Origin of the sequence: Streptomyces sp. NPDC047525 (genome assembly GCF_040643025.1) — a bacterium.
Lineage (GTDB): Bacteria > Actinomycetota > Actinomycetes > Streptomycetales > Streptomycetaceae > Streptomyces > Streptomyces durmitorensis.
This window is the reverse complement of sequence record NZ_JBEYTL010000016.1, coordinates 1-55,393: the sequence shown is the minus strand read 5'-3', so window position 1 is coordinate 55,393 and position 55,393 is coordinate 1. Positions and strand designations below refer to the sequence as shown.

At 70.8% G+C, this 55,393-nt stretch carries 54 protein-coding genes (1 of these 54 cut by a window edge); 26 read left to right on the top strand and 28 right to left on the bottom strand.

Annotated elements, in window-relative coordinates:
* Positions 1–1,738, bottom strand: partial view of an Ig-like domain repeat protein gene (locus ABZ833_RS34735; protein WP_361055365.1) — the 5' portion only. The gene continues 62 nt to the left of window position 1, outside the view; 1,738 of the gene's 1,800 nt are visible here — the first part of the coding sequence; its start codon is at positions 1,736–1,738; its stop codon lies off the left edge, out of view.
* Positions 1,739–1,865: 127 nt separating this feature from the next.
* Positions 1,866–3,749, bottom strand: a complete 1,884-nt coding sequence (locus ABZ833_RS34730) for a phosphoenolpyruvate carboxykinase (GTP) (RefSeq protein WP_361055362.1) — start codon at positions 3,747–3,749, stop codon at positions 1,866–1,868.
* A gap of 310 nt (positions 3,750–4,059) precedes the next feature.
* Between ABZ833_RS34730 and ABZ833_RS34725 the strand changes: the two genes are divergently transcribed.
* The 3 genes from ABZ833_RS34725 to ABZ833_RS34715 all read left to right on the top strand — a co-directional run bounded on the left by ABZ833_RS34725 (position 4,060) and on the right by ABZ833_RS34715 (position 7,147).
* Positions 4,060–4,788, top strand: a complete 729-nt coding sequence (locus ABZ833_RS34725) for a hemolysin III family protein (RefSeq protein WP_361055359.1) — start codon at positions 4,060–4,062, stop codon at positions 4,786–4,788.
* 149 nt (positions 4,789–4,937) lie between these two features.
* Positions 4,938–6,497 carry an MFS transporter gene (locus ABZ833_RS34720; protein ID WP_361055356.1) on the top strand — a complete coding sequence of 520 codons (1,560 nt, stop codon included), beginning with the start codon at positions 4,938–4,940 and terminating at the stop codon, positions 6,495–6,497.
* Positions 6,494–7,147 carry a TetR family transcriptional regulator gene (locus tag ABZ833_RS34715; protein ID WP_361055353.1) on the top strand — a complete coding sequence of 218 codons (654 nt, stop codon included), beginning with the start codon at positions 6,494–6,496 and terminating at the stop codon, positions 7,145–7,147. Before ABZ833_RS34720 ends, ABZ833_RS34715 begins: the two co-directional genes overlap by 4 nt.
* 189 nt (positions 7,148–7,336) lie before the next feature.
* Here ABZ833_RS34715 and ABZ833_RS34710 read toward each other — a convergent pair whose 3' ends face one another.
* A complete protein-coding gene (locus ABZ833_RS34710) occupies positions 7,337–9,358 on the bottom strand; it encodes a thioredoxin domain-containing protein (protein WP_361055350.1) in 2,022 nt (673 codons plus the stop codon).
* Between the two features lie 168 nt (positions 9,359–9,526).
* Between ABZ833_RS34710 and ABZ833_RS34705 the strand changes: the two genes are divergently transcribed.
* Complete coding sequence (locus ABZ833_RS34705; RefSeq protein WP_361055347.1) at positions 9,527–12,730, top strand: tetratricopeptide repeat protein; 3,204 nt, start codon at positions 9,527–9,529, stop codon at positions 12,728–12,730.
* Here ABZ833_RS34705 and ABZ833_RS34700 read toward each other — a convergent pair.
* On the bottom strand, positions 12,727–13,002 hold the full coding sequence (locus ABZ833_RS34700) for a hypothetical protein (protein ID WP_361055344.1): 276 nt from the start codon (positions 13,000–13,002) through the stop codon (positions 12,727–12,729). The genes ABZ833_RS34705 and ABZ833_RS34700 overlap by 4 nt on opposite strands.
* On the bottom strand, positions 12,995–13,876 hold the full coding sequence (mca, locus tag ABZ833_RS34695) for a mycothiol conjugate amidase Mca (RefSeq protein WP_361055341.1): 882 nt from the start codon (positions 13,874–13,876) through the stop codon (positions 12,995–12,997). Before mca ends, ABZ833_RS34700 begins: the two co-directional genes overlap by 8 nt.
* 113 nt (positions 13,877–13,989) lie before the next feature.
* Here mca and ABZ833_RS34690 point away from each other — a divergent pair, with 113 nt between their 5' ends.
* Positions 13,990–14,397 carry a DUF4307 domain-containing protein gene (locus tag ABZ833_RS34690; RefSeq protein WP_361055338.1) on the top strand — a complete coding sequence of 136 codons (408 nt, stop codon included), beginning with the start codon at positions 13,990–13,992 and terminating at the stop codon, positions 14,395–14,397.
* A gap of 211 nt (positions 14,398–14,608) precedes the next feature.
* The gene (gene greA, locus ABZ833_RS34685; RefSeq protein ID WP_249588092.1) at positions 14,609–15,106 is read left to right on the top strand and encodes a transcription elongation factor GreA; all 498 of its coding nucleotides are present in this window, start codon (positions 14,609–14,611) and stop codon (positions 15,104–15,106) included.
* A 70-nt stretch (positions 15,107–15,176) separates the two neighbouring features.
* Here the strand turns inward: greA and ABZ833_RS34680 are convergent, their stop codons facing one another.
* The 3 genes from ABZ833_RS34680 to ilvA form a co-directional block, all read right to left on the bottom strand.
* The gene (locus ABZ833_RS34680; RefSeq protein ID WP_361055333.1) at positions 15,177–16,043 is read right to left on the bottom strand and encodes an ABC transporter permease; all 867 of its coding nucleotides are present in this window, start codon (positions 16,041–16,043) and stop codon (positions 15,177–15,179) included.
* Positions 16,040–17,047, bottom strand: coding sequence for an ATP-binding cassette domain-containing protein (locus ABZ833_RS34675; RefSeq protein ID WP_361055330.1), 1,008 nt, complete (start codon positions 17,045–17,047; stop codon positions 16,040–16,042). The genes ABZ833_RS34680 and ABZ833_RS34675 overlap by 4 nt, the downstream gene beginning before the upstream one ends.
* Positions 17,048–17,283: 236 nt before the next feature.
* Positions 17,284–18,513, bottom strand: a complete 1,230-nt coding sequence (gene ilvA / locus ABZ833_RS34670; protein WP_361055327.1) for a threonine ammonia-lyase — start codon at positions 18,511–18,513, stop codon at positions 17,284–17,286.
* A gap of 145 nt (positions 18,514–18,658) precedes the next feature.
* Between ilvA and ABZ833_RS34665 the strand changes: the two genes are divergently transcribed.
* From ABZ833_RS34665 to ABZ833_RS34655, 3 genes are all read left to right on the top strand, one after another.
* Positions 18,659–19,162, top strand: a complete 504-nt coding sequence (locus ABZ833_RS34665; RefSeq protein ID WP_249588096.1) for a MarR family transcriptional regulator — start codon at positions 18,659–18,661, stop codon at positions 19,160–19,162.
* A 104-nt stretch (positions 19,163–19,266) separates the two neighbouring features.
* The gene (locus tag ABZ833_RS34660) at positions 19,267–19,749 is read left to right on the top strand and encodes a sigma factor-like helix-turn-helix DNA-binding protein (protein WP_361055323.1); all 483 of its coding nucleotides are present in this window, start codon (positions 19,267–19,269) and stop codon (positions 19,747–19,749) included.
* Positions 19,746–20,000 (top strand): hypothetical protein, encoded by a 255-nt coding sequence (locus tag ABZ833_RS34655; RefSeq protein WP_361055320.1) that lies wholly within the window; start codon positions 19,746–19,748, stop codon positions 19,998–20,000. The genes ABZ833_RS34660 and ABZ833_RS34655 overlap by 4 nt, the downstream gene beginning before the upstream one ends.
* Before the next feature lie 16 nt (positions 20,001–20,016).
* On the opposite strand, the gene ABZ833_RS34650 is transcribed toward ABZ833_RS34655, so the two are convergent.
* Positions 20,017–21,171, bottom strand: a complete 1,155-nt coding sequence (locus ABZ833_RS34650; protein WP_249588099.1) for a cystathionine gamma-synthase — start codon at positions 21,169–21,171, stop codon at positions 20,017–20,019.
* A gap of 89 nt (positions 21,172–21,260) precedes the next feature.
* Here ABZ833_RS34650 and ABZ833_RS34645 point away from each other — a divergent pair, with 89 nt between their 5' ends.
* Together ABZ833_RS34645 and msrA are read left to right on the top strand one after the other, a co-directional pair.
* Complete coding sequence (locus tag ABZ833_RS34645) at positions 21,261–22,379, top strand: hypothetical protein (protein WP_361055316.1); 1,119 nt, start codon at positions 21,261–21,263, stop codon at positions 22,377–22,379.
* 145 nt (positions 22,380–22,524) lie between these two features.
* Entirely contained in the window at positions 22,525–23,229 is a 705-nt protein-coding gene (gene msrA / locus ABZ833_RS34640) for a peptide-methionine (S)-S-oxide reductase MsrA (RefSeq protein WP_361055313.1), read from the top strand.
* A 13-nt stretch (positions 23,230–23,242) separates the two neighbouring features.
* Here the strand turns inward: msrA and ABZ833_RS34635 are convergent, their stop codons facing one another.
* Positions 23,243–23,764 carry a hypothetical protein gene (locus ABZ833_RS34635; RefSeq protein WP_361055310.1) on the bottom strand — a complete coding sequence of 174 codons (522 nt, stop codon included), beginning with the start codon at positions 23,762–23,764 and terminating at the stop codon, positions 23,243–23,245.
* Positions 23,765–23,949: 185 nt separating this feature from the next.
* Here ABZ833_RS34635 and ABZ833_RS34630 point away from each other — a divergent pair, with 185 nt between their 5' ends.
* The 4 genes from ABZ833_RS34630 to ABZ833_RS34615 all read left to right on the top strand — a co-directional run bounded on the left by ABZ833_RS34630 (position 23,950) and on the right by ABZ833_RS34615 (position 26,638).
* Complete coding sequence (locus ABZ833_RS34630; protein ID WP_361055308.1) at positions 23,950–24,543, top strand: hypothetical protein; 594 nt, start codon at positions 23,950–23,952, stop codon at positions 24,541–24,543.
* 34 nt (positions 24,544–24,577) lie between these two features.
* A complete protein-coding gene (locus ABZ833_RS34625; protein ID WP_361055305.1) occupies positions 24,578–25,210 on the top strand; it encodes an AAA family ATPase in 633 nt (210 codons plus the stop codon).
* A 152-nt stretch (positions 25,211–25,362) separates the two neighbouring features.
* On the top strand, positions 25,363–26,022 hold the full coding sequence (locus ABZ833_RS34620; protein ID WP_249588107.1) for an ATP-dependent Clp protease proteolytic subunit: 660 nt from the start codon (positions 25,363–25,365) through the stop codon (positions 26,020–26,022).
* Between the two features lie 4 nt (positions 26,023–26,026).
* On the top strand, positions 26,027–26,638 hold the full coding sequence (locus tag ABZ833_RS34615) for an ATP-dependent Clp protease proteolytic subunit (protein WP_361055301.1): 612 nt from the start codon (positions 26,027–26,029) through the stop codon (positions 26,636–26,638).
* A 74-nt stretch (positions 26,639–26,712) separates the two neighbouring features.
* Here the strand turns inward: ABZ833_RS34615 and ABZ833_RS34610 are convergent, their stop codons facing one another.
* Positions 26,713–27,069: a helix-turn-helix transcriptional regulator gene (locus ABZ833_RS34610; RefSeq protein ID WP_361055776.1), complete on the bottom strand. Its 357-nt coding sequence runs from the start codon at positions 27,067–27,069 to the stop codon at positions 26,713–26,715.
* A gap of 152 nt (positions 27,070–27,221) precedes the next feature.
* Positions 27,222–28,136 (bottom strand): aminoglycoside phosphotransferase family protein, encoded by a 915-nt coding sequence (locus ABZ833_RS34605; protein ID WP_361055298.1) that lies wholly within the window; start codon positions 28,134–28,136, stop codon positions 27,222–27,224.
* Positions 28,137–28,179: 43 nt separating this feature from the next.
* Here ABZ833_RS34605 and ABZ833_RS34600 point away from each other — a divergent pair, with 43 nt between their 5' ends.
* Positions 28,180–29,007, top strand: a complete 828-nt coding sequence (locus ABZ833_RS34600; protein WP_361055295.1) for an alpha/beta fold hydrolase — start codon at positions 28,180–28,182, stop codon at positions 29,005–29,007.
* Here the strand turns inward: ABZ833_RS34600 and ABZ833_RS34595 are convergent.
* Together ABZ833_RS34595 and ABZ833_RS34590 are read right to left on the bottom strand one after the other, a co-directional pair.
* Positions 29,004–29,390: a VOC family protein gene (locus tag ABZ833_RS34595; RefSeq protein WP_361055292.1), complete on the bottom strand. Its 387-nt coding sequence runs from the start codon at positions 29,388–29,390 to the stop codon at positions 29,004–29,006. The two genes, ABZ833_RS34600 and ABZ833_RS34595, sit on opposite strands and share 4 nt — an antisense overlap.
* A 319-nt stretch (positions 29,391–29,709) precedes the next feature.
* Entirely contained in the window at positions 29,710–30,765 is a 1,056-nt protein-coding gene (locus ABZ833_RS34590) for an NAD(P)-dependent alcohol dehydrogenase (RefSeq protein ID WP_361055289.1), read from the bottom strand.
* Between the two features lie 118 nt (positions 30,766–30,883).
* On the opposite strand from ABZ833_RS34590, the gene ABZ833_RS34585 reads away from it, so the two are divergent.
* Positions 30,884–31,801 (top strand): helix-turn-helix transcriptional regulator, encoded by a 918-nt coding sequence (locus ABZ833_RS34585; RefSeq protein ID WP_361055286.1) that lies wholly within the window; start codon positions 30,884–30,886, stop codon positions 31,799–31,801.
* Between the two features lie 42 nt (positions 31,802–31,843).
* Here ABZ833_RS34585 and ABZ833_RS34580 read toward each other — a convergent pair whose 3' ends face one another.
* Positions 31,844–32,614: an antibiotic biosynthesis monooxygenase gene (locus ABZ833_RS34580; RefSeq protein ID WP_361055283.1), complete on the bottom strand. Its 771-nt coding sequence runs from the start codon at positions 32,612–32,614 to the stop codon at positions 31,844–31,846.
* On the bottom strand, positions 32,611–33,018 hold the full coding sequence (locus tag ABZ833_RS34575) for a helix-turn-helix domain-containing protein (RefSeq protein WP_361055280.1): 408 nt from the start codon (positions 33,016–33,018) through the stop codon (positions 32,611–32,613). Before ABZ833_RS34575 ends, ABZ833_RS34580 begins: the two co-directional genes overlap by 4 nt.
* Positions 33,019–33,067: 49 nt before the next feature.
* Between ABZ833_RS34575 and ABZ833_RS34570 the strand changes: the two genes are divergently transcribed.
* A complete protein-coding gene (locus tag ABZ833_RS34570; RefSeq protein ID WP_361055277.1) occupies positions 33,068–33,439 on the top strand; it encodes a nuclear transport factor 2 family protein in 372 nt (123 codons plus the stop codon).
* 40 nt (positions 33,440–33,479) lie between these two features.
* Here the strand turns inward: ABZ833_RS34570 and ABZ833_RS34565 are convergent, their stop codons facing one another.
* From ABZ833_RS34565 to ABZ833_RS34545, 5 genes are all read right to left on the bottom strand, one after another.
* On the bottom strand, positions 33,480–36,821 hold the full coding sequence (locus ABZ833_RS34565; protein WP_361055274.1) for a S8 family peptidase: 3,342 nt from the start codon (positions 36,819–36,821) through the stop codon (positions 33,480–33,482).
* A 129-nt stretch (positions 36,822–36,950) separates the two neighbouring features.
* Positions 36,951–37,634, bottom strand: coding sequence for an ABC transporter ATP-binding protein (locus ABZ833_RS34560; protein WP_361055270.1), 684 nt, complete (start codon positions 37,632–37,634; stop codon positions 36,951–36,953).
* A gap of 60 nt (positions 37,635–37,694) precedes the next feature.
* Complete coding sequence (locus tag ABZ833_RS34555; protein ID WP_361055267.1) at positions 37,695–39,194, bottom strand: ABC transporter permease; 1,500 nt, start codon at positions 39,192–39,194, stop codon at positions 37,695–37,697.
* A 140-nt stretch (positions 39,195–39,334) separates the two neighbouring features.
* Complete coding sequence (locus ABZ833_RS34550; protein ID WP_361055264.1) at positions 39,335–40,594, bottom strand: Ig-like domain-containing protein; 1,260 nt, start codon at positions 40,592–40,594, stop codon at positions 39,335–39,337.
* A gap of 254 nt (positions 40,595–40,848) precedes the next feature.
* Positions 40,849–41,205, bottom strand: a complete 357-nt coding sequence (locus ABZ833_RS34545; protein ID WP_361055261.1) for a hypothetical protein — start codon at positions 41,203–41,205, stop codon at positions 40,849–40,851.
* Positions 41,206–41,315: 110 nt separating this feature from the next.
* Between ABZ833_RS34545 and ABZ833_RS34540 the strand changes: the two genes are divergently transcribed.
* On the top strand, positions 41,316–41,663 hold the full coding sequence (locus ABZ833_RS34540; RefSeq protein WP_361055258.1) for a hypothetical protein: 348 nt from the start codon (positions 41,316–41,318) through the stop codon (positions 41,661–41,663).
* 16 nt (positions 41,664–41,679) lie between these two features.
* On the opposite strand, the gene ABZ833_RS34535 is transcribed toward ABZ833_RS34540, so the two are convergent.
* Positions 41,680–42,987 carry an MFS transporter gene (locus ABZ833_RS34535; protein WP_361055255.1) on the bottom strand — a complete coding sequence of 436 codons (1,308 nt, stop codon included), beginning with the start codon at positions 42,985–42,987 and terminating at the stop codon, positions 41,680–41,682.
* Positions 42,988–43,135: 148 nt separating this feature from the next.
* Here ABZ833_RS34535 and ABZ833_RS34530 point away from each other — a divergent pair, with 148 nt between their 5' ends.
* Entirely contained in the window at positions 43,136–43,891 is a 756-nt protein-coding gene (locus ABZ833_RS34530; protein WP_361055252.1) for a TetR/AcrR family transcriptional regulator, read from the top strand.
* A 54-nt stretch (positions 43,892–43,945) separates the two neighbouring features.
* A complete protein-coding gene (locus ABZ833_RS34525; RefSeq protein ID WP_361055248.1) occupies positions 43,946–44,710 on the top strand; it encodes a PepSY domain-containing protein in 765 nt (254 codons plus the stop codon).
* A 76-nt stretch (positions 44,711–44,786) separates the two neighbouring features.
* On the opposite strand, the gene hutH is transcribed toward ABZ833_RS34525, so the two are convergent.
* From hutH to ABZ833_RS34500, 5 genes are all read right to left on the bottom strand, one after another.
* Positions 44,787–46,325 (bottom strand): histidine ammonia-lyase, encoded by a 1,539-nt coding sequence (gene hutH, locus ABZ833_RS34520; protein WP_361055773.1) that lies wholly within the window; start codon positions 46,323–46,325, stop codon positions 44,787–44,789.
* A 165-nt stretch (positions 46,326–46,490) separates the two neighbouring features.
* The gene (locus ABZ833_RS34515; RefSeq protein ID WP_361055245.1) at positions 46,491–47,708 is read right to left on the bottom strand and encodes a sensor domain-containing diguanylate cyclase; all 1,218 of its coding nucleotides are present in this window, start codon (positions 47,706–47,708) and stop codon (positions 46,491–46,493) included.
* 73 nt (positions 47,709–47,781) lie between these two features.
* On the bottom strand, positions 47,782–48,579 hold the full coding sequence (locus ABZ833_RS34510) for an enoyl-CoA hydratase-related protein (protein ID WP_361055242.1): 798 nt from the start codon (positions 48,577–48,579) through the stop codon (positions 47,782–47,784).
* A 121-nt stretch (positions 48,580–48,700) separates the two neighbouring features.
* Positions 48,701–49,780: an adenylate/guanylate cyclase domain-containing protein gene (locus ABZ833_RS34505; RefSeq protein WP_249592873.1), complete on the bottom strand. Its 1,080-nt coding sequence runs from the start codon at positions 49,778–49,780 to the stop codon at positions 48,701–48,703.
* A gap of 705 nt (positions 49,781–50,485) precedes the next feature.
* Positions 50,486–51,421: a biotin--[acetyl-CoA-carboxylase] ligase gene (locus ABZ833_RS34500; protein WP_361055239.1), complete on the bottom strand. Its 936-nt coding sequence runs from the start codon at positions 51,419–51,421 to the stop codon at positions 50,486–50,488.
* Positions 51,422–51,571: 150 nt separating this feature from the next.
* Between ABZ833_RS34500 and ABZ833_RS34495 the strand changes: the two genes are divergently transcribed.
* The 4 genes from ABZ833_RS34495 to ABZ833_RS34480 all read left to right on the top strand — a co-directional run bounded on the left by ABZ833_RS34495 (position 51,572) and on the right by ABZ833_RS34480 (position 54,406).
* The gene (locus ABZ833_RS34495) at positions 51,572–53,236 is read left to right on the top strand and encodes an acyl-CoA carboxylase subunit beta (RefSeq protein WP_361055236.1); all 1,665 of its coding nucleotides are present in this window, start codon (positions 51,572–51,574) and stop codon (positions 53,234–53,236) included.
* A gap of 26 nt (positions 53,237–53,262) precedes the next feature.
* Entirely contained in the window at positions 53,263–53,469 is a 207-nt protein-coding gene (locus tag ABZ833_RS34490; RefSeq protein ID WP_361055233.1) for an acyl-CoA carboxylase subunit epsilon, read from the top strand.
* 95 nt (positions 53,470–53,564) lie between these two features.
* On the top strand, positions 53,565–53,693 hold the full coding sequence (locus tag ABZ833_RS34485; RefSeq protein WP_361055230.1) for a hypothetical protein: 129 nt from the start codon (positions 53,565–53,567) through the stop codon (positions 53,691–53,693).
* Between the two features lie 95 nt (positions 53,694–53,788).
* Positions 53,789–54,406 (top strand): nucleoside triphosphate pyrophosphatase, encoded by a 618-nt coding sequence (locus tag ABZ833_RS34480; RefSeq protein ID WP_361055227.1) that lies wholly within the window; start codon positions 53,789–53,791, stop codon positions 54,404–54,406.
* Positions 54,407–54,483: 77 nt separating this feature from the next.
* On the opposite strand, the gene ABZ833_RS34475 is transcribed toward ABZ833_RS34480, so the two are convergent.
* Positions 54,484–54,960, bottom strand: coding sequence for a hypothetical protein (locus tag ABZ833_RS34475; protein WP_361055224.1), 477 nt, complete (start codon positions 54,958–54,960; stop codon positions 54,484–54,486).
* Between the two features lie 349 nt (positions 54,961–55,309).
* On the opposite strand from ABZ833_RS34475, the gene ABZ833_RS34470 reads away from it, so the two are divergent.
* On the top strand, positions 55,310–55,393 hold an 84-nt coding region (locus ABZ833_RS34470), incomplete at its 3' end, for a biotin carboxylase N-terminal domain-containing protein (RefSeq protein ID WP_355335748.1).

Below are 55,393 nucleotides of genomic sequence, written 5' to 3'. Positions count from 1 at the left end.
AGCTCACCGCGTAGACCGTCTTGCCCTTCTTGCTCGGCAGGTCCCTGATCCTGAACGTCCCGTCGGCCGCGACCGACGCCGCCGTCAGCTCACCCGTACTGCCCAGCCTGTCGGTCCGCGTCACCTTCAGGTCGATCCCGGACGGCAGCGCACGCCCCTGCCCGGTCAGCTTGCCGGTGATCTCGACGCCGCCCGCGCGGGTCGCCTCGGCGGGTGCCGTCAGCTCGATCGCCGTGGCCGCCTTCGCGACATCCACGGTGACCGTGACGTCCTCTGCGGGGCGGTGCGTGACATCGCCGAGGAAGCGCAGCGTGTACGTCGCCTCGCCCAGCCTGTCCGGCACGTCCAGGACGGTGAAGCTGCCGTCCGCCGCTACCTTGGCGTCGGCCACCTCCTGCGTGCCGTCGGCGTCCTTGCGGACCGCGGCGACCTTCACCGGCTCGGCGGGCGCGGGCCCGTCGAGCTCCAGCTTGCCGCGGATGCCGAGGGGCTCACCGACGACGGGCTTCGAGGGCGTGGTGCTCAGCGTGCCCGTGAAGCGGGAGTCGTACTGCGCGGCCGGCGGCTTGATGACGTGCAGCCAGTGCTGGGAGCCGCTTGCGGTCACGGCGAAGAGCCGCGAGCCGTCCTTGGCCCAGCCGAGCCCCTGCGGCACGACCCGCGCACCGTCGAGCTCGCTCTCGAAGGCGAACTCCAGCGGCGTGGCGCCGTCCGCCGGGTCCGCGGGCTGGATCAGCAGGTCGGGCGTGCTGCCGGAAGCGGCGGCGCCCCGCGCCACGTACTTCCCGTCGCCGCTGAACGCCACCGCCGACGCCTTGGCGCCCTCGGGCAGCGGCCGGTAGGCGGTCGGGGCGTCCGTCAGGTCACCGGCGTCGAGCAGCCGGGTGCCGTACGCGGCGTCCGCCACGGCGATCCGCTTGCCGTCGGCGCTCTGGGCGATGTCCTTCAGGTCGAGCGCGCCCTTGCCCTCGGCGTCCGCGAAGCGCCGCTGGGGGCCCCGCACCAGGGTCTCGCCGCTCGCGTCGAACGTGGTCAGGAAGGGGTTCTGGTCGGTTCCCGCGCCCGCCTGCCCCATCACGAGCCGGTCGGGCGCCTCGGGGCCCGCCTCCAGCTTCATCCGCCCCAGGGTGCTCCAGCCGGTGCCGACGGGGTAGGTGTCGCCGACCTTGTTGAGCGACGTGTTGTTCTCGGCCCTGTCGCAGTACGAATCGGTGTACGGCGTCTCCGTGAACCACGTCTTTCCGCCCGCCACGGCCACCTCGCGGCCGCAATTGACGTCGTACGACGTGAACTTGGCGCCGCTCCTGGTCTGCGTCGCCGTGTCGAAGGTCAGGATCCGGTCCGTCTGCGACACGTGCAGCGTCGCGCCGTCCGCGCTGAGCGCCATGCCGGAGACGGTCTTGTCGGTGGGGAGCGAACCCACCTTCTGGCCCTGGAAGTTGTAGACGTGGACCTGGCTCGACCCGCTGGCCTTGCTGCCGTCGGAGACGTAGACGCGCTCGTGCGCGGAGTCGACGACCATCGCACCGAACGAGGAGATCGGCAGCTTCGCCACCTCGTCCGACGGGGTCGCGGCGTACGCGGCGGGCGCGCCGACGGCGACGAGTCCCGCCGAGCCGAGCGCCGCGGCGAGGGCGATGCCCGTGACACGTCTTAACCGCTGAGAGTTCTTCAACTTGGCCCCCCACAGGCTCTGTTGACGGCCCGCGATGATCGACGGGCCGCCGTGTGGGGTCATTGAAACATGTGGGGGCCATGTGAAGGCAAGGTACCCAATATGCGGATGTAAGTGGATGGGTGGACTCCGCAGACGCGGAAGGGCCCCGCACGCCGTTGTGCGGGGCCCTTCCGGAATGCGCGGGATGTCAGCCGAGACGCTGCACCAGGGCGCGGTACTCGTCCCACAGCTCCTTGGGCGTGTGGTCGCCGAAGGTGTTCAGGTGCTCGGGGATCAGCGAGGCCTCGTCGCGCCAGACCTCCTTGTCGACCGTGAGCAGGAACTCCAGGTCGGCGGCGGGCAGTTCGAGTCCTTCCGTGTCCAGCGAGTCGGCCGTCGGCAGGATGCCGATGGGGGTCTCGACGCCCTCGGCCTTGCCGTCGAGGCGGTCGACGATCCACTTCAGGACGCGGCTGTTCTCACCGAAGCCGGGCCACACGAACTTGCCCTCCGCGTTCTTGCGGAACCAGTTCACGTAGTAGATCTTCGGGAGCTTCGACTGGTCGGGCTTGTCCGCGCCGACCTTGACCCAGTGGGCCATGTAGTCGCCCATGTTGTAGCCGCAGAACGGCAGCATGGCGAACGGGTCGCGGCGCAGCTCGCCGACCTTGCCCTCGGCGGCGGCGGTCTTCTCGGACGCGACGTTCGCACCCAGGAAGACGCCGTGCTGCCAGTTGAAGGACTCCGTCACCAGCGGCACCGCGCTGGCGCGACGGCCGCCGAAGAGGATCGCCGAGATCGGCACGCCCTTGGGGTCCTCCCACTCGGGCGCGATGATCGGGCACTGCGAGGCGGGCGTGGTGAAGCGGGCGTTCGGGTGCGCGGCCGGACGGTATCCATTTGCTTCGCGGGCGGACTCGGGGGTCCAGTCGTTGCCCTTCCAGTCGGTGAGGTGGGCCGGAGTCTCCTCCGTCATGCCCTCCCACCAGACGTCGTTGTCGTCGGTGAGCGCGACGTTCGTGAAGACCGAGTTGCCCCACAGGGTCTTCATGGCGTTGGCGTTGGTGTGCTCGCCGGTGCCGGGCGCGACGCCGAAGAAGCCGGCCTCGGGGTTGATCGCGTAGAGCCGGCCGTCCTCGCCGAAGCGCATCCAGGCGATGTCGTCACCGATGGTCTCGACCGTCCAGCCGCGGACCGTCGGCTCCAGCATGGCGAGGTTCGTCTTGCCGCAGGCGCTCGGGAACGCGGCCGCGACGTACTTGCTCTCGCCCTGCGGGGGCGTGAGCTTGAGGATCAGCATGTGCTCGGCCAGCCAGCCCTCGTCGCGCGCCATGACGGAGGCGATGCGCAGGGCGTAGCACTTCTTGCCGAGCAGGGCGTTGCCGCCGTAGCCCGAGCCGTACGACCAGATCTCGCGGTCCTCGGGGAAGTGCGAGATGTACTTGGTGGAGTTGCAGGGCCACGGCACGTCTGCCTCGCCCGCCTCCAGCGGGGCGCCGAGCGTGTGGACGGCCTTGACGAAGAAGCCGTCGTCGCCGAGCTCGTCAAGGACCGCCTGGCCCATGCGGGTCATGGTGCGCATGGAGACGGCGACGTACGCGGAGTCGGTGATCTCGACGCCGATGGCGGACAGCGGCGAGCCGACCGGCCCCATGCAGAAGGGCACGACGTACATCGTGCGGCCGCGCATCGAGCCGCGGAAGACACCCTTCTCGCCGGTGAAGCTGCTTCCTTCTCCGGTAAAGATGGCCCGCATCTCGGCGGGCGCCTTCCAGTGGTTGGTCGGGCCCGCGTCCTCTTCCTTCTCGGAGCAGATGAAGGTGCGGTCCTCGACGCGCGCGACGTCGGTCGGGTCGGAGGCCGCGTAGTACGAGTTCGGGCGCTTGATCGGGTCGAGCTTCTTGAAGGTGCCCTTGGCTACGAGCTCCTCGCACAGGCGCTCGTACTCGGCCTCGGATCCGTCACACCAGACCACGCTGTCCGGCTGCGTCAGTTCGGCGATCTCGCTCACCCAGGAGACGAGGTCCTGGTGGTTGGTGGGAACGGTGCCCAGGGGCTCAGAGAGAAGGGGAGCCGCGATGTCGCGCGCCACGATTGCTCCTATACGAGGGGTTTATAGGTTTGTTGCCCCGTGGGGGCTGCGACCCGGACGCTTCACGTGTTGATCCCTCTGGCGCTCATCCGGTGCCGACCGCACTCATTTGATCATCCGACGCTTCCGCGCATATGTCCAGAGGGCCTCCCACATGAGCGGCGTGAGCATCGCCACTCGCCCGGGCGGCCTCCCGTACGCGAATCCGTCACTTGTACGCTCGGGTATCACCGTGAGCATCGCCACTTGTGCGCCACGGTTCACCCATGACTGATGCCTAACTTACGGTTGCGTAGGTACGATTCCGCTCATGACCGCTCCCGTCCCCGACGCGATCACGAACCCCTCGGCCACAAGCCCCGATTCGTCCGCGCCCGCCACATCGCCGCTTCCAGATCTCGCGGAAGTGAAGCCGATGATGCGCGGCTGGCTGCACGCGGGCATGTTCCCCGCGGTGCTCGTCTCCGGCATCGTGCTCACGGCGCTCACGGGCTCCACGCGCGGGCGGATCGCCTGCGGGATCTATGTCCTGACGGCCTGCCTGCTCTTCGGCGTGAGCGCGATCTACCACCGGGGCACCTGGAGTCCACGCGCGGACGGCGTGCTGCGCAGACTCGACCACGCCAACATCTTCCTGATCATCGCGGGCACGTACACCCCGCTGACGATGCTGCTCCTGCCCGAATCCCAGGGGCAGTGGCTCCTGTGGGGCGTCTGGGGCGCGGCGGTGGCCGGCATCCTCTTCCGGGTCTTCTGGGTCGGCGCGCCGCGCTGGCTCTACACCCCGTGTTACATCGCGATGGGCTGGGCGGCCGTCTTCTACCTGCCCGATTTCATGCGAACCGGCGGCATCGCGGTCCTGGTCTGCGTGATCGTGGGCGGACTGCTCTACAGCGCGGGCGGCGTGATCTACGGAATCAAGCGACCCAACCCCTCCCCGCGCTTCTTCGGCTTCCATGAGGTCTTCCACTCCCTGACGCTGGCCGCGTTCACGGTGCACTACGTGGGCATCTCGCTGGTGGCGTACCAGCACGGATAACCGGCACGGGCAGCCACCACTCCACCCCTTCCCCCACTTCATGGCCGCGGCTTTCGAGCCGCGGCCATTTGCGTGCGATCCGCGCCCGAGGACACGCGGATGGCCGCATGACTTGACGGTGACTACCTTTTGAGAGCTACTCTCATTTCATGGCCACTGTCATAAGCTCGCCTGCCGTGGACCGGCAGGACCCCCGCCGCTGGTGGGCGCTCGCCGCCCTGGTCGCGAGCATGCTCGTGCTCGGTTTCGACATGACGATCCTCAACGTCGCCCTGCCGACGATGGCCGGGCAGCTGGACGCGAGTACGGGCGAGCAACAGTGGATGGCGGACGCGTACATCGTCGTCTTCGCGGCCCTGATGCTTCCGGCCGGACTGCTCGGCGACCGGTTCGGGCGCCGCAGGATGCTGATCACCGGGCTCGGGATCTTCCTGGTGGGCTCGTTGCTCGGCACCCTCGTCGACTCCGTCGAGCTGGTCGTCGTGGCACGGGCGGTCATGGGCATGGGCGGCGCGCTCGTCATGCCCCTCGCCCTGGCCGTGCTGCCCGCGCTCTTCGCTCCCGGCGAGCGGACCAAGGCCATCGGCATCGTCTCGGCGGCCTCCGCGCTCGGCGCGCCGCTCGGACCGATCGTCGGCGGCTGGCTCCTCGACCACTTCTGGTGGGGCTCGATCTTCCTGATCAACGTCCCGATGGTCGCGATCGGCATCACGGCCTGCGTCTTCCTGCTCCCGGAGACGACCGATCCGTCCTCCCCCAAGGTCGACGTCGCCTCCACCGCCCTCACCGCGGCCGGGCTCGGCGCGCTGATCTACGCCATCATCGAAGCGCCCGTACGCGGCTGGGGCGACCCCCTGATCCTCTCCATGTTCGGCGGCGCGGCGGTCCTGATCGTCGCGCTCGTCCTGCGGGAACGGGCCATGACGCGCCCGATGCTCGACATGTCGCTGCTCCGCAACCGCGGCTTCCTGCTCAACACGCTCGCGGCGACGCTCGTCATGTTCGTCCTGTCGGGCCTGATGTTCGTGCTCCCGCAGTATCTGCAGGCGGTCCTCGGCCACGACGCCTTCGGCACGGGCGTGCGGATGCTGCCGATGATGGGCGGTCTCATCGTCGCGGCGAAGGGCGCGGAGCCCGTCATACGCCGCTTCGGCCCGCGCGCGGCGATCAGCTGCGGGCTCGTCGTGCTCGCCTTCGCGGCGATCCTCGGCAGCCGTACGACGGTCGAGTCCGGCTACGGCTTCACCGCGCTGTGGCTCACCATCGCGGGACTCGGCTTCGGCTTCGCCGTCGTGCCGGCCATGGACTCGGCCCTCGGCGCGCTCCCCGTGGAGCGTGCGGGATCGGGCACGGGGCTCCTGATGACCGTGCGCCAGGTGGGCAGCGCCATCGGAATCGCACTCCTCGGCTCCCTGCTCTCCAGCGTGTACATCGACCGCCTCGACACCGGCAAGATCCCGGACGCGGCGGCGGACGCCGCGGGCGATTCGGTCGTGGCCGCCCACGCCGTCGCCGACCGGCTGGGGGTCTCGAAGCTCGCCGACTCCGCCAACGAGGCGTACATCGACGGCATGGTGACGGTCCTCCTCGTCAGCGGCATCGCGGCGCTGGTGACAGCACTGCTGGTCGCGGCGCTGCTGCCGAAGGCGACTCCCGCGCCGCCGGACGCCGCCGACATGGCACAGCAGGCGACGGATGCCCGACAATGAGCGCCATGACGGCCGCACGTACCTCCGCTTCCTCCCACGGTCCCCGGCTGGGACAGCTCGGGCTGCGCGAACGGAAGAAGCTGAAGACCCGCATCGCGATCCGTGAGGCCACGTACCGGCTGATCAACGAACAGGGCTACGACGCGACGACGGTCGAGCAGATCGCCGAGGCCGCCGAGGTGTCGCCCTCGACCGTCTTCCGGTACTTCCCGACCAAGGAGGACATCGTCCTCACCGACGAGTACGACCCGCTGCTGGAGGACGAGCTGCGGGCGCGCCCCGCGGACGAGCCGATCGTGGAGTCCTTGCGGCACGTGCTGCGCCGGGCGGTGGGCCTCGGGTTCACCGAGGAGCCGGAGGTGTCGCGCCTGCGTACCCGCCTGATGATCGAGGTCCCGGCCGTGCGCTCCCGGATGCTGGAGAGCATGTCGGTCACCGGCCGGATGCTCTGCCGCGTCATCGCGGAACGCACCGGCCGCGACCCGGCGGAACTGGAGGTCCGGGTGTTCTCGATGGGCCTGATCGGCGCGCTGACGGAGACATCGGCGTACTGGGCGGAGCACGGCCACGAGGACGACCTGGGCGAGCTGGTGGACCGCACCCTGAACATGCTGACGGCCGGCTTCGGCAAGGCCGAGCCCGGAGCCTGACGCCCTCGGGGCCGTCCGGTCGTCCTCAAACGCCGGACGGGCTATATCTAGCCATCTAGCCCGTCCGGCGTTTGAGGCCGTCTTTTGGGGGTCCAGGGGGCGGAGCCCCTTGGTTTCGGGAAGGGGTGCCCGCGCGCGGAGCGCGCCAATAGGCGCAGTGGGGAAAGCCCCGCAGGGACCGCCCGAACCTCAGCCCGACAACTTGGCCGCCAGCTCCCCCACGTCAGTGGTAGGCGCGTCACACACGAACCGTCGGCAGACATACGCCGCCGGAAGCCCCTCCACAAGCCCCCTCCCCGCGAGCAGCGGAAGCTCGTCGCCCGCGGCGCCGACAGCGACCACGGCCCCCGGCGCCGTCCCCAGCAGCGCGGTGCGATGCAGCTCCCCGCCGACCGGGCCGATCACCGCAACCTCACGGGGACCGTCAAGCGCGGCCTCGGCCACCGCGAGACCGTGCCCGATGAACCGCGGCGCACGAGGCGCGAGCCCCTTCACCACCCCCAACGCCCGCTCCGCCGCGAGCCGATGAGGCTCGGCCCCGGTCTGCGCCGCGTACGAGAGCAACGCCCCCGCAGCCGCCGTCCACCCGGACGGCACCGCGTTGTCGGTGGGATCCTGCGGCCGCCGGATCAACTGCTCCGCGTCCGCGGCCGTGTCGTACAGCGAACCGGACTCCGCGTCCACGAACTGGGCGAGCACGTGGTCGAGCAGGAACCCGGCGAACTCCAGCCAGACGCCCTCCCCCGTCACGGAGGCCAGCGCGAGAAACCCCTCGGCGACGTCGGCGTAGTCCTCCAACACCCCTGCGTTCGCGCCCACTTGGCCGTCCTTGGACGTACGGGACAGCCGCGCCCTGTCGTCCATGTGCAGCCGCACGAGCAGGTCACCCGCGCCCACCGCGGCCGCCACCAGGTCCGGCCGCTCGAAGTACGCCCCCACCTCCGCGAGCGCGGCGACGGCGAGCCCGTTCCAGGCGGCGACGACCTTGTCGTCACGGCCGGGCGCGGGCCGCTGCGAGCGCGCGGCGAGCAGCCGCTCCCGGATCGAGGCGAGCTTCCCGGCGTCCGCGTCCCCAGCACCGCCCTCCGGGAGCTGAAGGACCGAAGCGCCCTCCTCGAAGGTCCCTTCCTCCGTCACCCCGAAGTACGCGGCGGCGATCGCGGCGTCCGCGTCGCCCAGCACCTCGCGCAGCTGCTCGGGCGTCCACACGTAGTACGCGCCCTCGACGTGCTTGCCGCTCGCGGCGTCCTCGCTGTCCGCGTCCAGCGCCGAGGAGAACCCGCCCTCGTTCGTGCGCAGTTCGCGGACCATGAAGTCGGCCGTCTCCAGGGCGACGCGCCGCGCGAGGTCTGAGCCGGTGGCCCGCCACAGGTGGGCGTACACCCGGCAGAGCAGGGCGTTGTCGTACAGCATCTTCTCGAAGTGGGGCACGGTCCACTCCCGGTCCACGGAGTACCGCGCGAACCCGCCGCCCAGCTGGTCGTAGATCCCGCCGCGCGCCATCTGCTCGCAGGTGTCGGACGCCATCTGCAGCGCGCCCTCCGAGCCGGTGCGGGCGTAGTGCCGCAGCAGGAACTCGACGACCATGGACGGCGGGAACTTGGGCGCGCCCCCGAAGCCGCCGCGCGACGCGTCGTAGTCCCGCGTCAGGCCGAGCAGCGCCTGCGCGAGCTCGTCCTCGCCGGGCAGTTCGTCGGCGCCGAACGCCAGCTGGCGTTCGGCGAGGTCGCGCACGATCTTCCCGGCGACCTCGGCGACCTCCTCGCGCCGGTCCGTCCAGGCGCGCCGCACCCCGTCGGCCACCTGCTGGAAGGAGGGCATGCCGTGCCGGGGCTCGGGCGGGAAGTACGTGCCGAAGTAGAAGGGCTCGGCGTCGGGCGTCAGGAAGACCGTCATGGGCCAGCCGCCCTGGCCCGTCGCGGCCTGCACGGCCTCCATGTAGACGGCGTCGATGTCGGGCCGCTCCTCGCGGTCGACCTTGACGTTGACGAAGTGCGCGTTCAGGAAGGCGGCGGTCTCCGCGTCCTCGAAGGACTCGTGCGCCATGACGTGACACCAGTGGCAACTGCTGTACCCCACGCTGAGCAGCACAGGGACGCCTCGCTCCCGCGCCTGCGCGAAGGCCTCCGCCGACCAGGGCCACCAGTCGACGGGGTTGTCGGCGTGCTGAAGAAGATAGGGGGACGTCTCATGGGCCAGTCGGTTCGGCATGCCCTCCATCCTCGCGCACACGGAAGGGCGCCGCGCAGGTGCCACGGGTTCGCGGCGAGCCGCGCCCCGGGGATGCTTCCACGTGATCCGCGGACTCCCTCGCGCCGGAGCCCCGTACGCAGGACACTTGTGACCGCAGGTGACTATTGCTCTCGGAGGGGGACCCATATGCGGGACAGCCATCGGGCCGAAGCCGAGCGGCTGTTGGTGCGGGCCGTGGAAGAAGAGGTGCGGCGCTCCGGTGGGCGGATCGACGGGGGTGTGCTGCTCTCCCGGGCCCGGAGTGCGCTGGATGCCATGGGGCAGACCGCCGGCGAGGAGTACGCGGCCTATACGCAGGCCGTCGACGAGGCGGAGGCCGGGCAGCTCTCCTTCGGGCAGCGGTATGCCAGGGAAGGGGCGGGAACTCCCCTGCTCGTGGCCGTCGTTGCGGCCGTGGGCGCGTGTCTGGCCGACCTGGTGCTCGGAACCGAGGTCTCCACCGCCCTGAGCGCGGGCGCCGCCGTCGGCGTCGTCGGCGCGGCCACCACCGTGGTGAAGGTCACCGCCCACCACGTGCCCGCGGCCAGCCGCCGCGCCGGTGCGATCAGCCAGCCGGGCGGGCCCGAGCAGCTGCGGCTGCAGTGGCTGACGGCCCTTGAGGTGCGGGGCATCCGGCCCTTCATCGAACAGCAGCGGGTGCTCCAGGCCTCCTCCGGCAAGAAGAAGGCCTCGCCCCAGCTGCGGGGCACGGACAAGAGCGCGGCCGCGCGCAGGCGCACCGTACTTGAGCAGTCCTTCACGCAACTCCCCGCGCCTGAAGGGTCGTTCGCCGGGCGCCGCCCGGAGCTCGCCCGCGTCGCCCAGTGGGTGCACGCCGCGCGGGCCAGCACCGAGACCCGGCCCACCGTCGTCGTGCTGCACGGCGCGCCCGGCTCCGGGCGCTCCTCGCTCGCCGTCCGTGCGGCGCACGACCTGCGGGACCAGTTCCGGGGCGCCTGCGTCGTCGACCTGCGGGGCGAGAGCTCCCAGCCGCTGTCCACGCGGGACGCGCTCCTGCATCTGCTGAATCGATTGGGCGCCCCGCGCGAGCAGTTGCTGATCCGGGAGCGCTCCTCCCAGGAGCAGCAGGTCAAGCGGCTCAGCGAGCTGTATCACCAGCATCTGACCGGCCTCGCGGTGACGGTCGTACTCGACGACGCGAGCGACCCGGAGCAGGTCCGCATCCTCGTGCCCGAGCGCTCCGACAGCCTCGTCCTCGTCACCTCCCGCAAGCCCGTCGAGCTGCCCGCCGACCTCCCCGCCTGGGTGCACCAGCTGCCGGTGGAGCCGCTGGACGCGGCGGGCTCGGAGGAGCTGCTGCGGGAGGCCGCGGAGGACTCCTCCGGGCCCTACGACGCCGAATCCGCCGACGCCGTGCGGGAATTGTGCGGCGGCCTGCCGCTCGCCCTGCGCGTCGCCGGGTCCTCGATCGGCGCGCGCACGACACGCCAGCTCGCCTCGGACCTCTCCGCGTACGGCCCCTCCCAACAGGTCCCGCCCGTCGAACGCGCCCTGTGGCTGCGCTACACCGACCAGACCGAGCCCGCCCGGCGCCTCCTGCGCAGGCTCGCGCTCGCCGGCCGCGCGTCCATGGGGGCGGCGGCCGCCGCCGCCCTGCTCGGCGCCGACGAGACGGAGGCGGCCCGCCAGCTGTCCGCGCTCTCGCGCGCGGGCCTCGTCGACCACGTGCGCGGCAGCCGCTACCGCCTGCACGATCTCGTACGCGCCTTCGCACTCGCCCGGCTCATCGACGAGGAGGAGCCCGCAGAGCGCACGGCCGCCCAGGAGCGGCTCATCGTCAGCTACAGCGAGCTCGCCGGATCGGTGATCCGCCTGGTCGACGGCAAGATGTCGACGCGGGCCGGCCAGTTCGACCGGCACGGCTTCTCCTCGCTCGAGGCCGCCCTGCGCTGGCTCGACGACGAGTCGAGCTTCATCACGGCGACGCTGCGGCACGCGGAGGGCGTGGACCAGGAGGCGGTGCTCAATCTCCTCGGCGCGCTGTGCGACTACTGCCTGCTGCGCGGCGACCTCTACCGCCTGGGCGAGATCAGCGAACTGACGCAGGCCGTCGACCAGGGTCTGCTCGTGCGGAGCGTGCAGTGGCGCACGGGCATCGCGTCCCGTCAGCTCGGCGAGCTCGACCAGGCGCGCACGACCCTGACGTCGGTCGTGGACCTGTACATGGAGGCGCACCAGGACGCGGGCGCCGCCCTGGCCCTGTGCTCGCTGGGGATCACGCTGCACCACCAGGGCAATCTGACGGAGGCGTCGGCCCGGCTGCACGAGGCCCTCGAACTGCAGGTGGCCGACGAGCTCGCCGGTGACCGCGCCTGGACGATGCACGCCCTCGCGGCGGTGGAACGTGACCGCTCCAACCTCAACGAGGCGCTGCGGCTCCTGGAGGACTCGCTCGCCCTGCACCGCGAGAACGACTCCCTGCACGGCGAGGCCTGGGCGCACTTCCAGCTCGGCCAGCTCTGCCTGCGCATGGGCGACGTACCGCGCGCGGAGGAGCAGCTGAGGGGCGCCCTCGACCTGTACGGACGCACGCGCGACGGCCGCGGCGAGGCCTGGGCCCTGACGCAGCTGGCGCGGGCCCGCCTGGTGGACGGCGACGCGTCGGCCGCGGTGGACGGGCTGCGGCAGGCGGTGTCCCGGCACCGCGACAACGAGGACGCGCGCGGCGAGGCGTGGAGCGCGTACTACCTGGGCCAGGCCCTGGAGGAGGCGGGCAGCCTGGACCAGGCGGTGCGTGAGCTGGAGCGCTCGCGGACGATGTTCTCGCGGATGCGGGACGTGTACGGTCTGGCCTGCGCGCGGCACCACTCGGCACGGGTGACCCGCGACCAGCGCGCCGCCCAGACGGGCTCGCTGCGCAACTCCGGCTTCGCCCGCCAGCTCCTGGTGGACGCCCGTGCCGACTTCCAGCGCATCGGCGTCGCGCACGGCGAGGCCTGGACCTGCCTGGAGCTGGCGGTCGTGGACGCGGGCAACACCCGCGGCCCGCAGGCGCTCGCCCTGTGCGACGAGGCCGCCGCGCTGTTCGCCTCGTACGGAGACCGCCGCGGCGAGGACTGGGCCCGCTTCCTGCGCTGCACCCTGCTGCCGTACGCGTCGCCCGGCGGCTGGGAGATCGGCACCGCCGTCGCCCAGGAGGAGCTCAGCCAGCTGGCCCGCGCCGGTCACCCGACGCGCGACGGCAAGCTGGACGACTACATGGAGGCGTACGCCCTGCTCATGGAGCGCGGCGCCGACCTGGAGACCGGCTGGCAGGCCTGGCGCCTGGGCATGGTGCCGAACCGTCACTCCCGAGAGGTGATGGGAGTGACGGTGGCGAAGGCGGGCTAGCCCTTGGTGGCCTCGGCCCCGGCGGGCTTCGCCTCGCCGGATGAGGACTCCGCGGGGTCCGAAGACTCCGCGGGGTCCGAGGACTCCGCGGACTCCTTGAAGTCGACCTTCCGCATGTGCTTGTTCATCGACTTCATCAGACCCCAGACGGCGACAGCCATCACCGCGAAGACGATGAAGCCGAGAACACCCGGAGTCACCTTGTCATCGTCGACCTCTTTGGCGAGAGGGACGAGATGCGTCATTGCCAGATGTGCGTTCACGCTAGGCATTGTCGCGGATGCCCGCAAAGAGGTCGTCCTCGGGGAGGGATGTATCGACGAGCGACTTCGCGAGCTCGTACTCCTCCGTGGGCCAGACCTCCTTCTGGAGCTCCATCGGCACCCGGAACCAGCCGCCCTCGGGGTCGATCTGGGTGGCGTGCGCGATCAGCGCCCGGTCGCGGACCTCGTAGAAGTCGGCGCAGGGAACATGCGTGGTCAGCGTGCGCTCGACCCGCTCGAACTCGTCCCACCGCTTGAGCCAGTCCCCGTAGGGCGACTCCATGCCCTTGTCGAGCATCGCCTGGTGCAGCGCCTCGGTGCGCGGCCGGTTGAAGCCCTGGTTGTAGTAGAGCTTCTGCGGCTGGTAGACGGGCCCGTACTCGCTCTCGGGGTACTTCTCGGCGTCCGCCGCGCCTTCGAAGGCCACCATCGAGATCTTGTGGGTCATGATGTGGTCGGGGTGCGGATAGCCGCCGTTCTCGTCGTACGTCGTGATGACCTGCGGACGGAAGGAGCGGATCTGGCGGACCAGCTCACCGGCCGCCTTGTCGACGTCCTCGAGGGCAAAGCAGCCCTCGGGCAGCGGCGGCAGCGGGTCGCCCTCGGGCAGACCCGAATCGACGAAGCCGAGCCAGTCCTGCTTGACGCCGAGGATCTCGCGCGCCTCGTCCATCTCCTTCCTGCGCACCTCGTGGATGTTCTCCTCGATGTACTTGTTCCCCTGGAGCTTGGGGTTGAGGATGTCGCCGCGCTCCCCGCCCGTGCAGGTCACGACATGCACGTCCACCCCCTCGGACACGTACTTGGCCATGGTGGCCGCGCCCTTCGACGACTCGTCGTCGGGGTGGGCGTGCACGGCCATCAGTCGCAGCTGCTCAGTCAAGACTCGATCCTCAGTGGTCCGGCGCCCTGGTCAATGTTGCGCAATGGGCGGCTTCTATAGTGACGGAACCGGGGGGCGGAAAATTCCGGCATCCCCTTTCCTGGAGGACGATCATGACCGCCGTGAGCGAGAAGGCCCCCGAGGGGCGATACGGCCACTCGCGCTCGGCCGACGAGCGCGCGGACCACAAGCTCAAGATCGCCGGTGGCGTCCTCGGTGTGCTCTTCCTCCTGATGGTCGGCTGGTTCGGATACGACTACGTCTCCGGCACGAAGATCAGCGGCGAAGTGATCAAGTTCAGCGTCGTCTCGGACAGTGCGGTCGAGGTGCACCTGGAGGTGCGCAAGGACGCCGAGGCGAACGGCTACTGCACCCTGCGTTCGCAGGCCGAGGACGGTGAAGAGGTGGGCCGCAGGGACTTCCGCTTCGACCAGGACACCGGCCGGATCGACAAGGTCGTCACGCTGCGCACGAAGGCCCGCGGGACGAGCGCGGAGCTCCTCGGCTGCCACTCGGGCTGACGCGGACCGTCGGCGACGCACCCCTTGCGTCACGCCGGCCATCCGACGCCCCCGGTGTACCGGCTCTCACCTGCGTTGACGTATTTCTGATGGCTTATGTCCTCCCCCTCAGGCGCCTGAATTGTTAGGCTCGTGGTTTCGCCCACCCGTTAGGGAACATCCTTCTGGGTAGGGCGATGCTTTGTATTCCCAGTACCTACGAGGAGCACCTGTGACCCAGACCAGCGAAAACGTCACCTGGCTGACCCAGGAGGCGTACAACCAGCTCAAGGCCGAGCTGGAGTACCTGTCTGGTCCTGCGCGCACCGAGATCGCTACGAAGATCGCGGCGGCACGTGAGGAGGGCGACCTGCGCGAGAACGGCGGGTACCACGCGGCCAAGGAGGAGCAGGGCAAGCAGGAGCTCCGCGTCCGCCAGCTGACCCAGCTCCTGGAGCATGCGAAGGTCGGCGAGGCGCCGGCCGCGGACGGCGCGGTCGCGCCCGGCATGGTCGTGACGATCGCCTTTGACGGCGACGAGGACGACACCCTGGCGTTCCTGCTCGCCTCGCGCGAGTACGCGAGCAGCGACATCGAGACGTATTCGCCGCAGTCCCCGCTCGGCAGCGGCGTGAACGGCAAGAAGATCGGCGAGGACGCGCAGTACGAACTGCCGAACGGCAAGCTCGCCTCGGTCAAGATCCTTGAGGCGAAGCCCTACCAGGCCTGAGGCCCCCCGCGTCGGCTACGCGAAAGGCCCCCCGCGCATCGAGCGCGGGGGGCCTTTCGTATGCCCGGACTCAGGCCGCCCGGCGGTACTTGCGGACCGCGAGCGTGCGGAACACCAGGATGATCAGCACGGACCAGATCAGCGACGCCCAGACGGGGTGCTCCATCGGCCAGGCTCCGGTGACCGACTTCGGGACGCCCTCGATCGTGTTGCCGAACAGCTCTCGGGCCGCCGCGACCGTGGCACTGAAGGGGTTCCATTCGGCGACGTACTGAAGGAACTTCGGCATGCCGTTGACCGGCACGAACGCGTTCGAGATGAACGTCAGCGGGAACAGCCAGATCAGCCCTCCCGAGGTCGCCGCCTCGGGGGTCCGCACGGTCAGGCCGATCAGTGCGCCGATCCAGGTGAACGCGTACCCGAGGAGCAGGAGCAGGGCGAAGCCCGCGAGCACCTCGCCGATGCTCTCGTGCGTGCGCCAGCCGACGATCAGGGCCACCACCGCGAGCACGGCCAGGGTCACGGCCGTCTGCACCAGATCCGCGAGGGTGCGGCCGGTCAGCACGGCACCCCGCGCCATCGGCAGCGACCGGAAGCGGTCGATCAGCCCCTTGTGCATGTCGTCGGCGATGCCCGCGCCCGCGCCTGCCGTGGCGAACGTGACGGTCTGCGCGAAGATGCCCGCCATCAGGAATTCCTTGTACGCGCTCGCACTGCCGGCGGGGGCGCCCGGGATGTTGATGGAACCACCGAAGACGTACGTGAACAGCACCACGAACATCACCGGCTGGATGACCCCGAAGAGGATCATCTCGGGGATCCTGGTCATGCGGATCAGGTTCCTGCGGGCCACGACCAGCGAGTCCCTGCCCGACTGGACGATGCCGCCCTTGGGGCGGGGCGCCAGGAGCTGTCGCGTGTCCGATGCAGCGCTCACTTGTCGGTCTCCTTCTCGCCCGTGCCCTCGTCGTCCGCCGTCTCGCCGTTCGTCTCGTCCTTCAACTCCGCGACGTGGCCCGTCAGCGAGATGAAGACGTCGTCCAGGGTCGGGCGGCGCAGCCCGATGTCGTCGATCTCGACGCCGCGGATGTCCAGCTCGCGGATGACCTCGGCGAGCAGCTTGGCGCCGCCGGTGACCGGGACCGTGAGCTTGCGGGTGTGGCTCTCGACGGCGACCTCGCCCTTGCCGAGGCCGCTCAGGACCTCCGTGGCCGGGGTGATGTGCTCGCGCTCGTGCACCACGACCTCGACGCGCTCGCCACCGGTCTGCGCCTTGAGCTGGTCGGAGGTGCCGCGCGCGATGACCCGGCCGTGGTCGATGACGCAGATGTCGTGCGCCAGGTGGTCGGCCTCTTCGAGGTACTGGGTGGTGAGCAGCAGGGTCGTGCCGCCCGACACGAGCTCCTGGATGACCTCCCAGAGCTGCTGGCGGTTGCGCGGGTCCAGGCCCGTGGTCGGCTCGTCCATGAACATCACCGGGGGCGACACGACGAGCGCCGCCGCGAGGTCGAGGCGGCGGCGCATGCCTCCCGAATACGTCTTGGAGGGGCGGTCCGCGGCGTCGGCGAGGTTGAACCGGTCGAGCAGCTCGCCCGCCCTCACCTTCGCCTCCTTGGCCCTCATCTGGTAGAGCTGGCCGACCATTTGGAGGTTCTCACGGCCCGTCAGATACTCGTCGACGGCGGCGAACTGGCCGGAGAGGCCGATCGAGCGCCGCACTTCGTTCGGATGCTTCAGCACGTCGACGCCCGCGACGACCGCCCGGCCGCTGTCCGGCGTCAGAAGCGTCGTCAGGCAGCGCACCGCCGTGGTCTTGCCCGCGCCGTTCGGCCCGAGAAGGCCGAGCACGGTGCCCTCCGGGACATCCAGATCGACGCCGTCCAGAGCCCTTACGTCGCCGAAGGTCTTCACGAGGCCTTCGGCGTAGATGGCGCCTGGCATGTGAGTTCTCCCAGTGGCTTGGGTGACTTCCTACGGAAAGATTAGATTTGCCGCGTATGGCGCGCTCGGCGACCAGTGACGCGAGACACACACGATAACGCGATACATCGCGTCTCTTCAACGGGATCGACGGAGCCTGTGGACAACCGTCGGCAAAGCCTGTGGACAACGCAAAATAGCGGGGAACTGCGTTGCGTGCAGGGGAATTTCGCCGCGTTCACCGCATCTGGGGGCCATCAGCCGATGACGGTGTACCCCGCCTCGCGCAGAGCCGCGCCGACCTCCGCGCAGTGCGCGGGCCCCTTGGTCTCCAGGTGCAACTCCACCTCCACCTCCGTGAGTCCAAGGCGCGGATCGGTCCGCACATGGCCCACGTCGAGGACGTTGGCGTCGACCACCGACAACACCCCGAGGAGCGTGGCAAGGGCGCCCGGCCGGTCCGTGAGGCGCAGGCGCAGCGACAGATAGCGGCCCGCCGCCGCCATGCCGTGGCGCAGGATCCGCTGCATCAGGAGCGGGTCCACATTGCCGCCCGACAGGAGTGCGACCACCGGCCCTTCGAACTCCCGCGGCCTGCTCAGGAGCGCCGCGACGGGGCTCGCGCCCGCGGGCTCGACGACCATCTTGGCCCGCTCCAGGCAGAGCAGCAGCGCGCTGGACAGCTCGTCCTCGGAGACGGTGACCACGTCGTCGAGCAGGTCCTCGATGATCCGGAACGGCACGTCGCCGGGGCGCCCGACCTTGATGCCGTCGGCCATCGTCGCCGGGTTCTCGATCGACACCGGGTGCCCGGCCGCGAGCGAGGGCGGGTACGCCGCCGAGCCCGCCGCCTGCACGCCGATCACCTTGACGTCCGGGCGCAGCGTCTTGACCGCCACCGCGATGCCCGCGGCGAGCCCGCCGCCGCCGACGCCGAGGACCAGGGTGCGCAGCTCGGGGCACTGCTCCAGGATCTCCAGGCCCACCGTGCCCTGCCCCGCGATGATGTCGGGGTGGTCGAAGGGGTGGATGAACACCGCGCCCGTCTCGTGCGCGTACTCCTGCGCGGCGGCCAGCGTCTCGTCGACCACCTGACCGTGCAGCCGGACCTCCGCGCCGTACTCGCGGGTCGCCGCGACCTTGGGCAGCGGGGCGCCCACCGGCATGAAGACCGTGGACCGCACGCCGAGCAGCGAGGACGCCAGGGCCACGCCCTGTGCGTGGTTGCCCGCGCTCGCGGCGACCACTCCGGCCGCGCGCTCCTCGGGGAGCAGGCCCGCGATCCGTACGTACGCGCCGCGCAGTTTGAAGGAGCCCGTCCGCTGGAGGTTCTCGCACTTGAAGTGGACCGGCGAGCCCACCAGCTGCGACAGGTGCCTGCTGCCTTCCATCGCCGTCACCCTGGACACACCCGAGAGCATCTTCTGGGCGCCGCGCACGTCGTCGAGGGTGACCGTCGGCAAGGAGTGAGGCGTGCGGTAGCTCATGACAGCCAGTCTCCCAGTTCACACCAGGGTCCTCCTGTGGTGACCACGTGCCGAGACTGGTTTGCGCAGCGCTGGTACGCCTCGCGTCCCGGCCGCGTACCCTGTCCCCCAACCCATCGCCCTCGCATGAAGTGAGCCCCCGGCCATGCCCACAACTCCGGACATGACGACCGCCAGCGATCCCGGCCTCCTCGACACGCTGCAACACCAGGTGGCCGTGTTCGCCCGCCGTGCGGAGCAGACGCGCCTCGGCGGCGTAGGACAGGTCCGCAACTCCATGGACCGCGCCGCATACCTGCTGCTCAACCGCCTCGACAAGGAGGGGCCGATGGGCGTGAAGGCGCTCGCGGCAAGCATGGGCATCGACTCGTCGACCGTCACCCGGCAGGTCGCCCCGCTGGTCGACACGGGCCTGGTCAAGCGCACGTCGCACCCCGAGGACGGCCGCGCCGTGGTGCTCCAGCTGTCGCCGCGCGGCGAGGCGCGCCTCAACGAAGTGCGGTCCTCGCGGCGTGACCTCATGGCCGAGTTGACGGGTGACTGGTCCCCGGAGGAGCGCGAAAGCTTCTGCACGCTCCTCACGCGCTTCAATTCAGCGCTCTCCGCCCGCCAGACGTCGCAGGCGGCTCCCGAGGCGCCCGCTTCCTGAGGTCCTGGGGCCGAAGGCTCCGCGGGCGCATGCCTCTTGACCTCGGCCGTGTGCCTGGCCTCATATGAGACCGGGGGCCCGTCCCCCTCCAGGCGGGAGGCGCGGTGCGCGAGCGGCAGGCGTCGGTGAACGCCCGCCGGGCCCGGGAGTTCGAGGCGTTCGTCGCGGGCGCGGCAGGGCGGCTGCTGCATGCCGCCACGCTGCTCACCACGGAGCCACCGGACGCCAACCCACGCGCGCGTGCCCTGCTGACCGGGTCCCTGGCCCACTCGTACGCGGCCTGGGACCGGATGCGCGGCGAGGATCCGTACGACCGCACCCGCCAGCAGCTGGCCATCCGCTTCGCGCGCGGGGCCTGGCGGCGGCACCGGAGCCACGGCGGCGTCCTGGCCCGGCTCACGCCCCAGGAGCGGCTGATTCTCGTGCTGCGGCTCTACGAGGGCGTCGCCGAGGAACAGACGGCGGCGCTGCTCGGCCTGCCCGCCGACCGGGTGGGGGCGATCTGCGCCCGCGCGATGGAGACGGTCCTGCACCCGCCGCGCGGCCCGGCGCCACCGCGTTCCCTGAGGGAGGCGGCCCCGTCATGAACCAGTTCGACCGCAAGGAGAACGCGGTCCGCCACCTCCTCGACGACGGCACGCCCCCCTCGGTCCCACCCGACCTCTACGAGGAAGCGGTCCGCCGCGGCGGCCGCATGCTGCGCCGCAGAAGGGCGCTGCGCCGGCTGCTGTGGCTCCTGCTGCTCGTGGCGGCCATCGCCTTCGTGGTCTGGGCCTCGGTCGAGCAGCCGTGGGTGGAGCCGCCGTCGGAGACGACTCCACCCCTCACCCGCTGGTGACCGGGCGCGGGTGTGCCTAGCCCAGCGCCTGCTGAAGATCCGCCAGCAGGTCGTCCGCGGACTCGATGCCCACGGAGAGCCGCACCAGGTCCGCCGGGACCTCGAGCGCCGAGCCCACCACGGAGGCGTGCGTCATCCGCCCCGGGTGCTCGATCAAGGACTCCACGCCGCCGAGCGACTCACCCAGGGTGAACAGCTTCGCGCGGTCGCAGACGGCGACCGCCGCCTCCTCGCCCCCGGTGACCTGGAAGGACACCATCCCGCCGAACGCCTTCATCTGCTTGGCCGCGGTCTCGTGACCGGGGTGCTCCGGAAGCCCGGGGTAGAGAACACGCGTCACGCGCGCGTGCCGCGTCAGCATCTCGGCGACCTTCGTCGCGTTCTCGCTGTGCCGGTCCATCCGGACGGCCAGCGTCTTGATGCCGCGCAGGACCAGCCACGCGTCGAAGGGCCCGGCCACCGCGCCCATCGCGTTCTGGTGGTACGCCAACTCCTCGCCCAGCTCGGCGTCGTTGACGACCAGCGCGCCGCCCACGACGTCCGAGTGCCCGCCCATGTACTTCGTCAGGGAGTGCACGACGACGTCCGCGCCGAGCGCGAGGGGCTGCTGGAGGTAGGGGCTCGCGAAGGTGTTGTCGACGACGAGGCGGGCCCCCGCCGCCTTGGCGACCTGGGCGACGGCGGCGATGTCGGTGATGCCGAGCAGCGGGTTGGAGGGGGTCTCCACCCAGATCGCCTTCGTACGGTCGGTCACCGCGGCCCGCACCGCCGCCGGGTCGGAGGTGTCGGCGACCGACCACTCGACGCCCCACCGCGAGACGACCTTCGCGAAGAGCCGGAACGTGCCGCCGTACGCGTCGTTCGGGATGACCACGTGGTCGCCGGGAGCGAGCAGCGTACGCAGCAGGCAGTCCTCGGCTGCGAGGCCCGACGCGAAGGCGAGCCCGCGGCTGCCGCCCTCCAACGCGGCCAGGTTCTCCTCCAGGGCGGTGCGGGTGGGGTTGGCGCTGCGGCTGTATTCGTAGCCGCCGCGCAGCCCGCCGACGCCGTCCTGCTTGTACGTCGACACCTGGTAGATCGGCGGGACGACCGCGCCGGTGAGCGGGTCGGCGGTGTTGCCCGCGTGGATCGCGACGGTCTCGAAACTCTGGCTCCTGAACGTGTCACTCATGTGGCCAGAGCCTAGTCCTGGACGGGGAGAGGGCTGACGAGTTCGAGACGGGTTCGCCAAGTGTCAGACCCGTCTGGTTCGCTTGAGTCATGGAGATTCTCTGGGCGCTGATGGCAGTGATCATGATTGGGGCGGTTCTGGGCCCGTTCCTGCTGCGCAGGCGCGGCGGAATCCGCCAGGTCGCCCCCGGTTCACCGGACGCCGCGGACCCGGCGAACTACGGCTTCGCGCGTCAGGAGGAGCTGGACATCCGCATGCCGGGGCCTGATCACGACCTCATGGACGTCCTTGACGTGGTCCAGCAGTCGCAGAGCTGGAAGGCCGCGTCGCAGCTGCTCGCGGGCACGGAGGTGCACGGCGAGGTGCGCTGGCAGCGTGTGCAGGCGTTCGCGGGCGCGGCTTCCCTGGAGCTGCAGCGGCGTCCCGGCGGGGTCAGCGACCAGCCCGGCGGGCAGTGGCTGCGGGTGTGGCGTGCCGAGGCGCCCAAGGACGCGGGCGGCGCCGCGGTGCACGCGGAGTTCCTGGTCCAGCAGGCCTGGCGGTCGTCGCAGTCCGGGACGGACGAGTTCCGGATCATCCTGGAGGAGGCGAAGGAGGCGTGCGCGCAGGCGGCGCTGCTCTCCCCCGGTGACCCCGTCCCGTACATCATCGAGCTCTCCATCGCCCGCGGTCTCGCGTACCCGCGCGAGGAGTTCGAGCAGCTGTGGCTGAAGATCCTGGACCGCGCACCCGCGCACATGGGGGCGCACCTGGCGGCCCTGCACTACTGGTGCGAGAAGTGGCACGGCTCGCGCGACCTCGCGCACGACTTCGCGGAGGCCGCGGCGGCCCGCGCCCCCAAGGGCTCGCTCCTCTCCGCGCTCCCGCTCTTCGCGGTGTACGAGCACCTGCCCGAGGTGAATCTCGTCCGTGGTTTCTACGAGAGCGAGGTCGTCACGAAGGCGGTCGGGGGCGCGCTCTACGCGGTGCACTCGGCCCGCCCGGACGACCCGATGCTGGCGCACGTCCGGCACCTCCTGATCTTCTTCCTGGTCCGCAGCGAGCGCTGGGCGGAGGCGATGGACCAGCTGATCCACGTGGACGGCCACGTGGGCGCCCTGCCCTGGACGGTGTCCTCCGACCCTGCCGCGGACTACGCGGTGTACCGCGCGCTCGCGGTCGCGGGGTACGAGGCGAACGGCGGCAGCCCGGCGACGCTGTCGCACTGAGGGACGGTGAGAGGGGCGGCCCGAGGAATGCGGCCCTCCCGGAACACGTTGACCCAGTAGCCGCCGCCGCGTACGCAGCCACACACGTACGCCCACCCCGCATGCACCGCACGCCCCGCCCGCCCCGTTTCTGGAGGACAGCCCGATGCTCTTCGGCCGTACGCCCGAGCTCCCCACCCCCGAGCAGGCCCTGAAGGGCCGCGCGACCCCCGAATTCGAGGTCCCGTCCCGCCACACGGTCCTCGGCAACCCCCTCCTCGGCCCGTACCCCGACGGCCTGGAGATCGCGGACTTCGGGCTCGGCTGCTTCTGGGGGGCGGAGCGCAAGTTCTGGCAGACGGAAGGCGTCTGGACGACGTACGTCGGCTACCAGGGCGGGTCCACGGAGAACCCCTCGTACGAGGAGGTCTGCTCGGGCCTGACGGGGCACGCGGAAGTGGTCCGCGTGGTCTTCGACCCCAGCCGCGTCTCGTACGCCGCGCTCCTGAAGCTCTTCTGGGAGTCGCACAACCCCACGCAGGGCTTCCGCCAGGGCAACGACGTGGGCACGCAGTACCGCTCGGCGATCTACACCCACTCCGCCGACCAGGAGGCGGGGGCGGTGGCGTCACGCGACGCGTACCAGCAGGTGCTCACCTCGGCGGCGCACGGCGAGATCACGACCACCATCCTCCCGGCGGCGCCCCGCCCCTTCTGGCCCGCCGAGGGATATCACCAGCAGTACTTGGACAAAAACCCTGACGGCTACTGCGGAATCGGCGGCACGGGCCTGCAGCTGGACAGCCCCTCGGAGACGAACTGGGGGCGGGCCTGCCCGACGGGAATCGCTCCGGCGCCCACGGCGGAGTGACACGCCGCCCGCATCACTCGGCCTCGGCGAGGCGCCAGGCCACCATCCCGGCGGCTCCGGACCTGCTCTCCGTGTCGATCCTGAGCCGACCGGGCGGGTCAGTGACGCGGTGGAGGACGGGGACGCCGTCGCAGTCCACGGTCTGACTGACGGGCTTCTTCGGGCCTACGGAGAGGGTGATCTCCCCCTTCCCGGCGCAGGCGACGGACAGCTCGAAGGAACGTCCTTGCGGGAGTTCCGATTCGGTGTGGATTCCGTCGCCGACGCGTTCGAGGCCGGACTCGACGAAGAGCGGGTCGCTGTCGTCGATCGCTTCCGCACCCACCGCCCTCTCGGCCTGCTCACCAAGCCTGCGTTCGTCGTGGGCTGTTGAGGGGGGTGTCGAGGGGGACTCGCTCTTCTTCTGCCGTTCCGGTCCCGTCGATGCCTCGACGCCGTCCGCCCCCTCTGAACCACTGGTACAGCCGGTGACAAGGGCGGCGGACAGCAGTGCCGCGCAGAGGGTCAGAGCTTGGCCCACGTCCCGTCGTCGCATGTGATTTCCCCCTACGTTTTCACTTTTCGCCTGGTCAGGCGGGTCGGGGAGGAATCTATGCCGCTTCCGCCGCCTCGACGGCCTGCCCGCGGATCTTCTGAGCAAGATTTGAGAACGGCCGGCATCCGAGGGGGCCGAGGTCCGAGTTCCGAGGGCCGAGAGGGAGGCGGGTACGCTCCCGAGCGATGGACATCGAGGCGAGCTCCCACCCCCTGGCAGCGCTGTGGCACGACCTGCATCCGGGGTGCGAGCCCCTCGCACACACGTTCCGCGCCGCGTACGCCGACCGCTGGGTGCGCTTTCACAGCCTTCCAGGATCGAAGCGCTATCCGGAGACAGAGGCCGAGTACGCGACAGTCCTTGACCGGCACAACACCGTCCTCGACGAACTCTTCGCGGGGACGGACGTGTTCGTGGTGACCATGGACTGGGCCGCCGCATCGGACGGGACCTGCATCCCGGCCGAGCGCGCGGTGCTGCACCCCGTCGGGGTCCGCTGGTGGACCCGGCAGGATCACGACGACCCGGAACCCGAATTCCACACCGACACCCACCTGTACGCCGACCGGCGCCCCTGGGAACGCGGCTGTGTCGACCCGCTGCTGCGTGCCGTCGCGGACGAGCTGCTCGGGGAGGTCTTCGTCGCCGACACGGAGCTTCGGCGCATCCACCATCCCTACGACGGTGGCGCGGACGTCATCCACACCACCCCCGAGGAGCGCGACCGTCTCCGCGGCCTCCACACCGACTGGCTGTCGAGCCACCCTGGCGGACTCTGACCTCGTACGCTCTGCGACCTCGTACGCTCTGCCCATGCTTCTGTGGATCAACGGCCCCTTCGGAGGCGGCAAGACGCAGACCGCGCACGAGATCCGGCGGCGGCTTCCCGGCAGTGTCGTCTGCGATCCGGAGCACGTCGGTTTCGGGCTGCACCGCATGATGCCGCCGCCCCTGCGCGGGGACTTCCAGGATCTGCCGGCCTGGCGGCAAGGTGTGTACGAAGTCCTTGACCTGGCCCTGACGAAGCACGGCGGGACGGTGATCGTGCCGATGGCCGTCGTGGAGCCCGCCTACTTCCGGGAGACCGTCGGTCGCCTGCGTGAACGCGGGCACGACGTACGCCACTTCGCGCTCCTCGCCGACCGCCGCACCGTCCTGCGACGCCTGCGCGAGCGCGGCTTCGGACACGCGGTGCGCGCGGTGGCCGGCAAGAGCGCCCCGCTGCGCCGCGAGAGCTTCGCCGTGTCGAAGCTCGACCTGTGCCTGGAGCGCCTGCGCGAGCCGGAGTTCGCCGAACAGCTGCGGACCGACCACCTCACGATCCCCCAGGTCGCCGACCACATCGCGGCCGCGTCGGACCTGACACTGACCCCGAACACGGACCACCCCCTGACCGGCCGCCTGCGCCGCGCCTGGACCGGGGCGAGGCACATCCGCTTCGACTGACCGGCACAGGCGGCGGGCTCCGCCCCCCCCTCTGCCGTCAGCGAATCTGCCACAGGCCAAGAACCCTTACCTGGCGGAGGCGGGCCGTCGATGGTGGTGGGACCGGGGTGCGGCCGGCAGGAGTGCCGCCCCCACCGTCAGGAGGACGAACGATGCCACCACTCGGCCATGGCTGGGACCCCGCCCTCGTGCCCCGCGCCTCCGAGGGCGAGACGCCCGCCACTCGCTTCGACGACCATCTCGCCGCCCAACTCCTCGACCAGCGCATCATCTTCCTCGGGACGCAGGTCGACGAAGTGTCCGCGAATCGTGTGTGCGCGCAGATGCTGCTGCTCTCCGCCGGGGACCCGCGGACCGACATCAGCCTCTACATCAACAGCCCCGGCGGTTCCGTCACCGCCGGGCTCGCCATCTACGACACGATGCGGCTGATCCCGAACGACGTGTCGACCCTTGCCATGGGGTTCGCCGCCAGCATGGGGCAGTTCCTGCTCACCGTCGGGACCGCGGGGAAGCGTTTCGCGCTGCCCAACGCGCGGATCATGATGCACCAGCCCTCCGCAGGCATCGGCGGGACCACCGCCGACATCGCGATCCAGGCCGAGAACCTGGAGTTCACGAAGAAGTCCGTCGAGCGGATCACCGCCGAGCACACCGGGCAGTCGCAGGAGACCATCTCGCGTGACGGCGACCGTGACCGGTGGTTCACCGCCGAGCAGGCCAAGGAGTACGGGATGGTCGACCGCGTGCTTGATTCGCTCGCGGACGTGCGGCCCGCGGCGTCCAAGCCGCGGATGGGACTGGGGGTCTGAGGACATGAGCCAGTACACGATTCCGACCGTCGTCGAGCGCACTCCGCAGGGCGAGCGCGCCTACGACATCTACAGCAGGCTCCTCTCGGAGCGGATCATCTTCCTCGGCACCGAGATCGACGACGGCGTGGCCAATGTCGTCATCGCGCAGTTGCTTCATCTGGAGTCCTCGAACTCCGAGCGCGAGGTCTCCATCTACATCAACTCGCCCGGTGGATCCTTCACTTCACTCATGGCCATCTACGACACCATGAGCTTCATCAGCGCGCCCATCTCGACGGTCTGTGTCGGGCAGGCCGCATCCACCGCCGCCGTGCTCCTCGCCGGGGGCGACCCCGGGCGGCGGTTCGTGCTGGAGCATTCGCGCGTGCTGCTCGGGCAGCCCGCGAGCGGCGGGCAGCAGGGCACGGTCTCCGACCTCACCCTCCAGGCCAAGGAGATGGTGCGGATCCGCTCGCAGGTGGAGGAGGTGCTGTCCCGGCACTCGGGGCACGATGTCGCCACGCTGCGCGCGGACATGGACCGCGACAAGGTGTTCACCGCCGAGGACGCGGTGGCGTACGGGCTCGCCGACGAGGTGCTCAGCCGGCGCATGCTCGCCGCCGCCGCGGCCTGAACCGCAAGCCAAGCGCAGCGCACCGCACCGCACCGCACCGCACCGCACCGCACCGCACCGCGCCCGAGGAGCGTTCACGCCGCCAGGCGGATGTCTCCCTGGCGCGGTCGCGTCGGCTGTGCCAGGGAGACACTCGCCTGGCGGGTCAACTCGGTCTGGGCCAGGGAGAGCAGGTCCGCCAGGCTCAGGCCGAGCGCTCGGGCGCCGGCCGCGAGGACTTCGGACGAAGCCTCCTTGCGGCCCCGCTCCAGCTCGGAGAGGTACGGCATCGAGATGCGGGCCGCCTCCGCCACGTCCTTGAGCGTCCGCTCCTGAGCCTGACGCTCGCGGCGCAGCACGTCACCGACCACGTCCCGCCACAGCGGCTCCTTCGGCTTCGACGCTGACGCGGGCGACACAGGCGACACCGGTGCCACGGGAGTTGTGCGCACCGAGCGCGGGCGCAACGGGATGACGCGGGCCTGCCGCTCGGTCTGCGGGGCCTGCTCCGGCTCGTGGTACCGCTCGTGGCTGCTCACCCTTTCAGGGTAGGAGCCGCACGGCCTGTGGGGCAGCGATCAGCGTTCCGCCCCCGGCGAACACCTCACGTCAGCGCCTCCGCCAACGCCTCCGTCGCTTTGATCACCCACGCCGGATCCCCGTGCCGCAGCCCCCAGTGCGCCGCCGTCACCGCCCGCGCCTGCGCCCATCTCCGGGCCCGCTCGCGGTCGACCTCCGCCGCGTCGGCGAAGACGGCCAGGCGCCGCAGGGCCGCCGCCTTCGGGTCGGGGGCGGTGAGCAGGGGCTCGAAGCGGGTGCGGAGCAGCGTGATCGAGTCGTACGCCGGGTCCCCGACATAGCCCTTGGGGTCGATGGCGAGCCAGGGTTCGCGTTCCGACCTCAGTACGTTGGTGAAGTGCAGGTCGCCGTGGATCAGGGTGTCGGGCTGGTCGGCGCCCAGTTCGCGTACGGTCCCGATCGCCGCGGCCACCACGCGGGCGGGCAACGGCGAACCCAACTCCCGCTCCTCGTCCCGCAGTTCGCACTCCCACTCGGCCACGAGCGAGCTCATCCGCGGCAGCCCGTCGGGCGCGGGCACGGCGAGGCGGCGTGCCAGGCGCCCGGCCACGGTCACCGCCTCGTCGGTGTCCTCCACGTCGGCGAGCGAACCCGCCCCCGCCCGCTCGAGCAGCATCGCGAACCGCTCGTCGTCCCGTTCGAGCAGGCGGACCGCGCCCCGGCCCGACCACACCGCGAAGGCGTCGGGCTCGTGCACGTTGCCGGGGTGCGGGAAGGAGATCTTCAGGACGGCGGGCGTCGCGTCGTACCGCCGTCTCACGGGGACGACGATGCCGACCTGCCCGTGCGTGACCGCTTCCGCCGGCTCGCAGTCCCAGCGCCGCAGCAGCTCTTCGGCCAGCTCGGGCAGCGTCGCGAGCCAGGCCCGGCCCCGCTCGCCCTCCCGCTGGACCGTGCCGCGCGCGAAGTCCTCTGGTACCTGGATGGGTGTCCCGATCATCCCGGCACCCTAGCGAGGACGGCATGTGGCTACGGTTCACCCCATGCCCCTCGCTGAAGCCGCCGACGGAACCGCCCTGCACTACGAGGTCCACGGCTCAGGCCGCCCTCTCGTCCTGCTCGGCGGGCAGTCCAACAGCCGCCGCTGGTGGGACCCGGTGCGCGACGACTTCGCCGCCGCCTACCGGACCGTCGTCGTCGACTGGCGCGGCACCGGCGAGAGCGGCCACCCCGAGACCGACAGCTACAGCACCCCCGGCTTCGCCCGCGACGTCGTCGCCGTGCTCGACCACGCGGGGATCGACCGCGCCCACGTGTACGGCACGTCGATGGGCGGGCGCGTGGCCCAGTGGATCGCCGCCGATCATCCGGAGCGGGTCGACCGGCTCGTCCTCGGCTGTACGTCACCGGGGGCGCCGCACGGCATCGAGCGCGGGCCCGAGGTGCGGGCCGCCCTCAGCCAGCCCGATGCCGCGGCGGCGCACCGCGCCCTGAAGGAGCTGATGTACACCCCGGGCTGGATCGCCCGGCAGGGGGCGCACCCGGTGTTCCACACCCTCGGCGATCCGGACATGCCCGCGCACGCGCGGCGCCGCCATCTGCGGGCCAGCGCCCGGCACGACGCCTGGGACGCGCTGGTGCGGATCACGGCGCCGACCCTCGTCGTGCACGGCACCGACGACGTGTTCAACCCGACCGCCAACGCGCCTCTGCTCGCGGAGCGCATCCCCGGGGCCCGGATGCGGCTCATCTCCGGTGCGCGCCATGCGTACTTCGAGGAGTTCGCGGAGGTCGCCACCCCGCTCGTGCTCGACTTCCTTGCGGAGGAAACAGCACAGGAAGCAGCCCGGGAGACGGCGGAAGGGGCCTAGGACCCGCTGCCGTACGGCCTCGTCAGGATCTCCAGGGCGTGGCCGTTCGGGTCGTCCCAATAGGCGCCCCGGCCGCCGTCGTTGGTGTTGATCTCGTTGACGATCTTGTGGTGCGGGTCGGCCCAGTAGGTGAGGCCCGCGTCCTTGATGCGGCCGAAGATGGCGTCGAACTCGTCCTCGGAGACCAGGAAGGCGTAGTGCTGCGGGGTGATCGGCCCGCCGTCGCTCTCCAGGTAGTCGAGCGTGACCCCGTTGGGGATCTCGACCGGGGAGAACGGGCCGTACTGGGGGCCCACTTCAAGGCCCAGGATGTCGGCGAGGAACTGTGCGGACGCCTTGCTGTCCCGCGCGGCGACGATGGTGTGGTTGAGCTGGATGGTCATCGTGCGACCTCTTCCTGCGTCTGCTTCCGACGTCCGACCGCTGCGTCGGAAGGGCCGTGTTGACGCCCACCACACTAGGCACGGGCCACGCTCCCGGCATCGGTCACACGGCCCCCCACCGGCTGCGCAATGCGGCCTAGGGCCGCGGGCCGAGTCGAGTTCAGGCCACGCCCGGCGGGGCCTGGCGGCCGTCCGGGGCCGGGCGGTGCTCGACGGCGGGTCGCTGACCTACGACGCCGCCCTGCTGACCGCGGCGGGTCAGCAGGGCGGCGGTTGCGTCCTGGTTCTCACGCCCGGCCGGAGCCAGGGGGCGTGACGGTCAGATCGTGGCCGTGTCGATCACGAAGCGGTAGCGCACGTCGCTGGCGAGGACGCGCTCGTACGCCTCGTTGATCTGCGCGGCGTCGATCACCTCGATCTCCGAGCCCAGGTTGTGCTCGGCGCAGAAGTCCAGCATCTCCTGGGTCTCCTGGATGCCGCCGATCATGGAACCCGCGAGGGTCTTGCCGCCGCCGATCACGGAGAACAGGTTGAGCGAGACCGGCTCCTCGGGGGCGCCGACGTTCACGAAGGCACCCTCCGAGCGGAGCAGGCCCAGGTACTTGTCCAGCGGCAGCGGCGCGGAGACCGTCGAGAGGATCAGGTCGAAGGAGCCGGTCAGCTGCTCGAAGGTCGCGTCGTCGCTGGTCGCGTAGTAGTGGTCGGCGCCCAGGCGCAGGCCGTCGTCCTTCTTGCGCAGGGACTGCGAGAGGACGGTCACCTCTGCGCCCATGGCGTGTGCGATCTTGACGGCCATGTGGCCGAGACCGCCAAGGCCCACGACGGCGATCTTCTTGCCGGGGCCCGCGTTCCAGCGGTGGAGCGGGGAGTACGTGGTGATGCCCGCGCACAGGAGCGGCGCGGCGACGTCCAGGGAGAGCCCGTCGGGGATGCGGACGGTGAAGGCCTCGTCGACGACCACGTGCGTGGAGTAGCCGCCGTAGGTCGGCTCGCCGTCCTTGCCGAGGCCGTTGTACGTCGGCACGTTGCCCTTGAGGCAGTACTGCTCGAGGCCCGCCTTGCAGTTCTCGCACTCGCGGCAGGAGTCGACCATGCAGCCGACGCCGACGCGGTCGCCGACGGCGAACTTGGTGACGGCGGAGCCGACCTCGGTGACGACACCGGCGATCTCGTGGCCCGGGACCATCGGGAAGATGCCTTCGCCCCAGCCGTCGCGAGCCTGGTGGATGTCCGAGTGACAGATGCCGGCGTACTTGATGTCGATCAGTACGTCGGACACGCCCACCGGGCGGCGCGGGACGGTGGTCCGCTCCAGGGGGGCCTTGGCGGACGGGGCGGCGTAGGCGGAAACGGTGGTGCTTGTCTGTGCGGTCATGTCGTCAACCGTGCCAGCCTCGCGGACATCTACCCAGGTCACAGCTTTGCGTACGTCCAGTGGTCCTACTACTGGTGGGGACAGGCTCGTACGCCTGCGAGCCCGGATACTGGAATACATGAACGCCGACGCCGGGCAGCCCCAGCCCATCCCCGCACCCGAGCCGCTCGACGGCCGCGCCGAGCTCAGCGAGTTCCTGCGCACCCGCAGGGCCCGGCTCCAGCCGGAGGACGTCGGCCTGCCGAACTTCGGGCGCCACCGGCGGGTGCCGGGGCTCCGCCGCGAGGAGCTCGCGCAGCTCGCGGGCGTCTCCGTGGCGTACTACACACGCCTTGAGCAGGGCAACGGCCGCAATGTCTCGGGCGAGGTCCTGGACGCGATCGCGCGCGCCCTGCGGCTCACGGACGCCGAGCACGCCCATCTGACGCACCTGGCCAAGCCCAAGCAGCACAAGAAGAAGCGCGCGGCCCGCCCGCAGCGCATGCGGCCCGCGCTGCTCCAGCTCATGGACGCGATGGACGGCGTCCCCGCCTACGTGGTCGGCCGCCGCTCGGACATCCTCGGCTGGAACCGCATGGCCGCCGCGCTCTTCGGCGACTGGGGCGCGCTGCCGCCCGAGGAGCGGAACTGGGCGCGGATCTGCTTCCTGCACCCCGAGTCCCACGTGCTGTTCCGGGACTGGGAGCAGAAGGCGTCCGACCTGGTGAGCTTCCTGCGGATGGACGCGGGCTGCTATCCGAACGACCCGGCGCTCTCGGCCCTGGTCGGCGAGCTCTCCGTGAAGAGCGAGGAGTTCCGCAGCCTGTGGGCCACGCACGACGTGCGGGAGAAGGGCCACGGCGTCAAGCGCCTGCACCACTCCCTGGTGGGCGATCTCACCCTGTCGTTCGAAACGCTGCGGCTGCCCGACGATCACGATCAGTCACTGGTGACGTACCACGCGGAGCCGGACTCGGCGTCGGCCGAAGCGCTGCGGCTGCTCGCCAGCTGGGGAGCGGACGCGACGCGCACCGGCGCGTCGGGCGCCGGGAAGTAGCACCACGCACCACGCGCCACGCACCACCCGGCGCCGCGGTCGTCACGGCTGGTAGGGAGGCGCCGCGCCCCAGTTCCACAGCGGCACCGGCTGCTCGGCCGGGCGGTCGGCGTCCGGGCCCGAGAAGTAGACCGCGAGCCGTGTGCCCCACTCGACGTAGGCGAGGAAGGCGGAGCGGAACTCGGCATCCGTGGGAAGCCCCGCGTCGTCCGCCGCGTCCTGCATCAGGTTGACCCAGCGGCGGCGCTGCGGCTCGGTGATGCCCTTGCCGAGGTGCTTGCCGACCATCTGGGAGTGCCCGCCGTGCTCCTGCGAGTACGTGGCCGGGCCGCCGAAGACCTCGCCGAGCCACTGGGCGACGTGCAGGGCGTGCTCGACGGGCAGGCCCTCGAAGAGCGGGGCGAGGAGGTCGTCCTTGAGCACCTTCTCGTAGAAGATCTCCGTCAGGCGCTCGAAGCTCTCCTCGCCGCCCGCCCACGCGTACAGGGTCGGCGTCGAGGCGCCCGTGCCGCGCACGGTGGTGGGCGTGTAGTGGCGCATCTCCTCGATGTTCTCGACGTAGGGCCGGATCTCCGCGAAGAAGTCGCGGAAGAGCTCAGAGCCGCGGAATCCCTCCAGGTGGTCCTTGGTGGAGGTCCAGGTGATGCGCAGGACGAAGTGCTCGAAGTCCTCTTCGCAGCGGGTGAGTTCGTAGTCGATGCACTGCGGGGCCGCGGCCAGGGGGACGGCGGCGCGCGTGTACGCGGAGAGGAACTCCGCGGAGCGCTCGGACGGGATGCGGTAGCGGATGTACTCGACGGTGTGGGCGGTCATGTGACGTCGGCTTCCTGTGGGACGGGTGGTGCCGGCACGCGTGCTCCCCAGTCCCACAGCGCTTGCAGGACCGGGCCGAGTTCTTTCCCGTGGGGGGTGAGTTCGTAGGTGACCGTGGGGGGCCAGCCGGGCGTCCTGGTGCGCAGGACGACGCCTGCTGCGACCAGCTGGGCGAGCCGCTCTGTGAGCACCTTGTCCGACAACTCCGGCAAGGTGGAGGCCAGTTCGCTGTACGCGTAGGAGTCGGCCCGCAGCAGCTCGCGGACGATCAAGGTGGTCCAGCGGCCGCGCAGCGCGGCGAGGGTGATCTCCACGGGGCAGCCGGGGCTCGGCGCGGCGACGCGGGCCCTGGGGTCGTCCGGGAGCCCCTGTCCCACCCCCTGGCTTACCGTTCGGTGAGTCACGAAGCCGCCTCCTACTGTTGCCGAAAGGACCACCCCAGGAGGGTTACACATGGCGACGACAGCTCTTCCCACCCGTGCCGAGGACGTTCCCGCGGCCTTCGCCGAGCGGTTCAACAGCGGCGATCCGGGGGCCGTGCACGAACTGTACGAGGAGGGTGCCGCCTTCGTGCCGGAGTCGGGGGACGCGGTGCACGGGCTCGTGGAGATCGCGAAGGAGAACGGCCCGTTCCTCGCGATCGGGCTGCCCATCTCCGTACGCCCGCGCCATGTGCACGTGTCCGGCGACATCGCGCTGCTCGTCGTCGACTGGGAGATCGAGGGCGTCGTGAAGTCCACCGCCACGGACGTGGCACGCCGCGGCGCCGACGGGTACTGGCGATACGTGATCGACAGTCCCTTCGGCGCCGCGGTTCCTGCTTAGCCAGCGCGTGGTGCGGCTGGCTCATGTGCCGTCGTACGCGCTACTTGCCGTAGTACGCGTTGTAGACCGACAGCGTCGACTTGTTCCCCTTCTTGTCCGCGATCTTGGCGTGGAAGGAGATCCCCTTGCCCGCGGCCGGGTTCTTGACCTTGATCTTGCCGCCGCTGACGGTGGCCTTCTTCCAGGTCTGGCCGTAGTCGTACGACACGTACGTGGCAAGGGACTTGAGGTTCGCGCCCGCCGCCGCGCCGAGCACCGTGACCGGCACGGACTGGGTCTCGCCCGCCTTGACCCTGCTGCTCAGGTCGACCGCGGGGGCGAACCGTGCCGTGGAGACCGGCAGCTTCGCGCTCTCGGCCTTCTTGGAGCGGAACGTCCAGCTCGCGTCGATGCGGGTGGAGGCCGCAGCCACCTTGACGCTGCGCTTCACGGACGTCGACAGCTTGTACTCGGCCTCGGCCGCGGGGACCTTGAACGTGGAGCCGCCGGCCAGCGGGTCCTCGTTCTCGCCGATCTTGGTGGCGCCCTTGTAGAGGGTCGTCTTCACCGACGAGTAGAGCGAGGAGCCCGAGTGCGTCTTGCCGTCGGCGAACAGCGGCAGGGAGCCCGCGATCTCGTTGCCCTGCCGGAAGACGCCGTACTCGCCGCCGATGCGCGGCCCGAAGACGGCCGTGTTGAACGTCTTCTCGTAGCTCTTGCCCCCCGCGAACGTCTGCGCGGCGCCCAGCGAGTAGCCCGCGTCCTGGATCGGCCAGCCGTCCGGGTCGACCCCGGCGTGCTGCTCGAAGTTCAGGCCCCACTTCACGTCGTCGGCCGTGGACAGATACAGCGTCCGGGTGCCGGGCAGCGGCTGCGGAATGTTGATCGAGGAGCCGCCCGAGCTGCCGGGGAGGTACCCCAGGGCGCCGATCGTGCCCTTCTTCCCCTTGGCCGACGCGCCCAGGTTCACCTTCACCGTGGCCAGTTCGGACGCCTTGAAGTGCTTGGTGTAGCCCGTGGCGACCTGCTTGACCTTGCCGCCGAGCACGGTGTCGTACTCGGCGTCCTCACCCTTGGTCCAGTGCCCGTCCCACTGCTGGTGCAGCGAGCCGTCGGTGACCTGCGGGCCCAGGTGAGCGGTGCGGAAGTCGGTGTACGAGTCGAGCCACCATCCGAAGGTGTAGCTGCCGCCCGCCACGTCGACCGTGTAGTCGGGGGACGCGAAGAACGACTTGGCGTCGGCCGACGGGACCGTGATGTCGACCGGCTTCGCCGTCCGGGCGTCCAGCGTCACCGTGGTGTCCTTGGTGATGCTCAGCTTCGGCTGGGCGATCCAGTCGGCGCCCTTGGTGAAGTCGGCCGGGTCGGCGTACATGCTGGTGTTGAGCAGGTAACCGCCCTTGGGGACACGGATCTTGACTGTGCCGGACGCGTCGTACGGGTTGAAGGACTTGTCCGCGGCGAGGCCGGAGACACCCTCCAGGTCGCTGTCGTAGTACTTCGGGGCCTGTCCGTCACGGCCGATGTGCTTCAGCGTCAGCTCGTACGACTCGACCTCGCGCTCGACCGCGGCCGCCGTGCGCACGGACTGCCCGCCGCCGCTCGCCACGACGTACGCCGAGTACGCGCCGTCGACCGTGCCGCCGAGCTTGGTGTCGGTGGTCAGGTCGACCGCAGCCGTGCCGCCCGCCGGGACCTTCACGCTCTTCGCACCGAGCTTGAAGAAGCCCGCGGGTGCCGGGGCGCCCTTGGGGTTCAGGCCCGTCACCGCCAGGTCGAGGGTGACGTCCTCCTTGCCGAGGTTCTTGTACGTCACCTTCTTCGTGACCGGCTTGTCGTCGGTGTGCGGCCACTGCTGCGCCTCGAAGGAGAGGGAGACCGGCTCGGCGATCACCGACTGCTTGATGGCCTTGTCGACGGCGATGCGTCCCGAACCCTGCTGGAACGGCGTGTACTTGCCGTCCTTCGTGGACGCGGTCAGCGCGCCCTTGAGCTCGGCGTACTTCCAGTCCGGGTGCTGCTGCTTGAGCAGCGCGGCGGCGCCCGCCACGTGCGGGGTCGCCATCGACGTGCCGGAGATCGTCAGATAGCCCTCGGGCTTCTGGCCGACCTCCTGGTCGATGACGCTGCCGGGGGCCGCGGCGGCGGTGATGTCCACGCCGGGGGCGGTGACGTCGGGCTTGATGGCACCGTCGCCGACGCGCGGGCCCTGGCTGGAGAACTCGGCGAGCTTGTCGTTGTCGTCGACCGCGCCGACCGTCAGGGCCGCGTCCGCGCTGCCCGGGGAGCCGACGCTGCCGGGCGCTCCGTCGTTGCCCGCGGCGATCGCGAAGAGGATGCCCTTGTCCGCGGAGAGCTTGTCGACCTGGGCTTCGAGCGGGTCGACGCCGGGGGTGTCTCCGCCGCCGAGGCTCAGGTTCACGATGTCGGCGCCCTGTTCGGCCGCCCAGTCCATGCCCGCGATGATCCCGGAGTCGTCACCGGAGCCGGTGTCGTCGAGGACCTTGCCGTTCAGGAGCTTGGCGCCGGGCGCCACGCCCTTGAGCTTGCCGCCCGACTTCGCGCCGGTGCCGGCCGCGATGGAGGCGACGTGGGTGCCGTGGCCGTAGTGGTCCGTGGCGTCGGCCGCCGGGGTGAAGTTCTTCGCGCCGACGACCTGGTCCAACAGGTCGGCGTGCGTGGCGTCGACCCCGGTGTCCAGGACGGCGACCTTGACGCCCTTGCCGTCGAACCCGGCGGCCCACGCCTTGTCGGCGCCGATCTGCGGCACGCTCTTGTCGAGGCTCGCCTTGCGGACGCCGTCCAGCCAGACACGGCTGACGCCGGACGCGGTGGCCCCGCCCTTCTCGGCGACGAGCGCGGACCACAGGTCGCCCGCGTCCTGCTTCGGGGTGGTGATGGCGTCGGCGTTCAGGGACTTCAGGGTCCTGCGGACCGTGGTGTCACCCGCGGCGCGCACGTCGGACCTGGCCCCGGCGGCCGTCCCCTTGTAGCCGACGATCAGCTTGAGGCCCTTCTTCTGGGCCTTGCGGTTGTCCTTCTTGGCCAACTCGGTGATGTCGAACAGGCGCTGGTCCAGCTTGCCGGTGGCTATCAGGCGCTGGGCATCGGCCGGGATCACGAGGGTGTGACCGCCGACGCGCTTGGTCATGACGGGTATCCCCTCGCGCCCCTTCGCCCGCTCGAAGCGGGTGACGCGGCCCTTGGAGTCGGCGGTGACGCGGTCGCCGGTGACAAGCGTGATGCGGTGCGTGGTCTGTTCGGCGCTGTTGAGGCCCGCCTGCTGCGCGGCTGCCGGAGTCGCGTCCGGCGACTGCTTCGCCGCCGACGCCGGGCTGGTCATGCCCGCGGCGAGGGCCACGGCCGCCGCTGTGGCGATCGTGGCCCCGTAGGCTCTCTTCACTTTTCTGCGCAAGTCTCCCCCTGGAGGTCAAGGGGCTCCCGCCCCTGGACGAGGAAGTATTGCCCAGGGCCGAACATCTGCTCAATAGTGCGTCAGAAGTTCAATAGCGCGTCACAAGTGATGAGTTGGTCACTGATGGGCCCGCTCCGTGACCTTGATCTGCCCGCGCCGGATCGTCGCGAGGCGCGGCGCCTTCCGTGCGATCGCGCTGTCGTGCGTGACCATCACGAACGTCAGGCCGTGCTCCTTCCAGAGCCCTTCGAGCAGCTCCATGATCTCGTCGCGCATGGACTCGTCGAGGTTGCCGGTCGGCTCGTCGGCGAGCAGCACCTTCGGCCGCTTGACCAGGGCGCGGGCGATGGCGACGCGCTGCTGCTGGCCTCCGGAGAGCTCGGCGGGCAGGTGGCTGCGGCGCTCGCCGAGTCCCACCGACTCCAGGGCGTCGGCGGCGCGTTCGCGGCGGTCGGCGGCGCGCAGACCGAGGGGGACGAGCGCGGTCTCGACATTCTCCTCGGCGCTGAGCGTGGGAATCAGGTTGAAGGACTGGAAGACGAAGCCGATGGACTCGGCGCGGACCTTGGTCAGCCGCGCCTCGGGCAGCGCGGCCAGATCGACCCCGTCGAGCTCGACACTGCCGGACGTCGGCCGGTCGAGCCCGCCGAGCATCTGCAGGAGCGTGGACTTGCCGCCGCCCGTCGGGCCCTGGATGACGAGCCGGTCACCGTCGCCGATGGTCAGATCGACTCCGGCGAGGGCGTCGACGGTCTCCTTGCCCCTGCGGTACTGCTTGGTGACGCCTCTGAGCTGGTACATGGTGTGACTCCTGCGATACGTAAGGGGGTTGGCGGCGTGCGCGGTGGTCGCCGGCGCCGCCTACTCGACGCGGCGCAGGGCGTCCGCGGGCCGCAGCCGCGAGGCACGCCAGCCGCCGAAGGCGCCCGCGATGAGACCACCGGCCACGGCCAGGCCGACGGCGAGCGCGATGGTGGTGGCGCTGACCGGCGCGGTCAGCGAGATGTCCAGGGCCTTGGAGGCCGACTCGCTCAGCGCGGCTCCGGGACCGCCGCCCATCGCGCCGCCGGGTCCGCCGCCCATGCCGCCGCCCGACTGCCCGCCGGACGAGCCGAGCTGCGCCGTCAGGGTGGGGCTGATCGCCGTCACCACGTACGCCCCGCCGAGGCCGACGGCGATGCCGAGCGCTCCGCCCACCAGGCCGTTGACGACCGCCTCTCCGACGACCTGCCGGGTGACACGGCCGCTCTTCCAGCCGAGCGCCTTCAGGGTGCCGAACTCCCGTACGCGACGGCTGACGGCCGACGACGTGAGGAGCCCCGCGACCAGGAACGCCGCGACGAGCACGGCGACCGACAGCCACTTGCCGACGCTGGATGCGAGGTCGGACGCGGTGGAGAGCGAACCGGAGACGGTGTCGGCGAGATCGGCCGACGTGGTCACGGTCGTGCCGGAGATGTTCTTCTGGATGGCGCTCTTGACCGCGTCGATCTGCTGCGAGTCCGCGGCCTTGACGTACACGGTCGTGATCTTGTTCTTCGAGTCGGCGAGGGTCTGCGCGCGCCCCAGCGGGACGTAGAGGTTGGCCGCGGCGTCCCCGCTGTCGGGCGTCGCGATGCCGACGACCTTGATCTTGGTGCTCGAGATCGTGACGGTGTCACCGACGGAGAGCTTCTTCTCCTTGGCGTACGAGGCATCGGCGACGGCCACCTTGGCGTCGGACTCCGACCCCGTGAACGTACGCCCCTTGCTGATCCTGGACGAGGTCAGCGGGCCCAGGTCGAGCTTGCCGACGTCCGTGCCGTAGACGCTGTAGGAGTCGACGTCGAAGTCGGCGCCGCCGCCGCGCACCCGCCCCTCCTGCTGGTCGCCGCCGCCACCGCCGGGCGGCTGCCCCTTGCCCGTGGAGCCGCCGGGCGCCTGCTCGAACTCGCCCCGCTCGAACTGGCCGTTGACCTTCATGACCTGGAGGCTCAGCCCGCCGACGGCATCGGCGACGCCACTCTGGCCGCCCACCTCGGCGACGGTGGACGAGGAGAGCGTCTGGAAGCCCTGCACCATGACGCGGTCGCTGCTCTGCTCCTTGCCGTCCTCGTCGTCTGAATCCTTGGCGTCGAACTTGAAGCGGGGGCGCCCGCTCTGGCCGCTCCCCTCCTTGGGCGGGGTGGCCGCCTTGGTGACGGTCATGTCGGTGCCGAGCCCGTAGAGCGACTCGAGGACCTTGCCCTGCGCCTGCTTCATGCCGGACGACACGGAGCTGACGACGATGACCAGCGCGATGCCGAGAGCGAGTCCGGAGGCCACGACGAGGGCCGCTTTTCTGCGGCGGCGCAGCTCGCGCCTCAGGTACGTGAAGAACATGTGCGTGAAGCTAAGTACGCACCGTGATGAACGGATAAGGGCGGCATAAGAGAAGGATGAGAAGCCCGAACGGCAGCGGCCCGCACCCCCGTTGAGGGGTGCGGGCCGCTGCCGTATGAGTGAAGGAGGCTACCCGGGTCTCAGACCGCGGAACCGGCCTTCCACTGCGCCCAGTCCATGACCCAGCCGTTGAAGCCGTTGTCCGGCTGGACCGTCTTGTCGCCGGTGTTCCTGACGTCCACGACGTCACCGACCATCGAGTTGTCGTAGAACCAGGCGCCCGGGGTGCTCTTGTCGTTCGCGCCCTTGGCGTCTTCCAGGCCGACGCAGCCGTGGCTGGTGTTGGCGCCGCCGAAGATGGACTTGGCGCCCCAGTAGTTGCCGTGGATGAACGTGCCCGACTGGGACAGGCGCATGGCGTGCGGCACGTCCTTGATGTCGTACTCACCCTTGCCGTCGCCGTCCGTGAAGCCGACCGTCGCGCCGTCCATACGGGTCTCCTTGAACTTCTCGGAGATCACCATCTTGCCGTTGTACGTCTTGTTCTCCGGGGAGCCCGCGGAGATCGGGATGGTCTTGACGACCTTGTCGTCCCGCATGACCTTCATCGTCTTCGTCTTGGCGTCGACGATGGAGACCTGGTTACGGCCGATCTTGAACTGGACCGTCTTCTCCTGGACGCCGGTGACGCCGTCCGCGCCCTCGACGCCGTCCAGGGCCAGCTTCATCGTGACCGTGGAGTTGCCCTGCCAGTAGTCCTCGGGGCGGAAGTCGATGCGGTTGTTGCCGAACCAGTGGCCGACGACTTCCTGGCCGCTGCTGGACGACACCTTGATGGCGGACTGGACGTCCTTCTTGTTCGTGATCGCCTTGTCGAAGTTGATCGACACCGGCATGCCCACGCCGACCGTGGAGCCGTCCTCGGGCGTGAAGTTCCCGATGAAGCTGTTGCTCGGCGAGACCGTCGTGAACTTCGAGTTCTCGTGCGCCTTGCGGCCCTCGGAGTCCTTGGCCGTGGCACTGATCTTGTACGTGGTCGCCCGCTCCAGCTGGCCGCTGGGCTTCCAGCTCTTCTTGTCGGCAGCTATCTCGCCGGCCACGGCCGTACCCGCCTCGGTCGTCATCTTGACGTCCGTCAGCGAGCCGTTGCTCACCTTGACGGCGGCCGCGCTGTTGATGCTCGCGTTGTCGGAGCCGTCCTTGGGCGCGATCTTGATATCGGCGTCGGACGTCTTCTTGGCGGCTGCTTCGTCGACCTGGTTCTGCGACTCCTTGCCGCCGGCGCTGCTCTTGTCGCCGTCGTCACTGCTGCAGGCCGAGAGCACCAGGACGCCGCCGACCAGAGCGGATACGGCCGCAAGACCCTTGCGCCGTCCGCGCTGCCGCCTACTGTCCGTCATCACACGCTTCTCCATCGTTGCCGAAATCCCCAACACGCCAAGAACGCCGAGAGTCCCCGTAGTCCCGCATAACGTCCTGCCCGGTTCGTCCCGTTCCACTTCCGCCGAAGATGTGGGGAACACCACGTCATGCGATGCGCCGGTGACAGCCGTGCACCTCTGAGACGACGGAACCCCGGGCGGCGGTTGCCGTCCGGGGCTACGGGTTCCGTTTTTTCCGTCCGGCAGACGTACTACTTTCCGTCTACCGCCTGTTACCCCCGGCCACCGGCGCCGTCCCCATTGCCGTCCTCGTCGTCGTCATCATCCTCGTCCGGGTCCCAGTCAGGCGAATCGGGGTCGTAGTCGATCTGCTCGCTGCTCCAGGAGGCCTGCGAGAGCTCGACCCCGGGTACCGCGCTGACCAGGTCGAACGGGTCCACCAGATAGGCGAGTGCCTCCGCGTCGTCCTCCTTGACGGCCGTCTCGGCATGGAGACGCTCCTCGGCGGGCATGTGCTCGTCCTCCGCGATCCGGCGCAGCGCGGAGGCCGCGAGATCGCCGGAGTCGTCGACCTCCACCACCAATTCGACGCGGAGTCGTACAAAACGTGATGTCTCAGATGTGCTCATGAGTCGGAGCGTACGACCCATGACCCCCGCGACTTTCCCGCGACCCGCGCCTTTCATTACCATCGCCCCACACGGCCAATTCGCCAGCGCCACAAGGGGGATCCGATTCCGTGTCCGCACGTCGATCGCTGCTGACCGCCACTGCCGCAGGAGCCCTCCTCGGCGCCCTGTGGTTCGTCCCCTCCGCCAATGCGACGGCGACGTTCAGATCCCCGGAGGCCCCTGACGCCACCCGGGTCGTCCACACCGAACAGCGCCGCGCGACGCTGCCGTCGGACGAGACCGCCGACGCCGCCGGGACCACCGACACCGCCGCCCCGGCCGATGCCCGCCTCGCGGACACGGGCGCCGGCGTCGACACGACGCCGTACCTGATCGGCGGGACGGCGTTCCTGGGGCTCGGGGCCGGGTTCGTCGCGTATTCCGTACGGCGGGAGCAGCGGGGGCCCGCTTACTGAGGGGTGCTCTTCCCGGCTACTGAGGGGCGCTCTTCTCGGCCTGTCCCCGGGGGGTCATCTCCTGCGGGACGGCCGCCGGTGCGCCCAGCCTCGCCGCCCGTAGCGCGGGGAAGCCCGCGGCCACCAGGAGCGTCGCCACCACGCACACCAGGCCTCCCGCGGTCACCGCGGCCCGCGCGCTGCTCAGCTCGGCGAGGAAGCCGACCGCCGCGTTGCCGAGGGCCGGGGAGACCGTCGCCTGGACCATCCAGAGGCTGCTGACCCTGCCGCGCAGTTCGTCGGGGGTGCCGTGCTGGAGCAGGGCCGAGCGGAGGGTCTCGGAGATCAGGTCGCCGAGCCCGGCAAGGGCGAGCAGGACAAGGGCGAGGGGCAGGTACGACGTCAGCCCGAAGCCCGTCAGGGACAGACCCCATACGAGGACCGCCCCGACCAGCGCGTGCCCGCCCGCACGCGCCGTCCAGCCGCTGGTCGCGGCCCCGACGAGGGCGCCGAGCGCGGGCGCGGCGTAGAGCAGGCCGACCACTCCGGGCCCGCCGCCGAACTGCTCGTCCGCGAGGACCGGATACAGCGCCTGCGGCATCGTGAAGACCATCGCCGCCGCGTCGATGAGCAGCAGCCCGACGATGAGGCGGTGCCCCCGGACGAAGCGCACGCCGTCCGCCACGGCGGCGAACGCCTGCCGGACTCCCTTGCCCGAGGCTGCCGTCGAGGTCTTCGCGGGCGGCAGCGGGCGCACGAAGAGCAGGGCCACGGTGAAGACCAGGAAGCCTGCCGCGTCGACCGCGAAGCAGGCGGCGATTCCGGGTCCCGCGATGAGGACGCCGCCGAGCGCGGGGCCGAGCAGCGCGGCGAGCTGCGTGGACGCCGCCGTCAACGCGCCCGCAGCCGCGAGGCGTTCGGTGCCGACGAGGGCGGGGATCGCCGCCATCATCGCCGGTCCTCCGAGCCCCGCGAAGAGCCCGGTGAGGCCGGTGGCCACGTAGATCACCCACAGCTGGGGGTGCGGCAGGAGCGCGTTGGCCATGAGCCCGGCCGCGACGAACGTCAGGGGGAGCCGGGTCACCAGCATCAGGAGGCGGCGGTCCCTGCGGTCGGCGAGGACGCCGCCGATCAGTACGCCGACGACGAGCGGGAGCGCCCTGGCCAGGCTGACCAGGCCGATCTGGAGGGGCGATCCCGTGAGCTCGTAGATCTGCACGGCCACCGCGACGCTCGTCATCAGGGTGCCGAGCAGCGCGCCGAGGAAACCGGCGTAGAGGAGGCGGAAATCGCGGTGCTCGCGAAGCGGCGTGAGATCCATGGCGAGGCCGGACAGACGAGGCATGAGCGGCTCCAAAAGGGGTTAGGCCAGCCTTACTTGGATCACTCTGGCGGGGCCGTTCGTTAAAGTCAACGTGTGTGAAGTTCAAGGAAGGCGAGAGGAGATGCGCGAGACGGCCGCCGTCCCGACGGGAGCGGTACCTTCAGGGGCGATGCACAGTCAGACTCCGGAACAGACTCCGGAACCCGAATCCCCGCCCGGCGCCGCCAGGCCCCGGCGGCGCCCCACCCACCGGAAGGGCCGCGCCACCCTCACCCGCGAGGGCGTGGGCACGGCCGCCCTGGAGTTCCTCGGCGGCCGCCCGGCCGCCGAGCTGACCATGCGCTCACTCGCGGACGAGCTGGGCGTCTCGCCCCGGGCCCTCTACAACTACGTGGAGGACCGTCGGGATCTGATCACCGTCGCCGCCGAGGTCTTCGAGGCGCGGTGGCAGCCGCCGGAGCTCGACGCTCAGCAGTGGCGGGACTCCCTGCGCGGCTACCTCCGGGATCTGCGGGCCCACTACCGGCGCCATCCGGGCATGACCACCCTCGCGCTCGGCGAGAACATCACCACGGCCCGCCATCCGGCCATGCTGCGGAATGTCGACCGGCTCATCGGCTTCTTCACGGAGGTCGGCCTGCCCCTGCGCGACGCCTACCTCGCGTGTATGGAGTCCATCCGGCTTGTCGTCGGGTTCGTGGAGCTCCAGGACCGCGCGTTCGACCGGCCGCCCCCCGGCCTCGACCCCGCCGACCTGGAGCAGGTCCCACCGCCGTGGCTGCGGTCCGGCTCGTCCGGCGCCGGGGACGAGCTGCCGTACCTGCGCCGGGCGAGCGAGGAGCTGGCGGCCGAATCCCCTGACGCCCTCTTCGAGTTCGCGGTGGACGTCCTCCTTGAGGGGCTCGCGCGCCGGGCACTCGGGTGACCCTGGCCGCGCGGCACCACGGCCGGGTACGGGGCGGCCGCTAGGCATGCGGACATGAGATTCGAGCCCCGGCTGAAGAACACCGGAACCCCCCGCGCCCGCCGCATCCGCCTCGTCGGCGCCCTGTGTGCCGTCGCGGCATCGGCAGCCCTGGTGACAGGCTGCGGCGGGGACAGCGACAAGTCGTCCGCCGACGCGACATCGGAGGCGGCGAAGACCGTTCCGAAGGAGGCTCCGTCAAAGAGCCCCACGGGCAGCGCGTCCCTCACGCAGGACCAGCAGGAGCGCAAGGCGCTGCTCGCCGCCACCAAGGTCACCTACGACAAGGCCGCCGCCACGGCGGTGGACAAGGTCTCGGGCAGCAAGCTGACCGACCTCGACCTGGAGGGCCTGGACGACGACAACGACAGCGACGATGACGACGACGCGAGCGGGAGCCCCAGTCCGAGCCCGAGCGGCAGCGCGGCCGCCCCGCAGTGGGCCGCCGAGGTCGCCGAGAAGGACGGCACCGTGCACAACGTCCGCATCGACGCGGTCTCGGGCAAGGTGATCAGCTCCGCCCCCGAGAACGACCAGGACGCCGACGACAAGAAGGAGACGGCCGACTGGCTCTCCCGCGTCAAGCAGTCGCCGGAGCAGGCGGCCAAGGTGGCGACGGACAAGAAGAAGGGCACGGTCACGTCGATCGGCCTGGACGACAACGACAGCAACACGCTCATCTGGTCCGTCGACGTCGTCACCGACGACTGGAACAAGACCGACTTCGAGATCGACGCGGTCAAGGGCGACATCACCCGTGAGGACGTCGACCGCGACTGACCGCCCGTCACCGCGCGATGGGGGCGCCGTCACCAAGTGACGGCGCCCCCATCTGCGTACGTACGAGACGCCTGGGCTAGGCCAGCGGACCCGTCACCGGCTCCACCGCGTCGAGCAGCGCGCCGGAGCGCACGAACGCGTCGGCCGCCGCCAGGTCGGGCGCGAGGAAGCGGTCCGGGCCCGGACCCTCGACGCCCGCCTTGCGGATCGCCTCGATGACCGCCTGGGTCGCCGGGGCGGGCTTGAGGCCCTCGCGGAGTTCGACCGCGCGCGTCGCCGCGTACAGCTCGATCGCCACGATGCGGGTGAGGTTGTCGACCGCCGTGCGGAGCTTGCGGGCCGCCGACCAGCCCATCGAGACGTGGTCCTCCTGCATCGCGGAGGACGGGATCGAGTCGGCCGACGCCGGGACGGCGAGCCGCTTCATCTCGCTGACCAGGGCCGCCTGCGTGTACTGGGCGATCATGAGGCCCGAGTCCACGCCCGCGTCGTCCGCGAGGAACGGCGGCAGGCCGTGCGAGCGGTTCTTGTCGAGCAGGCGGTCCGTGCGGCGCTCGGTGATCGAGCCGAGGTCCGCGGCGGCGATCGCGAGGAAGTCCAGGACGTACGCGACGGGCGCCCCGTGGAAGTTGCCGTTCGACTCGACGCGGCCGTCGGGCAGGACCACCGGGTTGTCGACGGCGGCGGCGAGCTCGCGCTCGGCGACCAGGCGCGCGTGCGCCATCGTGTCGCGCCCCGCGCCCGCCACCTGCGGCGCGCACCGCACCGAGTACGCGTCCTGCACGCGCGGCGCGTCGTCCTGGTGGTGTCCTGTCAGGCCCGAACCGGCGAGGACCGCGAGCATGTTGGCGGCCGACGCCCCCTGGCCCGGATGCGGCCGGATGGCGTGCAGCTCGGGGGCGAGGACCTTGGCGGTGCCCAGGAGCGCCTCAAGGGTGAGGGCCGCGGTGATGTCGGCGGACTTGTAAAGGGCGTCGAGGTCGGCGAGGGCCATCACCAGCATGCCGAGCATGCCGTCGGTGCCGTTCAGGAGGGCCAGGCCCTCCTTCTCACGCAGCTCGACCGGCGTGATGCCGTGCGCGGCGAGCAGCTCGCCCGCCGGCTTCAGCTCGCCGTCCGGCCCTTCGGCGTCGCCCTCGCCCATGAGCGTCAGCGCGCAGTGGCTGAGCGGCGCGAGGTCGCCGGAGCAGCCGAGCGAGCCGTACTCGTGGACGACGGGCGTGATCCCGGCGTTGAGCACGTCGGCCATGGTCCGGGCGACCTCGGGGCGCACGCCCGTACGGCCGGAGCAGACGGTCTTCAGGCGCAGGAACATCAGCGCGCGCACCACCTCGCGCTCCACGCGCGGGCCCATCCCGGCCGCGTGCGAGCGGACGATGTTGCGCTGCAGCTGGGCGCGGAGGTCCGGGCCGATGTGCCGGCTGGCGAGGGCGCCGAAGCCGGTCGACACGCCGTAGACCGGCTCGGGCTTGGCCGCGAGGGCGTCGACGATCTCGCGGGATGCGGCGAGGGCGGTCACGGCTTCGGCCGAAAGGTCGATGCGGGCGTTGCCGCGCGCGACGGCGATGACGTCCGCTGCGGTTGTCCCGGACGTCCCCAGGACCACGGTGTGCATATCCATATTCAGCAGCGTACGGACTGAATCGCCAGGTGTCACGGGTGGATACGTACTGAGCCACTTACTCAGGGGGCGATGCCGCGCCCCAGTAGGGGCGCGGGGCTGAGACATGTGCGGCTCCGCCGCGTGGGCGCGACAAGCCCCCACCGGCCCGCAGGCGATTCACCGAGCCCCCCGCCCGCCTTCCCTGGGGGCCCGCGGCTCCCGCTCACCGCCCCGCGGCTCCGGCTCACGCCCCCGGAAGCGGCGCCTCTCCCCCGCAGGGCGCGACCCCTCCGAGTTCGCGAGCCGCACCACCGGGTCATCGGCACCCTCGCGCCCCGCGACGACCGGCTTCGGCGCGCGGGCCGCCTTCGCGCGGTACTGGGCGGCGTCCGCGAGGCGGAACAGGCGGCGGGCCGAGCGGACCTCGCCGATCGGGTCCTCCGTGGAGGCGACCCCGCACGCGACACCGTCCCCCAGCTCCAACTCGAAGGCGCGAAGGCACAGTTCATCGGCGACCCGCACCACCTCATCGGCCGCGGGCCCCACCGAGAGCAGGCAGAACTCGTCGCCGCCGAGCCGCGCCGCCAGCGTCCCAGGCAGCATCGCCCCGCACAGGGAGAGCACCGAACCAAAGCGTTCGAGGAGGCGGTCGCCGACCGCGTGACCCTGGGTGTCGTTGACCCACTTGAGCCCGTTCACGTCACACACGACGAGGCTCACCACCGTCCCGTCCGCGCGGTGCCGCTCCACCGCCTCTTCGAGCCGCAGATCGACCGCGCGCCGGTTGGCGAGCCCCGTCAACGAGTCGGTGAAGGCGAGACGGCGGGCCTCCTCAAGCCGTTCGGTCTGCGCGATGCCCGCCGCGACGACCGAGGCGAGCACCGTGGCGAAGTCCGCGTCCTCGCGGCCGAAGACCGGCGCCCCCACCGGGCGCGCCACATACAGCTCGCCCCACGCCCGCCCGTGCAGCACGATCGGCGCGACCACGCAGCAGCCGCGCCCGCGCCTACGCAGGGCGGCCACGCGCTGGTGGCAGTAGCCCGGGGCGGGGGCCTTCGACGTATCCATCGGTCCCCGCGCCGTCTCGACCCAGGCGTGCGGCTCGCCGCCGCCCGCCCAGCGCTCGTGCAGGAACTCGGTGATCTCCGGGAACTCGTTCACCGGATACGCCTCGCGCTCCGGGAACTCTTCCTCCCCCTCGGCCCGTTCGCCCACGTTCACGAGCACCCTCAGCCGCCCGAGATCGCGCTCCCAGACGGACAGAGCCGCGAAATTCCCCGCCAGCGCACGGCACGCGCCACGGGCGGCGGCCCGCCAGGACTCACGCGGAGTGTGCGCGGCGGCCATCCCCTGCGCCAGCACGACCACGGCCCGCAGCCGGAGATCCTCTCCCATCTCCCTAGGCTAGGAGATTTACGACATTTTGGGCGATCGGAACATTACGCAGAGTGGGGGCCGCATGGATCATTCACTCCCCGGGCCAGTCCGGCTTCCGCTTCTCGTTGAACGCCGCGACGCCCTCCGCCCGGTCCCCGGAGAAGGCCACCGAGCGCCAGGCCGCGTCCTCGACCTCCAGGCCGGCGCGCAGGTCGAGCCCGTGCCCGAGCCGCAGGGCGCGCTTGGCGGCGCGCAGCCCGACGGGCGAGTTGGCGGCGATCCGCGCGGCGAGCGCGAGCGCTTCCGTACGGTCGTCACCCTCGCCCACGAGGTGATCAACGAGCCCCAACTCCCGCGCCTCGGCGGCCTCCACACGCCGCGCGGTGAAGATCAGCTCGGCGGCCCCGGCCGCGCCCACGCGGCGCGGCAGGAGCTGCGTACCGCCGCCGCCCGGGATCACGCCGACCGACACCTCGGGGAGTCCGACCACGGCGGTCGGGTCGGCGACGATGAGATCGCAGGCGAGCGCGAGCTCGAACCCGCCGCCGAGCGCGAAGCCGTGCAGGGCCGCGACGGTCGGCATGGGCAGTTCGAGTACGCCGGTGTAGGCGGCCCGTGCGGTGGGCCGCTGGCGCACCAACTCGGCGTCGGAGAAGGAGTTGCGCTCCTTCAGGTCGGCGCCGACGCAGAAGGCCCGCTCATGGGTGGAGGTGACGACCACGACGCGGGCGTCACGGTCCTGCGCGAGGGCGGCGCAGGCGGAGCCGATGGAGCGGGCCATGTCCGTGGACACGGCGTTCATGGCCTTGGGCCGGTCAAGGACGAGCTCGGCGACATAGCCGTGCCACCTGACGCCGACGAATTCCCCGAAGCGCTGCTCGTCGCCCATTGCTTCCTCCGCATCTGGTTAACGCCCGTTACCGGGCCGCCCTGCGGATCATGCCACCGCTACGGGGCGATCGGGTGGGCAGGCGGAAAAATTCCGCCGCGAACCAGCGGTCGAACGGGCCTCAGCCGCGCCGGGCCAGCAGCCAGGGCTCGACGACACCGAGGCCTCGCACGGGCCGCTGCCACATCGGCTGCAGGGCAAAGCGGTAGGAGGGCGGCTCCGAGCCCTCCTTCTCCGCGGCCTCGGCGGCCTCCGCCGCTTCCGTCTCGGAGGCGGGCGCGTCCCCTGTCCGCGTCAGCTCCTCGGCGAGCGCGCCGTCCACAAGCACCGCGTCCCGAGGCGCTATCGAGGTGAGGCGGCTGGCGAGATTCACCGTCGTGCCGAACACATCGCCCATCCGCGTCGTGACCGTGCCGAAGGCGATGCCGACGCGCAGCTCGGGCATCGTCTCGTCGTTCGCCATGGTCTCGATCAGCCGCAGGGCGATCTCCGCGGCCACGCCCGCGTTGTCGGCGGCGTACAGGACTTCGTCGCCCAGCGTCTTGATGAGCCGTCCGCCGTGCGCGGCGACAAGGTCCGCGGCGGTGGTCTCGAAGGCCTCGACGAGCTCGCCGAGTTCTTCTTCCTCCATGCGCCGGGTGAGCCGGGTGAAGCCGACGAGGTCGGCGAACCCGACGGCGAGCCGCCGGTCGACCATCTCCTCGTCATCGGCGGCCTGCACGACCCGCCCGGTGGCCGCGGCAAGCTGCCGCCGCCACACATAGACGAGGAACTCCTCCAGCTCGGGCAGCAGAAGCTCTATCAACGGATAGGTCACTTCGGTCCGCGTCATGCCCGGCTCGGGCGGCTCCGTCAGACCCTCCAGGAAGGAGTCGATCTGCCATTCGGCCAGGCGGGCGGTGGTCTGCCCGGTCGACCGGGCCACCTGCACCGCCATCGCCTCGCTGAGCAGGCCCGCCTCGACGAGACCGGCGAGGCGGCGCAGCGCGAGCACGTCCGCCTCGGTCAGGGCCTTGGCCTGGCCGACGTCGGGGAAGCCCATGGCCCGCCAGAAGCGGGAGGCCAGCTCCATGGACACGCCGGCGCTGCGGGCCGCCTGGAACGGGGTGTACCGGCGGTCCGCGCCGAGGATCAGCCCCTCGAGACGCAGGGCGAGGGGATCCTTCTCCGGATCCCCCGGCTTCTCGTCCCCGGAGTCCATCGAGTCGAACGTATGGGTGACGGACCCAGCGGTACGTCCGGGCTCGCCGTCGGGGGATGCACCCGTGCCGGAGCCCGTGTCGTCGACGGTCACGCCTGCTGCCCTTCCGATCTGCCGCGGTCAGGTATCGACCGGCGCCAACTTTACGGCAGGTGTGCCGCAGCTCACGCCTTTCCTGGCGGGGCGCCTCGGACAGTGGGTCCCCGCAGCTGCGCTGACGAACACACTTTCCCCACCCACCCGCCCGTTTGCCCCGCATCCTCACCTGAACGAACAAGCTTTCCCACCCACCCACCCGATTGCCCCGCGGTGGCAGGAGATGGGGGGCCACGGGTGATCTGCCGGGGCGGGGCAGCACATGCCCGAGGGTGCGATGCACCGCAGCCACAGGCCCTCGGGCCCCACTCACCCGCAGACGGCAGCGAGACGCGAGGGGACGTGCCGGTATGTCCGCCCGGAGCACGGTTCGCGGCGCTCCGGAGCCGAAGCAACCCCACGGCCACCGGACGATAGCGAGGACGGACATACCGGCGCGGCCCCGCACCCGAGGACGGGGGAGCCCGCAGCGCACGCACCCGCACGCGAGGAGACGTCCGATATGTCCGCCCGGAGCACGGCTCCCAGCACTCCGGCACCGAAGCAACCCCACGGCACATACCGGCACAGCTCCGGAGCCCCGGAGCCCCAGAGCCCCGGCCAAGCCCCCTACGCACCCCGCAAATGCACAACATCCCCCGCCCCCACAGGCTCCTGAACCCCCTCCCCCGTAGCCAGCACAAGCCGCCCGTCGCCGTCCACAGCCACCGCCTCCCCCGTGATCGACCGATCACCCGGCAGCTCCGCCCGGACCTTGCGGCCGAGCGTCGCGCAGCCCGCCGCGTACGTCTCCTGGAGGCGGGACGCCACCGGATCGCCCTCCGCCGCGCGCCAGTCCCCGTACCACTGCTCAAGAGAACGCAGCACCGCCCGCAACACCGTGTCCCGGTCAGTGCTCACCGCCCCGGCCAGCGCCAGCGACCCCGCCCCGGGCACCGGCAGCTCATCCGCCCGCAGGGTCACGTTGATCCCGATGCCGACCACCACGCCTCCACCTCCCCCATCCACAGCCACAGAGCCCGCCCGCTCCGCCAGGATTCCCCCCGCCTTCCGTTCCTCTCCTTCCACCGTCACCAGCAGGTCGTTCGGCCACTTCAGCGCCGTGTCCACCCCCGCCGACCGCGAAAGCCCCGTGGCGACGGCGACCCCCGTGAGCAGCGGCAGCCACCCCCACCGCTCCACCGGCACGGCCGGACCCGGCTTCAGGAGCACGGAGAAGAAGAGCCCCGAGCGAGCGGGAGCCGACCAGCGGCGGTCCAGGCGCCCGCGCCCCGAGCTCTGCTCCTCGGCGACAAGGACCGCGCCCTCGGGCAGCTCGTCCGCCCGCGCGGCCAGATCCGTGTTGGTCGACCCCGTCGCGGGCACCACGTCCAGAGAGGTCCACAGACCCCCGTCCCGCACCAGCGCCCGCCGCAACGACGCGACGTTCAGCGGCGGCCTGTCGAGGTCGGACCAACGGTTGCCCCCAGGGACATCGGAAGGGAGGTCCGAAGGGAGGTCGGAAGGGAGGTCGGACGAGTCGTCTGAAGCATCTCGCGGCGTCATGCAAGCCACCTTAGGTGTGGTAAACGCCGCACTGCCGATCCGTATGCACGCCGATACCCTACGAGTCAGTAGCAAGCGATCACCAGCAGCCGCAAGCCGCATCCGCAAGCCGCCAGTCGCCCCTTTGAGCAGGCAGGGAGCCGCATCCCTATGTCCGAGCCGGAAGAGCCCAACGTGCCCGTGCCAAGCGCCGCAAGCGATACCGAGACCACCACCGAGGGCCACGGCCCCACCCCCGGTATCGACATCCATACGACTGCGGGAAAGCTCGCTGATCTGCAGCGCCGCATCGAGGAGGCCAAGCACGCCGGTTCGGCTCGCGCGGTCGAGAAGCAGCACGCCAAGGGCAAGTTGACGGCGCGCGAACGCATCGACCTGCTCCTGGACGAGCACTCCTTCGTCGAGTTCGACGAGTTCGCCCAGCACCGTTCGACCGACTTCGGCCTGGAGGCCAACCGCCCTTACGGCGACGGAGTCGTGACCGGTTACGGCACCGTCGACGGCCGTCCCGTGGCCGTCTTCTCCCAGGACTTCACCGTCTTCGGCGGCGCCCTGGGCGAGGTCTACGGCCAGAAGATCGTCAAGGTCATGGACTTCGCCCTGAAGACCGGCTGTCCGGTCATCGGCATCAACGACTCCGGCGGCGCCCGCATCCAGGAGGGCGTCATGGCCCTCGGGATGTACGGAGAGATCTTCCGCCGCAACACGCACGCATCCGGCGTGATCCCGCAGATCAGCCTGGTCGTCGGGCCGTGCGCCGGCGGCGCCGTCTACTCCCCCGCCATCACCGACTTCACGGTCATGGTCGACCAGACCTCGCACATGTTCATCACCGGGCCCGACGTCATCAAGACGGTCACCGGCGAGGACGTCGGCTTCGAGGAGCTCGGCGGTGCCCGCACCCACAACAGCACCTCCGGTGTCGCGCACCACATGGCGGGCGACGAGAAGGACGCGATCGAGTACGTCAAGTCCCTTCTCTCCTACCTGCCTTCGAACAACCTCAGCGAGCCGCCCGCCTTCCCCGAGGACGCGGACCTGGAGCTGACGGACGAGGACCGCGAGCTCGACACCCTCATCCCGGACAGCGCGAACCAGCCGTACGACATGCACACGGTGATCGAACACGTCCTGGACGACGCCGAGTTCTTCGAGACGCAGCCGCTGTTCGCGCCGAACATCCTCACCGGCTTCGGCCGCATCGAGGGCCGCCCGGTGGGCATCGTCGCCAACCAGCCGACACAGTTCGCCGGTTGCCTGAACATCGACGCCTCCGAGAAGGGCGCCCGCTTCGTCCGCACCTGCGACGCGTTCAACGTCCCGGTCATCACCTTCGTCGACGTGCCGGGCTTCCTGCCGGGCGTCGAGCAGGAGCACACGGGCATCATCCGCCGCGGCGCGAAGCTGATCTACGCGTACGCGGAGGCGACGGTCCCGCTGATCACCGTCATCACCCGCAAGGCGTTCGGCGGCGCGTACGACGTCATGGGCTCCAAGCACCTGGGCGCCGATCTCAACCTGGCCTGGCCGACCGCGCAGATCGCGGTGATGGGCGCGCAGGGCGCGGTGAACATCCTGCACCGCAAGACCATCGCCGCGGCCGAGGCCTCGGGCGACGTGGAGGCGACCCGCGCCCGCCTGATCCAGGAGTACGAGGACCGGCTGCTCAACCCGTACACGGCCGCGGAGCGCGGCTACATCGACACCGTGATCATGCCGTCGGAGACCCGCTCCCACCTGGTGCGCGGCCTGCGTCAGCTGCGTACGAAGCGGGAGTCCCTGCCCCCGAAGAAGCACGGCAACATCCCCCTCTAGACCGTGCCCCAGTGAGGAGACCGTTCATGATCAAGGTCGTACGGGGCAATCCCACCCCGGAGGAGCTGGCCGCCGCACTCGCGGTGGTCCAGGCGCGCGCCGCGGCGGTCGCGAACCAGCCGTCCGGCGCGCCCGCGGCCCTCGACGCCTGGGCCGACCCCGCGCGTGTGGCCCGCCACCGGCTGCCCGCACCGGGGCCGACGGCGTGGGGCCGCACCTACTGGCCCGGGTAGCCGGGCGGGGTGACACCAGAATGAGTGGGACGGGCCGGGGCGCCTGAGTACGCGTACTCAGGCGCCCCGCCGCCTCCGCGCGCAGTATCGGTTTCATGCTGTGGTCGGATCCGGAGGACAGCCCTCCCAAGGACATGCGGGACATGCAGGCGAAGATGCGCCGTGCGGGACTCGTCCTTGCCCTGGCGATGGTCGTGGCGATGTTCGTCCTGGGCATCCACTGAGACATTCGCCGGGACGTCGGCCGAGACTCCCCGAGACATCGACCGAGACCCCGCTGACCGCTGAGGCATCCGCAGCGGCTCGCTAACCTGACCGCATGAGTGATCAGCCCCGACAGCCCCGCCGTCTCGTCCTCGCCTCCAAGTCCCCCGCCCGGCTCGGCCTCCTGCGCCAGGCAGGCCTCGCCCCCGAGGTGATCGTCAGCGGGGTCGACGAGGACGCGATCTCCGCACCGACCCCCGCCGAGCTCGCGCTCGCCCTGGCCGAGGCCAAGGCGTCGGTCGTCTCCGCGCGCCCGGACGCCAAGGGCGCCCTGGTCGTCGGCTGCGACTCGGTCCTCGAACTGGACGGCCAGGCGCTCGGCAAGCCCGCCGACGCCGAGGAGGCCACCGCCCGCTGGAAGTCCATGCGCGGCCGCGCGGGCGTCCTGCAGACCGGCCACTGCGTGTACGACACCGCGGCGGGACGCCACGTCTCGGCGCTCGCCTCGACCGTCGTGCGCTTCGGCGAGCCTTCGGACGAGGAGATCGCCGCGTACGTGGCCAGCGGCGAACCGCTGCACGTGGCGGGCGCGTTCACGCTCGACGGCCGCTCGGCGCCCTTCGTCGACTCGATCGAGGGCGACCACGGCAACGTCATCGGCCTCTCGCTGCCGCTGCTCCGCCGCCTCCTCGCCGAACTGGGCGTCGGCATCACGGAGTTGTGGGCGGAGTAACCCGGCAAGACGGCGGCCCCAGCAGCCTCAGTGGCCCCAAGGGGCACCACGAGGCGCCAAGAAGGCCCCAGGAGGGCTCAGGCGGGCTGTGGGGCGCCGTTCTCCGGCGCGCCGCCGCCCGCTGCCCCGCTGCTCGCGCGCGGCTCGTCGGCGACCTCCTCGGGCTTCTTGTCGTAGGCCACCAGCGTCAGCACGATCAGGCCGAGCACGACCATCATGAAGACGAAGGCGGGCCAGCCCACCAGGCCGACCGAGAACGCCCCGAGCAGTCCGTGCACCACTGCGGCGCTGATCAGAAGGAGCCGCCCGAAGCGGCCCGGCGCGCGGTCGCGTATCGCCGAGCGCGCCATGACGACGCCGCACAGCGCGAGGTAGAGGCCGAAGACGCCGCCCGCGATCCACGTCGACACGGACATCGCGTGCGGGTCGAGCCCGGCGAGCGACATGTCCTGCTTGTTCACGACAAGCCCCAGGAACCAGTTGAGCAACGCGATGCCCACCGCCTCCACCAAGAGCACGATCGCGCCCACCCAGGCCACCGGTCTACGCGCCACGGCGCCCACCCTCTTCCGCTGTTACCACCAGTACGTCCCAGACATCGCGAACGCTACTAACGGGTAAACCAGGGGACAAGGGCTCTGCCGAAGGCAAAGAATCATTGGGCCATTCGTAGGGACTCCACAAAGAATGGCCCTCTGCCGCAGCACGCTCTCACAGAGACCTTGACCACACCGGCGCGTTAGTCTCACCGGAAGGGACCCTGCGTACCGTGGTGCGACAAGGGATTTCGCGGACGGGCAGGCCCCGGATCACGCTCCGTGTGGGCAAGCTCACCATTGGGGACGGGTCGAAAGGTCGTGTCGGCAGTCCCTAAACTCGGCTTGTTTCAAGGAGGGAGCCATCGTGCGCAAGGTGCTCATCGCCAACCGTGGCGAAATCGCTGTCCGCGTTGCTCGGGCATGCCGGGATGCAGGGATCGCGAGCGTA

Bases quoted from the DNA above. Each gene is read 5' to 3' on its own strand.
- ABZ833_RS34725 (WP_361055359.1), top strand. From the start codon at position 4,060: ATGACCGCTCCCGTCCCCGACGCGATCACGAACCCCTCGGCCACAAGC.
- ABZ833_RS34720 (WP_361055356.1), top strand. From the start codon at position 4,938: ATGGCCACTGTCATAAGCTCGCCTGCCGTGGACCGGCAGGACCCCCGC.
- ABZ833_RS34715 (WP_361055353.1), top strand. From the start codon at position 6,494: ATGAGCGCCATGACGGCCGCACGTACCTCCGCTTCCTCCCACGGTCCC.
- ABZ833_RS34710 (WP_361055350.1), bottom strand. From the start codon at position 9,358: ATGCCGAACCGACTGGCCCATGAGACGTCCCCCTATCTTCTTCAGCAC.
- ABZ833_RS34705 (WP_361055347.1), top strand. From the start codon at position 9,527: ATGCGGGACAGCCATCGGGCCGAAGCCGAGCGGCTGTTGGTGCGGGCC.
- ABZ833_RS34700 (WP_361055344.1), bottom strand. From the start codon at position 13,002: ATGCCTAGCGTGAACGCACATCTGGCAATGACGCATCTCGTCCCTCTC.
- ABZ833_RS34690 (WP_361055338.1), top strand. From the start codon at position 13,990: ATGACCGCCGTGAGCGAGAAGGCCCCCGAGGGGCGATACGGCCACTCG.
- ABZ833_RS34675 (WP_361055330.1), bottom strand. From the start codon at position 17,047: ATGCCAGGCGCCATCTACGCCGAAGGCCTCGTGAAGACCTTCGGCGAC.
- ilvA (WP_361055327.1), bottom strand. From the start codon at position 18,513: ATGAGCTACCGCACGCCTCACTCCTTGCCGACGGTCACCCTCGACGAC.
- ABZ833_RS34665 (WP_249588096.1), top strand. From the start codon at position 18,659: ATGCCCACAACTCCGGACATGACGACCGCCAGCGATCCCGGCCTCCTC.
- ABZ833_RS34655 (WP_361055320.1), top strand. From the start codon at position 19,746: ATGAACCAGTTCGACCGCAAGGAGAACGCGGTCCGCCACCTCCTCGAC.
- ABZ833_RS34650 (WP_249588099.1), bottom strand. From the start codon at position 21,171: ATGAGTGACACGTTCAGGAGCCAGAGTTTCGAGACCGTCGCGATCCAC.
- ABZ833_RS34645 (WP_361055316.1), top strand. From the start codon at position 21,261: ATGGAGATTCTCTGGGCGCTGATGGCAGTGATCATGATTGGGGCGGTT.
- msrA (WP_361055313.1), top strand. From the start codon at position 22,525: ATGCTCTTCGGCCGTACGCCCGAGCTCCCCACCCCCGAGCAGGCCCTG.
- ABZ833_RS34635 (WP_361055310.1), bottom strand. From the start codon at position 23,764: ATGCGACGACGGGACGTGGGCCAAGCTCTGACCCTCTGCGCGGCACTG.
- ABZ833_RS34630 (WP_361055308.1), top strand. From the start codon at position 23,950: ATGGACATCGAGGCGAGCTCCCACCCCCTGGCAGCGCTGTGGCACGAC.
- ABZ833_RS34625 (WP_361055305.1), top strand. From the start codon at position 24,578: ATGCTTCTGTGGATCAACGGCCCCTTCGGAGGCGGCAAGACGCAGACC.
- ABZ833_RS34620 (WP_249588107.1), top strand. From the start codon at position 25,363: ATGCCACCACTCGGCCATGGCTGGGACCCCGCCCTCGTGCCCCGCGCC.
- ABZ833_RS34615 (WP_361055301.1), top strand. From the start codon at position 26,027: ATGAGCCAGTACACGATTCCGACCGTCGTCGAGCGCACTCCGCAGGGC.
- ABZ833_RS34605 (WP_361055298.1), bottom strand. From the start codon at position 28,136: ATGATCGGGACACCCATCCAGGTACCAGAGGACTTCGCGCGCGGCACG.
- ABZ833_RS34600 (WP_361055295.1), top strand. From the start codon at position 28,180: ATGCCCCTCGCTGAAGCCGCCGACGGAACCGCCCTGCACTACGAGGTC.
- ABZ833_RS34595 (WP_361055292.1), bottom strand. From the start codon at position 29,390: ATGACCATCCAGCTCAACCACACCATCGTCGCCGCGCGGGACAGCAAG.
- ABZ833_RS34590 (WP_361055289.1), bottom strand. From the start codon at position 30,765: ATGACCGCACAGACAAGCACCACCGTTTCCGCCTACGCCGCCCCGTCC.
- ABZ833_RS34585 (WP_361055286.1), top strand. From the start codon at position 30,884: ATGAACGCCGACGCCGGGCAGCCCCAGCCCATCCCCGCACCCGAGCCG.
- ABZ833_RS34580 (WP_361055283.1), bottom strand. From the start codon at position 32,614: ATGACCGCCCACACCGTCGAGTACATCCGCTACCGCATCCCGTCCGAG.
- ABZ833_RS34570 (WP_361055277.1), top strand. From the start codon at position 33,068: ATGGCGACGACAGCTCTTCCCACCCGTGCCGAGGACGTTCCCGCGGCC.
- ABZ833_RS34560 (WP_361055270.1), bottom strand. From the start codon at position 37,634: ATGTACCAGCTCAGAGGCGTCACCAAGCAGTACCGCAGGGGCAAGGAG.
- ABZ833_RS34555 (WP_361055267.1), bottom strand. From the start codon at position 39,194: ATGTTCTTCACGTACCTGAGGCGCGAGCTGCGCCGCCGCAGAAAAGCG.
- ABZ833_RS34550 (WP_361055264.1), bottom strand. From the start codon at position 40,594: ATGACGGACAGTAGGCGGCAGCGCGGACGGCGCAAGGGTCTTGCGGCC.
- ABZ833_RS34545 (WP_361055261.1), bottom strand. From the start codon at position 41,205: ATGAGCACATCTGAGACATCACGTTTTGTACGACTCCGCGTCGAATTG.
- ABZ833_RS34535 (WP_361055255.1), bottom strand. From the start codon at position 42,987: ATGCCTCGTCTGTCCGGCCTCGCCATGGATCTCACGCCGCTTCGCGAG.
- ABZ833_RS34530 (WP_361055252.1), top strand. From the start codon at position 43,136: ATGCACAGTCAGACTCCGGAACAGACTCCGGAACCCGAATCCCCGCCC.
- ABZ833_RS34525 (WP_361055248.1), top strand. From the start codon at position 43,946: ATGAGATTCGAGCCCCGGCTGAAGAACACCGGAACCCCCCGCGCCCGC.
- hutH (WP_361055773.1), bottom strand. From the start codon at position 46,325: ATGCACACCGTGGTCCTGGGGACGTCCGGGACAACCGCAGCGGACGTC.
- ABZ833_RS34515 (WP_361055245.1), bottom strand. From the start codon at position 47,708: ATGGGAGAGGATCTCCGGCTGCGGGCCGTGGTCGTGCTGGCGCAGGGG.
- ABZ833_RS34510 (WP_361055242.1), bottom strand. From the start codon at position 48,579: ATGGGCGACGAGCAGCGCTTCGGGGAATTCGTCGGCGTCAGGTGGCAC.
- ABZ833_RS34505 (WP_249592873.1), bottom strand. From the start codon at position 49,780: ATGGACTCCGGGGACGAGAAGCCGGGGGATCCGGAGAAGGATCCCCTC.
- ABZ833_RS34500 (WP_361055239.1), bottom strand. From the start codon at position 51,421: ATGACGCCGCGAGATGCTTCAGACGACTCGTCCGACCTCCCTTCCGAC.
- ABZ833_RS34495 (WP_361055236.1), top strand. From the start codon at position 51,572: ATGTCCGAGCCGGAAGAGCCCAACGTGCCCGTGCCAAGCGCCGCAAGC.
- ABZ833_RS34490 (WP_361055233.1), top strand. From the start codon at position 53,263: ATGATCAAGGTCGTACGGGGCAATCCCACCCCGGAGGAGCTGGCCGCC.
- ABZ833_RS34485 (WP_361055230.1), top strand. From the start codon at position 53,565: ATGCTGTGGTCGGATCCGGAGGACAGCCCTCCCAAGGACATGCGGGAC.
- ABZ833_RS34480 (WP_361055227.1), top strand. From the start codon at position 53,789: ATGAGTGATCAGCCCCGACAGCCCCGCCGTCTCGTCCTCGCCTCCAAG.